Raw genomic sequence first — 56,923 nt, 5'->3', positions numbered from 1 at the left:
GTGATGGGCGTGATATGTACGCGCTGTATCCTTGCGTGGGGATAGGTCTCTTCTCCATACCGCAGAGGATGTTCGTCCACGTCAGCGGCGACTACTCGTGCCGCGCTCCGCGCCAGTATCTTTGCTCCATAACCCACCCCGCAGCCTAAATCCAGCACGTGCATTCCCTGCACCCGTTCCGCAGCGAACAGGTAACGTTTGGCACTGTGGATATACAGTTCGTTCCAGGCGAAGCCTGGTGCCACCCGATTCTCTCCGCCACCATTTAGCGGAGGCACGTCATCTGGCACAGGAAAGTCGGCATTCAGGATAAGCCCATTCGCCGCATTCGGGTCCGCCTGCGCTGCCTGCAACGCGCTGATAAAGGCTCGGGTGACCAGCTGTTGCCATCCCTCGTCGAGGCACTGGAACGGCGTGGGGAAATCCAGGTGCAGGTTTCCGTCACGGATATTGACGGCGATAAACTGCCAGATCATTCGGCGTTTCAGCTGCCGGTGATACAGAAATACATCCGCTGTGTACAACGCCTGCCGGTCACGCTCCAGACGTATCCGCTGAATAACGGCGCCGTCGGCACCAGCAGCAATGAACTCCTGAATATCGCGTGCCGAATACGGGATAAAACAATCCCATGAAGTGGTGGGCATTGGCTGATCTCCTGATATCCTGAATCTTCCCCACGCCGGCTTGCTGGCTAGGCAGCAGCACGTGCTGAGGTGCTATCGCGGTAACTCTGCGCCAGTACTCGCCGCGCCCCAGCGATGCTGTACATCTCCTGCTTCAGCAGACGTTTAATCTCCAGAATCAACGTCACGTCGTCTGCCGAATAACGGCGTTGCTTGCCGCCGGTGCGCCTGGGCTTGAGGAACTCGCTGAACTCCTTCTCCCAGTAGCGCAGAGTGTGCACTTCCACTCCGGTAAGCGCGCTGACCGCGCCAATAGACATGTACCCTCCGTTGTACAATGGCGACCGTCGCATCGTTCTCCTCCATGAGAATGATGTTCCCTCGCAATCCTGCGAGGTGGTACCTTCCACGCAGATTATCGGCAGGCGCCCCCGTAGTCTGTAGTGCTCTGTAAGGTTTTGACGGAACGCGTACCGGCGTGATATACTGAGAGAGCACACTGCATCTTGGTACAGGAGGGGACACAGCGTGCGCAGAATCGGGTTTGCTTTTTGCTTCTGGTTGCTGCTGAGCACACTATCCCGGGCACAAACCGGGCATCAGACACCGCTGCCACCTTCGCCCGCTCAGCTGTCCACTGTGGAGCAAAAACGCGATAAAGATGCCCTTGCGGATGCGACGGGCAACAACGCTCGCGCCATGTCTACAGAGACACGCCCGCAACCGACAACGCAGCTGGAAAGGTTCGGCTACAGCTACTTCAAGCAGGCGCGAGAGGCAATCACCTTGCGCCGGCTCTACTTCCAGATGTTGCTGCAGGGGACACTGCAACGCAGCAATATTCCGCTTACATTACCGGTCACATCTCAGGGAGAAGCAGAAGCGGCTCCTGCCGCGCCGCCAGAAGCAACACACAAACAGGAATCCCCTCCACCTACCGGCGCGGTACAGAAAGCCACTCCTGTGACCAAAGAGACGTCGAAGCAGGAAACCGTTCCAGTTACTCCACCTGTACCGAGCCGTACTGAGGTGCCGACCACATCAGAAAGCGTACCACAGTTGCTGTTTCCGCCGGTGTACTACCCGCCGTCTGGAACACCGCAGGCACCAGGCACCCCCTTTGTGCTGCCTCCTGCAGATGCGCTAAGGAACTTCGTTGGCCCCGACGCGATGCTATGGATGAACGTGCTGATGCCTGCGCCGGAACGCTACCAGCTGGGACCCGGTGACCTGCTTACCCTGCGCTACTGGAGCGAGACACTGGAACCACGAGAGGCGACCGTGCGGATCGACCCACAAGGAGCACTCAACCTGCCGATGGGTGGCAGAATCATCGCGCGGGGACAGACCCTGCCTCAGTTGGAGGAGACAATACGTAAGGCTCTGTCGCGTGTCATTCGCAATGTAGAGGTGACGCTGACACTGCGTGAGCTGCGCACGATGACGATTATCATCGCTGGCGAAGCGTATGCACCTGGGAGCTACCAGGTGCCCGCTGTGGCTACTCTGTTCAACGCACTGTACGCCTGCGGCGGACCCAGCGACAACGGCTCGCTGAGGCGCATCCAGCTGAAGCGCACCGATGGTTCGGTGCATACCTTTGACTTCTACCGCTTCCTGCTGCACGGCGACGGCAGCCAGGATGTTCCTCTGCAGCCGGGAGACGTCATCTTTATCCCGCCGGTGGAAATGCAGGTGAGCATATCCGGCGAGGTACATCGCCCGGCGATATACGAGCTGCTGCCAACGGAGCGATTGCGCGATGCTATTGCCTTCGCAGGTGGCGTGAAGCCTTCCGGTGTAGCACAGCGGGTGGCTGTAACCTCCGTTCGCCCGGGTGAGGCACGCCAGCTCATTGACGCCAACCTGCTGGCATCAGACGAAGCGAACAACCCGCCGCTCTACGATGGCGACACCGTAGAGGTCTACAGCATCCGCCCTGTTTTCGCCAACATCGTCACCATCGAGGGAGCAGTAGACCAACCGGGCAACTACGCGCTGACCCCAGGCATGACAGTAGCAGACCTCGTGGAGCGGGCGCGAGGGCTCTTGGAAGATGCCTACGTTGACCGCGCCGACCTGTTCCGTACCAATCCGGACAACACCCAAACGCTGATACCCGTGCGTCTGGCACAGGCATTGCAGAGAGACCCGCAGGCAGACGTCCCCCTGCAGCGACGCGATAAGCTTGTGGTATATGCTCTAAAAGACGTGGAGTGGATGGGAGACCGTCGCGTGCAGGTTCGAGGGGCGGTACAGAAGCAAGGCGTATACTATCGCGCCGACAACATGCACGTGCAGGACCTGCTGCTGCAGGCGGGAGGGGTACTGCCCAATGCCTACGTCGAGCGCGCCTTCCTGCAACGGCGCAACCCCGATGGCAGTTACGGTCCGCTGCTCGCCATCGACCTGCGCAAGGCAATGCTGAACGACCCCGAACACAACGTACTCCTGCAAGACCGTGACATGCTGATGGTCTATACCCGCGAACAGGCTCAGTTCACGCCCGAAAACGTGGTCACCATCGACGGCGCGGTGCAATCGCCGGGCGCCTATCCCCGTGCGGAGAACATGCGCCTGGCTGACCTGATCCGCCTGGCAGGAGGTCCCCTACCTGAAGCCGCCGAGCGGGTGGAGATTGCCAAAGCGAGGAAACCGATCGGCACGCCGCCTTTGGAGGTTGACCTGAATCAGGCTTTGTCTGGTATGGAATCCAGCAACCCATTGCTGGAGGACGGTGATGTAGTGACAGTGCCGGCAAGGGGTGATTTCCGTCTGAAACCGCTGACGGTTTACCTGCGCGGTGCGGTGAAAGAGCCCGGACCGTATACCTTGCGTGCGCCCACCGAACGCCTCAGCGACATCGTGAGGCGGGCAGGCGGTCTGCTTGAATCCGCATATCCCCAGGCAGCTCGCCTGATGCGCCGCCCCGACCAGGTAATCAGCGAACTGCAAAAGACACTGACGGGGCGCATCCTGCAGGTACTGCAGGTCGTGAACGAGGAAGAGTACCGGCGTGCGCTGGCGCGGTCAGACGTGGAACGTGTGCGGTTCGCAGCCGAACTGGCGCAACCGCCAATCCCAACCAGTGCGTCTGCTCTGCTCGGACAGACTGCACCAACCGCTCCTGCACCCGAGAAGGTTGCCGAAGCTGCGACGCTGCTGACACGTGACCTGGTGTCGCAGGCACGCCCTCTGAAGGAAGAAGACCTGCTCCCTGCGGGTAACGTGCGTGTCGACCTTGCCACTGCTCTGCAAAAGCCCGGCAGCGAGGCGGATGTGGAGGTGCGCGACGGAGACATCATCTACATTCCCGAAAAGCCCACTACCGTAGCGGTTACGGGAGCGGTGGTCGTGCCCTCTGCGGTGCTTTACACGCCAAACAAGAGTGTCTCCTACTACGTGGAGTATGCGGGTGGATTTACCTCCGATGCCGCACGAGACAGGATACTGGTTATCCGGGCGACGGGAGAGGTGCTGCCCGCGCAAAAGGTACGCAGCGTGGGGTTAGGGGACATTATCTTCGTGCCGACAAAGGTCATGGCAGAGCGACTGCGCGACCGACAGGCGGAGATCGACGCAGTGATACGCTCTATCACCACAGGTGCGATTGCTTTCCGCCTGATCGAAACCCTGATCAGATAGGTCTCGTGTGCTTCCAGTCGCGCGGGTGGCACAGGGAGTGGTCCAGGTCGTTGCGAGGGTAGCACCACCCATGCTCTTTCGCAACGCACTTTACGCGAAGTTCGTGTCATCCGAAAGCCCAATGGCGATAGGTGCTGACCAGCACCCAAATCAGCAACACAGTCAATCCGCTGTATACCACGAGTAATGTCCATGGGCTGAGAGTGAACAAAGGGCTGCTGTCGGCGTAGCCGCCGGGAGCGTAATTGTTCATGATGGGTTCAATCACCGCGAAGGGGTTCACCGCTAACCAGAAGGTGGCTTCACGGCTCCCAACACCGGGGAAGATGAGGCTGGTCAGTCCCCACAGGATGAGCGTACCGAATACCCACACGCCGGCAAACAGATACGCCAGTGCGGTAGCGGTCACCGTCTTTCGGCTGAAACAGGATGCCGCCAGCGCTGCTGTGCTGTAAAACAATAGGGTCACCACCACGCACAGTGTCCCTAGCAGCGCTGACACTACGAAACGTGGCTCGATGGCAACACACAGCACCACCATGGGCGCGCCCAGCAGAAGGAGCAGAAACAGAGGTATCGTCCTGCCCAGCAGCTTGCCCAGCACCACTTCATGTGGTCGCAGCAGGGTGATGGTCAGCAGGTCCCAGGTCCGCTGTTCGCGCTCGCGTGAAACAGCATTGGCAGTGGCAGCGGGAGCACCTCCCACCACCAGCAAGGTCTCAATGACCAGGGTGAGAGTGAGCAGGTCACGGAAATCCCTGGTGTTGCGTACGCTTTGCAACGCCGCCCAGTAGAGCAACGCCACTGCCAGGAGGAACACCACGCCTGCCACCGCAAACAGCGCACGGTTCGGCGACGATGGACGCAGGCGATACAGCAGCTCTCGGCGGAGCAGTGGGTTCTCCCGCCAGTCCATCACGGCTTGTCCCCCTCTACCTCGAAGTAGACTGCCAGCACCGTCACCTGTTGACTGGAGGAAGACGGCAAAGGTGAAGCCTCCACCACTGGCGGTGCATCCTGTACCTCAGCCACCAGTAGCCCCCGAGAGAGGTCACGGCGTGGCGGGCTCATCACGGCATCAGGTGCCAGTCGCTGGGAACCGGCCTCTCGGCTCAGGCGAATACCTGCAAGGCTCAACCAGTTTTGCATCGCCTGCCTGCGCCATCCCTGCCCGCCAGGTGCATCGGCAGGCTGTGGCTGCGGGTAGCCGGGGAGCGGCGGTGGCGAAACGACAAACCGAGTAAACGTTCCGGAAGCCTCGGCCACGCTGATGCTGCTTCGCTCGCCCGGTCGGCACGATGCTGTGGTGACATAATAGCCATCAGGAAATACCACGCGGATGTTCCGAAGCGTGTAGGGAGTGTTGTTATGTACCCTGATAACGAGCTCGTCCTTACCCTGTCGGACGGTGGAGAGGTTCACACTGCCCATCAGGTTCATGGTACCGCTCAGGTGGAATGTTCGCGCCGACCACAGCGGTATCGGCACGTCACGCAGTTCCGCCGGCGTCTCCTGTGGAATCTCTGCCACGCGCCGGGATTGCAGGTCGCTTGGAGAGTTTTCCAGCAGGATGCCATCGATCCCCGCCCGCAGGCGGTAGCGTTGTGTGCGTGCGCTATACAGCACCCAGTCGCTTTCCACTATCGCCTGCGGCGAACCGGAGGTGGTGTACCATGCTGTCCAGTGGCGCATCTGGTGCGTGCCCACCTGCACCCGGGCCGCCATCAGGTATCCCCCCACAGATGTTAGCACCGCCAGCATTGGTAAGGTGAACCACGAGAGGTGAAGTCTGTCCAGCCTGCGCAGCACCATGTAGTTCAGTGGTATGAGTACCAGGATGTATACGCCCAGATAGGCAATCAACCAGTTCAGCGGCACGGGCTTTGCGGCAACGGCGTTCACCATCGCCTGCACGAACTGCGAATACAGCCCTTTTTGCTCCCAGAAGGGTCCTGCCCAGCGCTCACTTTCCGGAAATACCGCTAACGGGGGAACAAAACGGCGAACGTGCAGGCTCAGCAGTTTTCTCCACAAAGCGTGAGACTCGTTACCGCCGTTGAGGGGAGGCTGATTCGGGTCAAACGCCAGAAAAACCACCTGCCCCAGCGCTTTGGGTGCAACAACCACCAGCGGTATCTCACGATACCGCAGAATCACTTTTGCGTCACCGAGCGGGCGCGAGCGAACAACAGGCAATGCGTCCGCAGTTGTGCGCAGCGACGGTATCCAGTCCGCCAATCCCCCTGCCGGTACGCTGGACAGCCCCAGCGGCTCCACGGGAAGCAATCCCGACGGCTTCAGCGATTGCAGGCGGTTAATGTCCACACCGTGCACCACCAGCAGCCCACCTGCTAACACGTATTCTTTCAACGCCTGCTGCTGTCGCTCGGTGAGGGTATCCCAAGCGCGGTCATCCAGCGATACCGCTGCCACGCCGCGGTATGCAAGGGCACTGTCCGGCGGCAAGCTGTTGCGCGTCCTCCCGATAAAAAGGCGGCGGTTGTCCGCACCGGTTTGCGGGAATAGAGGAGGAGGCGGCTGGGGACGTGACGTGTCGGCAGGTAGTAGTCTCCCTCCCATGCTTACCACGCCCAGTGACCGCTGCGGCAGGTATGTCAGCGCGGAGTTATCCGTACCCAACCCCACCAGCAGGGGATACCACTGTGCCATCTTCGCGGATACTGGCTTACTGGCTGCCAGCAGTCGCCCACGCAGAAAAAGACGGGCGGTTATCTCGTAAGGCTCATCCGGAGTACACAATAAAACACCCACCGCCTGTGACACCGCATCTCCCGCGAGGGTAACCGCTTTTCGGGCGGTGGAGGAACCCTTCCAGGAGGTGGCGGTTACCTGCACCTCATAGACGGCAGGTGTCGAGCTGGCACGCCTGCCCTGAATCCACACGGTGACGGGGTAGCACCCCTCGCCGGGGCACACCCCGTCGAAGCCCGGCACGACATCCAGCACCAGCGGCTGCGCCCGTGCGGAGGTTATCCAAATTACGCTCCACAGCAGCAGACACCACATCGCGCGCCGGGTAGGCATTGGGGAAATCTCCTAGCGTACTGCGCTTTCTATTTCCTCTTCGGCGATGTCGAAGTTGGCGTACACCTGCTGCACGTCATCCAGTTCGTCCAGCATGTCCATCAGACGCAGAACCTGCTGTGCCTCTTTGCCCTCCACATGCACCGTGGTGGTGGGTAACATGGTAATCTCCGCGTTTTCGACGGGCAGTCCGGCTTTTTCTATCGCCTCACGCACGCGATGCAGGTCTTCGGGCTCGGTGTAGACCTCATAGAACTCTTCCTCGGTGCTCATATCGTCCGCACCCGCGTCCAGCGCAGCTGCCAGCACCGTATCCTCGTCGCCTGCCTCCCTGGGAATGCGGATGAGTCCTCGCGGTTTGAACATCCAGCTGACACAGCCCGACTCGCCGAGACTGCCACCGCACTTCGAGAAGGCAGCGCGCACATCAGAAACGGTGCGGTTGCGGTTGTCGGTCAGGCACTCGACCATGACTGCCACTCCGCCAGGCGCATAGCCTTCGTACACCACCTCTTCGTAGGCGGCACCGGCAATTTCGCCTGTACCACGCTGGATGGCACGCTTGATGTTCTCCTGAGGCATGTGGGCATCGCGCGCCTTCTGAATCGCCATGCGCAGGCGCGGGTTGGCATCGGGGTTTCCGCCCCCCTCTCGCGCTGCCACAATAATCTCTCGCGCCAGTCGGGTGAACAGTTTACCTCGCTCCGCATCCTGCTTGCCCTTGCGCAGGCGGATGTTGTGCCATTTCGAATGCCCTGCCATGTAACCTGTACACCTCCTTCCTTCACCGCCCGAATTATATCATGTAACGGTTGACCTTGACAATCACGCAAGGACATGTTAAAATTACATTGATTTATCAACAAAGTCAGGAATCGGGCGATGCCACTTTTTAGCGCAAAGATCGAATACGCTCTGCGCGGCATCCTTTACCTGGCACAGCAACCGGTCGGTTTGCCCGTGCAGAGCCATGAAATTGCTGCCGCGGAGCATATTCCAGGTCCCTACCTTGACCAGATTCTGGCGGTCTTGAAACGGGAGGGAGTGGTGCGCAGTCTGCGCGGTGTCGGAGGCGGTTATGAGCTGGCAAAGCCTCCCTCGCAAATCACGGTGGGCGACATTGTGCGCGCCTTCTCCGGAAACAGAACCTTCGAACCGTCGGAAGCCCTTGTGAGGGACAGCATCAGCACCACCACCATCCAGTGCATCCGCAACTTCCAGCGGCGCACCGCCGAGGCGATATGGCGGCTACTGGATTCGACTACCATCCAGAACCTGCTGGAGCAAAAACAGCTACTGGACCAGGCGCAAAGTATCGCACCATACCTGTAGAAGGGAGTTTCCTCCATGCGCATTGCAGAAGATGTGACCAAACTGATTGGCAATACTCCGCTGGTGCGCTTGAATCGCGTTACCGACGGGGCAAAAGCAACGGTTGCTGCCAAGCTGGAGTATTTCAATCCCCTCTCCAGCGTGAAGGACCGCATCGGCGTCGCGATGATCGAAGCCGCCGAGCGAGAAGGACGCATCAAGCCCGACACCATCATCATCGAGCCCACCTCGGGCAACACGGGCATCGCGCTGGCGTTCGTGTGCGCCGCGAAGGGTTACAGATGCATGTTGGTCATGCCGGAGACGATGTCGGTGGAGCGACGGAGCCTGCTGCGTGCTTTGGGAGCCAAGCTGGTATTGACACCCGGCGCCGAAGGTATGCCCGGCGCAATCCGCAAGGCAGAGGAGATTATCGCCACCGACCCCGACCGCTACTTCATGCCCCAGCAGTTCAAGAACCCTGCTAACCCCGATATCCATCGGCGCACCACCGCAGAGGAAATCTGGCGCGACACCGATGGACAGGTAGACATTCTGGTAGCAGGGGTTGGCACAGGAGGCACCATCACCGGTGTCGCGGAGGTCATCAAAGCGCGAAAGCCCTCGTTCAAAGCCATTGCCGTGGAGCCTGCTGCATCGGCGGTGCTGTCTGGCAAGCCGCGCGGACCGCATCCCATTCAGGGTATTGGGGCGGGGTTCATCCCGGACATCCTGCGGGTAGACCTCATCGACGAAATCATCCCCGTAGAAAACGAAGACGCCTTCGCCATGACGCGCCGGCTGGCGCGGGAGGAGGGCATTTTTGCGGGCATCTCGTCGGGCGCAGCGGTGCACGCTGCCGTGCAGGTCGCAAAACGCCCGGAAAACGAGGGCAAACTGATTGTGGTCATCGTGCCCAGCACGGGCGAGCGTTACCTCTCCACACCGGTCTATGCAGATCTGCCTGAGCGCGACGACTGGTAAGCACGTCCATTTCCCCCACAGGGCGGAGGGTTCATCTCCGCCCTTCCCACGTGAACTTTTGCCCGCGCGAATCGTCATAGAATATGCAAGCGGAACCGCAAGGGGGGGCTTCTCTTGGAGAGGGCGATGCGTTTGAGCGACGTCGATGCGGTGCTGGTGGCGCGGTGCAAAGGTAACGACCTGACCGCCTTCGACGAAATCGTCGAACGGTACCAGCACAAAATCTACGGCTACGTGAAGCGGCTGGTCGGTAACGAGACGGACGCGGAGGACATCACTCAGGAGGTGTTCCTGAAGGCGCTGAACTCGCTGCACCGCTTCCGTGAGGAAAGCAGCCTGCAGACGTGGCTGTTCCGCATCGCCACCAATCTTTGCCGCGATGCACACCGCCGCCGCCAGCGCGAAAAAGGGTGGTTATCCCTGTGGCGGCAGGCGGATGAGCAGAGCGAGACGGAGGAAGGAGGCATCGTAGACCCTCCAGATGACAGGTTCAATCCGGAGAAGCTTCTGCTACGTGAAGAGTTGGGCGCGATGTTGAGCGAGGCGATGGAGCAGCTGCCGCTGGCAATGCGCGAGGTATTGATCCTGCACGATGTGGAACAAATGCCGTATGAAGAGATTGCGCAGGCATTGGGCGTTCCCCTCGGCACGGTAAAGTCGCGTCTGTTCCATGCCCGCGCCCGCCTGCGCGAATCACTGGCGAACTATGTGTACGGAGTTTGAATGATGAAAGCCTGTCGGGAATGGGAACAGTTCATCGTGGAATATGTGGACGGCGTGATCGAGGAGCAACCGCGCCGGTCGCTGGAAGCTCATCTTGCCTCCTGCAAGGCGTGCGCGGAGGCTGTCAAGGTGCAACGGTGGGCGAAGCAGGTGGTGGGGCAGCTGGAGCACGAACACGTCCCGGATTATCTATCACGCCGTATCCGGCATCATGCACGAGGCTCTCTGCGTCGCCAGGGAGCAATACGTCTTCTGGCGCGTGCCTCCTTTGCAACGGTAGTAGCGGCGAGCCTATTGCTGGCATTCTGGTGGGGGAGCCTTCGCCCTGAAAGGGTGTCTGCCGTTCCTGTAGAGGAACCCACCGTCGCCCAGGCGATTGTGCAGGAGTACGTAGGCGCGATGAGCAACGACGGTTTCACCGACCCGTCACTGCAGTTGCTCGCCCGCGAAGCACAATGGAAAACACTGCGTCTGGAGCCGACGACACAATGAAAAGGCTTCTGATGGTCATAACCGTGTTGTCGCTGGCATGGTGTGCGTCTGCACAGGGGCAAACGCCCGTGCAATGGCTGGAACGCGTGGAGCGCGCGGAGCGCACGGTGTCTCTGGAAGGGGTACGGGTCACGCAGTTCTTCCTGCCGACGCCGACGCCCCCTGTTGAGGAGCATATCGTGCGTTCCGGCGTGCGTTATCGGGTGGAATATCTGCGCCCTCTGGGGCGTCGTGGCGAAGTTCTCATTGACGACGGAGTGCAACGGTTTCACTTCTTGCCTCGCCATAAGAAGGTAGACGTGTACCCTTCGGAGCAACCGCTGATGCTGCGCCGGCGGCAGGAGATGGTCCAACGGCTGCGCTGGGGAGAGCTGGTGCTGGAGACAAAGGACGCAGAACCGGTTGCCGGACGCAAGACGGTGCTTCTGGCGATGAAAAGCGCACAGGGCAAGCCACTGCGGCGATGGTGGATTGACCGGGAGTATGGGGTGATTCTGCGCATGGAGGAGTTGACCCCTCGCGGCGAGGTGCGGATGCGCACGGAGTACGTCCGCCTGACCATCCCCGCCGACGTCCGTCCCGACCGCTTTGCGCCCCGCTTCCCCGCGCAGGTACAGCAGCGAAACATCCTGCCTCCCACGAGGGTGTTCGCCAGTGTGGACGAGGCACAGCCGCTGGTACCCTTCCCCATCCGTCAGCCAAGAGAACTGCCCAGCGGTTATCGCCTGACGGAGGTGCGCCTGCGACTGATTCGGATGCGACCTCTGGTCAGCCTGCACTACAGCGACGGGGTCTCCTCGATGGCGCTGTTCCAAACGCGGTTGCCCTTGCGCGACGACATGCCGCTACTGCGGTCGCTGTCGCCACTCGATGCGCGGGTGCAGAAATGGCGGGACGGGGACGTGACGCTGGTGCTCATCGGCAATGCCCCACCCGAAGTCTTTCAGCAGATACGCACAGCGATAAAGTAGTCTCTTAGAGAGTGTTTCCAAAACCGCTTTAAGGTCTACCCCAGCGACTGAAGGATGTTGGCAACGCAGGCACAAAAGCCGGCGCGGCAGGTTTGTAGCCTCCGCAGGAGGCTTGGTGGGGGCCGCAAATCATGCTCGCCGAGAAAACCTGTTTGTCCAACACCCTCTTCGCCTAAGGAATGCAATAACTGTAGCGCTAAAGTAGTTTGAGAAACTCATCCACGCTCAAACCCGTCTGGCGAATTATCGCCCGCAATAGCCCTTTGGCAAGTTCATCATGGTCGGGAACGACAACCTGAGCAAAAGGTTCGTCACGGCGCAGGATGATGTGACTGCCCTCGCGCCGTTTGACGTAGAAGCCAGCCTTCGATAAAGCCTTGACGCACTGGCGTCCTGATATACGGGGAAGGTAACTCATACCGCTACGACTATCGCCTCGAAGCGTTCTTCGGGAACCGGCAGGTTATCCTCCTCGAGTGCCGCGATATAACCTTTTATCGCTTCGCGGATGTTTTGTAGGGCCTCGGCTTTTGTTCTACCTTGCGTCGCACATCCGGGCAGGCTCGGACACTCGGCAATCCAGAAACCATCCTCGTCTTGATAAAGCAGTACCTGGCGCATGGTCTCCACCCCCTCCTGAATTGTACCGCATCTGCGCGCCGTCGCGTCCAGACGATGACTGGCGTTTGCACAAAACACTCAAGCCTGTTGCGGTACCTCCGTCGCCTGTTGCAGGGTAGCTTTCAGTCCGAGGCGCACGCCCACAATGCCCAGCGCGAAGGCAACCCCACCACCGAGCAGCCAGTCCACCTGCCACAACAGCAGTCCACCCAGCGCGAACAGACCGCCATAAATCATCAGCACTCCACCGAACCACCCGAACAGCCATCGCCAGCCCATGCGCGTGCCCTCCACACCCGCTTCCCGCGCGATGTCTCCCCACCAGCCGGGCGGACGTACACGCCGATAGAACTCCACCAGCCTCTCGCGCGACACGGGTTCGGTGAGGAAGGTAATCACCAGCCACGCCACCTGTGTGGTGCCCACAATAATCATCAGCCGATAGGGAAAGCCGGCGGTTTCGATGAGCATGTCAAACGGGGATACCTTCATCCAGCCCATGGCGTACATCACCGAGTTGACCGCGAGCGCGGTGAGCATCGCGCCCAGCTCGCTCCACGCGCTGACTCGCCACCACAGCCAGCGCAGCACCGACACCGTGCCGATGCCCGCGTTCAACCCCGCCAGCAGCATCCACGCCTTGCTGATGTCCTCGGTAATCAGCGACACACCCACCCCCAGGGCAAGGATGAATGCGGTGGTAATCCTGCCAACCAGCACATAGTGTCTGTCGGGAGCTTCTTTGCGGATGTAGGCGCGGTAGAAGTCGTTCGTCAGATAGCTCGCCGCCCAGTTCATCTGCGTATCCATGGTACTCATAAACGCCGCCAGCAACGACGCCACCATGATGCCCAGCGCGCCGGCGGGTAACAATCTACCCATCAGCATGGGATACGCCGCCTCATCGCCGCCCAGTTTTGCGGGAATAGCCTCCGGGATGAGAATCAGCGACGCCAGCCCGACCAGCAGCCACCACCACGGACGGATGACGTAATGCGCGAAGGCAAACCACAGGAAAGCCAACGTGGCATGGCGTTCGTCGCGCGTCGAGAGGATGCGCTGCGCAATATACCCCTCCCCATCGGGACGCCCGACCGACCACCACTGCAGCAACACATAAGTGAGGAACGCAATCCAGAGGTCGCGCATCTCCGGCGTCGGGATGATAGCCAGCCTTTCCAGAAGACCGCGCTCCGCCAGCTGATTCACCAACCCGGTGCTACCTCCCGCCGCGCTGAGTGCGGCGATGCCCAGCCATACTGCCCCCGTGACTGCCAGAACAAACTGCAGCAGGTCGGTCATCACCACGCCCCACAGACCCGCGCTGAGGGTGTAGACGAAGGTGATGACAATCAGCACACCCAGAGTCTCCCACGGCTCCCAGCCAAAGGTCGCCCGGACGATTTTGGACGCGCCCAGAATAACCCACCCCATCACAATAGAGTTATAAACGAGAGAAGAGTACAGGACGCGGAAGCCACGCAGGAGGTCCGCCGCTCTGCCGTCATAGCGAATGCGGATGAATTCGAGGTCGGTCAGCACACCGCATCGTCGCCACAAAGGCGCGAAAAGGAACGTCCCCAGCATATTCGCAAACACGCCGTTCCACCAGAACCAGTTCCCTGCCACGCCCTGCTTACGAACCAGTCCGGAAACCGCCAGCGGCGTGTCCGCGGCGAAGGTAGTGGCAACCATGCTCGTTCCTGCCACCCACCAGGGCAGGTTACGCCCAGCAGCAAAGTACTCCGCCATGCTCTTCGAGGCACGCCTTCCCAGCAGCGCACCCACTACCAGCGCGAACACCAGATACGCCACGATAATGGCGTAGTCCACAGTGGTAACGTGTACTGTTGGTTCCATCGCCCTTTCTCTGACCGGGTTTTTCTGTGCATAAGTGATTTTGCGACACACTCTGAAATCCCTGCTACGGTTGAAGGGGGTTCGCCCCGTTTCCTGGGAGGACGAACCTCCCGGTGAGCTGAAAAAAGAGGCTCAACGGTTCGGCAAGAGCCTCGTCCTGCAGGCGGTCTCTGGCGGATTTACCGGACACCCCCGTGCCCTCTTGCCTTCCGCGTGTCACCGTGCTATACTTTTGAACGGATGCGCCCGGGTGGCGGAATCGGTAGACGCACGGGACTTAAAATCCCGGGCCGTAAGGCGTGCGGGTTCGAGTCCCGCCCCGGGCACGTGGTGCCGGCGAATACGTTTGCGAGGAGGAGCCATGCCACAACCTGAAGCTCGAGATGCTGTTATTATGGAACCACCCGTGAAAACAACAAGTCCTCTCGTCGAGGTGGAACAGTTACTGGAGCGCGCCGCGCAGATGGAACAATGTCTTCCCCAGCAGGAGGTACAACCGCAGATGCTACGTTCCGAACAGTTTGATGTGGACGTAACCGTTATCGGCGCAGGACCAGGCGGATACGTGGGAGCCATTCGCGCCGCGCAGCTCGGGGGGCGTGTGGTTTGTGTGGAGAAAGAGTATCTGGGCGGGTGTTGTCTGAACTGGGGATGCATCCCCACGAAGGCAATGATTGCCGGGGTGGAACGCTACCAACAGGTGAAACACGCGGAGATGTTTGGCATCCGGGTCGGTGAGGTAAGTATCGATTTCGGCGGGCTGATGGCACACAAAGACAAGGTGGTTTCTACCCTGCGCAACGGCATCGCCAGCCTCTTCAAAAAGAACGGTGTGCGCCACATCGTGGGAACCGGACGTATTGCAGGACATCACACGGTAGAGGTAGTGAAATCGGACGGCTCCACCGAAACCATCCGTACCCGTGCGATTGTGATTGCCACCGGTTCCGCGCCGGTACGCCTGCCAATAACCGGATTGGAAGGCGACGGCATCTGGACCAGCGACGACGCGGTGTCGGCGAAAGAGGTCCCACCCCGTATGGTCATTATCGGGGCAGGGGCAATCGGCTGTGAGTTCGGCTACATCTACAACGGGCTTGGGAGCAAGGTGACGGTGGTGGAGATTATGCCCCAGATACTGCCCCACGAGGATGCCGACATCGCCGCCGAGCTGCAGCGCAGCCTCACGCGCCAGGGCATTCGCTTCCTGTTGAACTCGCGCGTCACCGAGGTCAAGCACAGTAAAAACGGCGTCAAGCAGGTGGTGGTGCAGACCGAAAAGGGCGAGGAGGTCATCGAGTGCGAGGTCGTGCTGGTTGCTGTCGGACGGCGTGCAGTGCTGGACGGACTGGGGCTGGAAACGGTGAACATCAAGACGCACGAGAAAGGCATTGCCGTAAACGATAAGATGGAGACCAACGTGCCGGACATCTACGCCATCGGTGACGTGACAGGGCGTATCCAGCTGGCGCATGTGGCGTCGATGGAGGGCATTGTGGCGGCAAGCAATGCAATGGGGCAGGAGCGACGCATGAACTACCGCGCAGTGCCCAGCTGCGTGTACACGGTGCCGGAAGTGGCTTCGGTCGGGCTGACCGAGCAGCGAGCTCGTGAGCAGGGATACGACGTGCGCGTGGGTAAATATGCGTTCCGCGGACTGGGCAAGGCGATGGCGATGGGCGAACGAGAAGGTCTGGTGAAGGTGGTAGCGGAAGCCCGCTATGGGGAGATTCTGGGTATACATATCGTGGGCCCCCACGCTACCGACCTCATCGGCGAGCCGGTAACCGCCATCCAGCTGGAGAGTACCATTGAGGAGATGACCCACACCATTCATGCCCATCCGACCCTGACCGAAGCCCTTCTGGAGGCTTACGAAGACACCGAGAGGATGGCTATTCACAAGTGAGTGATATGGAAGGAGAGGAAGGCAAGCAAACTCCGGTACGCCGCGCACTGGTGGTGGGATTGCGTCTGCCACCCGATGTGATGGATCGCGCGGAATATATCGCTGCGCTGTCAGGGGCATCGCTCAAGGGGATGTTCCGCCGGTGGATCAGCCACGAGCTGCAACGCGACCCCCGCTGGAGCTCTGGGGTGATCGAGTGGAACGAGGCGAACGCGCGACGCGCACCTGCCTGCGCGGCGGTTTATCGTTTCCGCGATGCGCAGTATCAGGTGCTGTACGTCGGGTTTGAACCGCAGAACCTGCAACAGCGGTTGCTGGAACACTGGCGAAACCAGGACATTCCCGATGCTCGCTACGTGAGCTACCTGCCGGTGACCAGCCTCGCCAAAGGCAAAGAGGTACAACAGCGCCTCATCGCGCGAACGAAACCTCTGTATCAGACACCAGAAGGCAAAGAAGACCGACCGGAAGAAGAGTCCGACGAGGAATAGTAAACTGCTGACTTCCGTTTGAACTTTGTGGCTGCCGGCTTCAGCCTGCGCAAGGTTCAACACACATTGTAGTTAACGCACCCTATAGGGTGCGGCTACATGGGCTGACCAAAATACGCTGCGACGTCTTTCAGAACAGACGGACAGATGTGAGGTGTGCCGTGAGACGTATGCATCTATTGCTTGTGTTCAGTGCGCTCGTGCTGTTCAGCGCGTGCGCAAAGAAGCCATCCGCGCCCACGTCGGGTGAGGCTCCGGTGGGGGAGAAGAAAAAGTTGCGCGCGGCGATGGTCACCGACATCGCCGGTATCGGAGACCGTTCGTTCAACGAATCGGCGTGGCGTGGTTTACAGCGGGCGCAGAAGGATCTGGGTGCCGAAGTGCGTTTTCTGGAATCCGCCAAACTGCCCGACTATGAGCAAAACCTGCGCTTGCTGGCACAGCAGAAGTACGATGTGGTGATTGCGGTCGGCTTCGCGATGGAAGACGCACTGAAGAAGGTCGCTCCGCAATTTCCGAACGTCGTTTTCGCCATCGTGGACGGCAACGCCCCCGATTTGCCCAACTGCGTGTCGCTGAAGTTCCGCGAACATGAGGGGTCTTTCCTCGTGGGTGCGCTGGCAGGTGCCATGACCAAAACCGACGTGGTGGGCTTTGTGGGAGGCATGGAGATACCGCTGATTAAGAAGTTCGAGGCGGGTTACCGTGCGGGAGTGATGACCACCAATCCGAAGGCGAAGGTGCTTGTCGGATACACGGGCAACTGGACAGACAGCGCCAAAGGTAAAGAGCTCGCCCTGTCGCAGTTCGAGCGGGGAGCGGACATCGTGTACCATGCCTCCGGGCAGTGCGGACTGGGGGTCATCGAAGCCGCCAAAGCGCGGGGCAAAGGACATTTCGCCATTGGCGTGGATTCCGACCAGGACTACATCGCGCCCGGCTTCGTGCTGACCAGCATGATCAAGAGCGTGGACAACGCCGTTTTCGAGGTGTGCAAGTCTGTGCAGGAGGGCACTTTCCAGCCGGGCACACGCGACTTAGGCATCAAGGAGAACGGTGTCGGTCTCAGCCCCATGCAATACACGAAGCACCTTGTGCCCCAGCAGGTGCTGGACAAAATAGAAATCCTGCGCCAGATGATAGCGGAAGGCAAACTGAAAGTGCCTCAAAGCGAGGAGGAATTGAAGGCATTCCAGCCTCCCGCCCTGCCGTAGGAGGGGGCAATGGGAATCCCAAAGTATCTGCCTCACTACACCTACGAGGACTACAAACACTGGGAAGGGCGGTGGGAGCTCATTCAGGGCATACCGTTTGCCATGAGCCCCCAGCCCTCCTTCCAGCATCAGCGGGTGTCCCAACGTATCGCGTATGAGCTGGAACGCGCTCTGGAAGGCTGTACCCGATGCCGCACCGTGCTACCCGTGGACTGGAAAATCGCCGAAGACACCGTGGTGCAAACTGACAATATGGTGGTCTGCGGGGAGGTGACCAATCCGTCGTACCTCGATAAGCCTCCGGTGCTGGTGTTCGAAGTACTTTCTCCCTCCACCGAGCAAAAAGACCGCCTGTTGAAGGCGGAACTTTACGCCTCGCAGGGCGTCAAATACTATGTTCTGGTGGAACCGCAGGTGCAACAGGCGGAAGTACTTGAGTTGGAGCGTGGCGAGTATCAGAAGGTAGCCGTGTTACATGACCAGAAATGGCGTTTTGACCTGGAAGAATGCCAGATAGAGGTGGATTTTTCAGGATTCTGGAAGTGATGACGGCAACGCAACTTTTAAATATTTCTTATCACAAATGGCGTATAATAAATGGAAGAGTAGAACGTTTTGCAGAGGCGATGAGGCATGATTGTAGAAGCACGCAATGATACGGTCAACCTGCTCGGTGCGCTGACCAAAAACCACTGGCAGACGATCAAGGCGGCGGCAAACCTGTTACTGAAACGCAACCCGTCTGGCATCATCATCAACTGCGCGGGCATTACCGAGTGCACGGAAGAGGGCGCGGAGACCTTCGCCGATGCTCAATCGTATATCCAGAGGCACGGTGCGCGCATCGTGCTGTGCGATATTCCGGACCACGTGATGGAGGTGCTCCGCCGCGTACCGGGGGTGCGTTCGCAACTGCCCGTTGCCTGTACAATGGCGCAGGCGCGGGCTTCCCTGGGTCTGCCCAGCACGTATGAAACCTCAGAAGCTCCCTCCGAGAAGATTGTGCTGCTGCCCGTGTGGGAGGGGATGAACGCGCCGTATGCCGCTCAACACGCCCTGCACATGACCAAAGATCAGCACGCGGTGCTTCACATCGTGTACATCCTGCTGGTGCCTCAGAAACTGGCTCTTGCCACTCCCATGCCCGAGCAGGAGGAGCGCGCCCAGCGCACCCTGACCGAACTGGAAGAGATGGCGCGCCGCGCCCGGGTGAAGGTGGAAAAGCGCGTGGAGCGCTGCCGCGACCTGGCGCGAGGTATCGTCACCGTAGCCGAGCAGGAGAGAGCCAGCCAGCTGATTTTAGGCATCACGCCGGGCGACCTGGCGGCGGCAAACGGCTTTCTGACCACGGTACTGCAGAAAGCCCCCTGTGAGGTGATGGTGGTACGTGCGCCGGCAACCGCAGGGCAGGCAGTATAGACAGGAGGAGTTACATGGTGCGTCCATCCGCAGGATACGGGGGCGAGATCGACGAGGCGGTTTGGGCGCGCATCGAAGCCTCCATGAACTTCCGCGAAGGCGACCGCGTGCCGATCTGGGACTATATCGACAACCCGGCGGTAGTGCAGTATTTCCAGCAACCGGGCGACGACTATCCCACCACCATGGTGCGTGTCTATCACGGTTTGGGCATCGACCTCTGTCGCGGCTACGGACGCTCATTCGATCAAACCGAGGACGGCACCGTGCTGGGCGAAGGCAGAGGACAGCATCTGGTATCCGGACAGACCGCGTGGAAAGTGCATTACGAGATTGAAAGCATTGACGACCTGCGGGAACATCTGCGCAAGGCGGAGCCGGTGTCATGGGACTGGCTACGCGCGCAATGGGTGCCCTGGATACGCCGCGAGCAGGAGCGGTTTGCGCCCTACACCATGTTCATTACGCCCACTGGATGTGGCTTTCACGCGGCCTATGGGCTGATGGGGCAGCAACGCTTCGCCTATGCGATTTACGACGCCCCGAAGGAAGTGGACGCGCTGCTGGAGCTGGAAGGTGAGAACGCCTACCGTTTCGCCAAAGTGGCGGCGGAAGAGCAACTGTGCCCCCTGCATTTCATCGGCGATGACATCGCCTACAAGAACGGCTTGCTGTTCTCGCCCGCTTTCCTCCGACGCACGTTTATCCGGATGCTCAGGCGTTGTATCGAACCTTTGCACGAGGCGGGCATCAAGGTCATCTTCCACAGCGACGGCAACCTGTGGCAAATCATGGACGACCTGCTGGACGCGGGTATCGACGGCTTGAACCCGCTGGAGCCGATTGCCGGCATGGAACTGGAGCCGCTGAAGAAGCGCTATGGAGACCGATTGATACTGGTGGGCGGTATTGACTGCTCGCAGCTGCTCCCTCTGGGAACACCCGATGACATTCGGCGCGAGGTCAAGCGTGCCATGCAAGTGGCTGCGCCCGGAGGCGGCTTCTTTATCGGTTCCTCCAGCGAAGTCAACCCCGCCACCCCACTGGAGAACGTGCTGGCATTCTACGAGGCCTGTCACGAATACGGAAGGTATCCGATTGGTGGGTGAAACGCAGACTGTCCAGAAGCAGATTCGCAAAGGCGCATCGTTCTTATCGCTGCTGTAGCACGGGAAGCACCTGTTGCAGGATTTTTCGGCTGGCGCGGGCAGCTTCGCGCCCACTACCGCCGTGTTCCAATATGAGCGCAAACGCCAGCGGGGGCAGGTTGTCGTTTTGCACCACGCCGGCAAACCAACCGTGCGGTTTGCGTTTACCCTCGCTGGTTTCAGCAGTGCCTGTTTTGCCGTACACTTCCCAGCCGGTTCCGGTGAAGATACCGTATGCCGTACCCGTTTGCACCACCTCGCCCAGCATCTGCCGAAGAGCCTCGGCGGTGGCATCACTCAGAACCGGTCTGGACGGGTTGTTTCCTGGGGCGAAAACAGCCCTGCGCCAGGTGCCGTCTCGGGCTATAGTCGCCATCAGGTTCGCCACCTCCAGAGGCGATGCCAGTATCTTGCCCTGTCCGAAGCCACAATCGGGCAGTTCCGCCGCCATTTCATCGGGTTTGGGGACACGTTGAAAGCCCACCGCAGTGGCGGTCTCATAAAGCGTTGCGGGTTGCAGGGCGATGGCTAAGTGCCCGAAGTAGAGGTTGCAGGACAGCCGGAGGGCATCCCTTAAGCCCAGCGTACCGTGCGCCCGCATCGTTGGATGGTCACTCAGGCGAGACTTCACGAAGGTCTTATCGCCCACCTTCCAGCGCACGTTGCGCTCGATATGGCGACATCGGTGGCGCAGGGGCACTCCCTTCTCCAGCGCAGCTGCCGCAGTGACTACCTTGAACACCGAGCCGGGTGGGTAGAGACCATCCACCGGTCGGAACACCAGCGGGGCGTCTTTGCGCGTTCGCAGCTGTTGCCACAAAGTGGGGTTCAGCTGGTTGGGGTCAAAGGTTGGTGTGCCCGCTGCTACTAGCACATGCCCCGAATCAGGCTCTATCAGCACGAATGTCGCATTGCCGTTCGGGTAAGCCTGCCGAATGGCGCGCAGGGCACGCTGTTGCGCCCCCCGCGAGATGGTCAAAGTCACATCCTGTCCCTCCGGCAGGCGGAAGAAGGGCAGGTCTTTCCTTCGGTAGAGGCGCAACAGGTCGCGCGTGCTGTCGTATCCCCGCAGGCGTCGGTTGTAACGCGCCTCAGCACCCGATGGACCTCCAAAGCGGGCATCCAGCCAGCCTACCAGCTGCGCACATGCTTCGCCGCAGGGGTATACCCGACGTCCATCCCGTGTTTCCGCCAGCACCGCTCCGGTGGAGTCCAGAATCCGCCCTCTCGGGATGCGCTGGGCAATGGCGGTCAGTCGGGGGTTGGTCACCCGGTGAGGTTCGCTTTTGGGCAGTCGCACCATCAGAGGACGTGTCGCTATGTCGTCCGCCTGGATGCCCTGGATCCAGAAACTGCGCGCGCCAATCAGGCCTAGGATAATCAGCGTGAACGCCCATGCCAGCACGCGCAGGCGGAAACGATATCTTCCGGTGCTGGAGGGAGCAGGTTGTGGCGATGGGTGCGCGGTGATGCTGTAGAGCAAACCCACCATCGCGCTGTTTGCCAGCAGAGCGGAGTTGCCCTGAGCCACGAAGGGAAGCGACATGCCGGTCATCGGCAACAGACCCGTAATGCCTGCGCAGATTAGCACTATCTGAGTGCCCTGAAGCACGGCAATGCCCGCCGCCAGCAGGCAGTCTTCACTGGTAGCAGAACGCTGCGCAATGCGTATGAATCGCCCGAGCCACAGGGCGTACAGGCAAAGCAGAGACAGGGTTCCGACCAACCCCAGATGTTCCCCCCACATGCTGAACACCGAGTCGGATCGGGCGAAGGGCACGCTCTGCGGCTTACCCAGCCCGATACCGCTGCCGAACAGACCTCCGGTGGATAGCGCCCACAGGCTGTGCGCCAGATGGCGCGCATGGTCTTCGGTAATCTGCCAGGGTGACAGCCACATCGCTACACGAGTAGGCAATACACCAATTCCCAGCGCCTCCACCAGAAGGATGCCTGTTAACATCAGGAGGACTGCCGGTATCAGCAGCACCGCCCTTCCCGTGACCAGATAGAGCATCACCAGCAAGGTCAGGTACAGCGTCAGGGCAGGACCGAAATCGCGTGCCAGCACAAAAATGCCCAGCATGAAGGCGAACATCACCAGCAACGGGAGCAGCTCCTGCCAGCGCAACTGCCACCAGTGGATACCGGTGCGCGGAGGCGACAGCGTGCCAAAACGTCGTGCGGCGTATCCTGCAGCAAACAGCACCAGCAAGAGTTTCATGGCTTCCACCGGCAAAAAACCGAACAGCTGCAGGCGCGCCCCTCCCGGACCCCTGCCGAAAATCAGCAGAAGCACCCCCAGCAACAGCGCCAGCAACGCCCACAGGTAGCGATACTCCAGCAGGGTCTTTCTCTGAGTATGATTCATGCCTGCGAGCAGCACTACGATCACGCCACCTGCGAACAGCCCCAGACAGTGCTTCGTGACAAGGGCGATATCGTCGCTGCCCACAGTGCCCAGCAGGTTTGCCAGGCCAACTCCGCCAAGCAGGAACGTGATGGGCAGGATAACGGGGTCTCCGGGCGAGGTGCGCTGGCGCATGAGCCGGTGCACAAACAGGGGTAACGCTGCTGCGAGGGCTACGCCCAGAAGCACTATCAGATGCTGGCTACCCGAAAGGGTTCGCGTTGACAGGATACCCATCCACGCACATAGTCCTGCCAGCAGGTTAACCGTTCCTGCCATGAGCACCAGGGTACCTTCTCGCTTCCAATCAGACATGGGGTCGCCTCTTCGCAGCAGCTACTTGGTCAGATTCTCGCTCGGGGAAACTCTCACCTGCTGCAGAAAGGAAGTTTCGCTCTGGATATAAGCAGGACTTACGCACTTGCGATGGACACCTGACGGTTCATGCATTTTTCAACGACGGCAGAGACAATTTTCTGTCATGCTGAGTGCAAGCGAAGCATCTCAGAGCCACAAAAGGGATTCTTCGCTTCGCTCAGAATGACAGAAGTTGTCTCTTCAGGTTACAAACTCTCCAGCAGCCTTTCAACTGCGTAACTCCTGATAAGAAAGCATAAGGCGAGGTAGGAATCGGTGCGTTGACCCGCGAAAGCTGTGTATAAATCTTGCAATGGGAGGGGTATCTGATATGGAGGGCTATTGCGTGAAGTGCAAAGCGAAAAAGGAGATGAAGAATCCGACCGCTATCACGCTGAAGAACGGACGCCCCGCGACCGTTGGCACTTGTGTGACCTGCGGAACCAAGATTTACAAGATTGGTAGCAACAAGTAGAGGGTGCAGCCGTTTTGGGTATGCTGAAAGGCACAAGTGCTTCTTGCATCTACTGGCGAGATGTTGTATAATGAGTAGTGCGTTGGATGGGGCTGTAGCTCAGTTGGGAGAGCGCTTCAATGGCATTGAAGAGGTCAGGGGTTCGAATCCCCTCAGCTCCACCAGCATTTTTTTGAACGGGTGGACCGTTAGCTCAGTTGGCAGAGCAGCTGACTCTTAATCAGCGGGTCGGAGGTTCGAGTCCTCCACGGTCCACCAATATTTTGTGCCTTCCCCACTTCGCAAACCCAATATCTTGGGGTACTAATAGAAGCCCGCATAGAATGATGCCAGTTTGTATGCCAATTCAGGAAACCCTCCTGCAGGCTATTCGCGCCAACCTATATTGATGGCAGTAGGCTTCACCCTGGCTCGACAAAGACATTCCTGTCAACCCGCACGGAGGCGCTGTCGCCAGCGTCGTGGACCACCGCCTTGCCGGCTGGCGTCTCGATCGTGTTCTCACTGACCAGGGCGGCACGTACCCCCGATTCCACGCGCAGTCCCTCGGTGGCTGAATGGATGTGGCATCCGGTCATCGTGGTGAGACCGCCTTTCAGGTGGACGGCGGGGAAGGCGTACTCCGTCATCGGGCGCAGGAGACTGCAGCCGCTGACCACCACCTGTTCCGATTGCATGACCTCGATGCAGGGGGCGGCGTTGGACTTCATCTCCGCACCGGCGACGCGCACCCGCGCGTTCTTGCCGTTCACCCGCAGGCTCTGGTGGTGGTTCCAAAACGACCCGCCCGCGACGCTCAGCGTATGCTCGCCGCGCACGTCGATGCCGATACTGCAGAAGTCGGTGGAACAGCCGGTCAGCATCCCCCACGTGCCGCCTTTGATGGTGGCGTCGGGTATCTCATCGCGCAGCAAGTAGCCGATGTTCATGGCGAACACGAAGCAGTCGCTGAGGCGAATCAGGTCGTTTTTGCCCAGGTCGAAGCCGACGCCCTTCTCCAGCGGGCGCGGCACGGGACCAAGGTTCCACACCTCCACGTTGCGGATGGTGGGGGCGTCCCACGTGCCGGTGACCCGCACGCCGATGTTGCGTGGCGCGACGATGAACACGTTCTCCATGTTAAACCGACCGATGTTCGACACCCCGTCCGCCAGCACGCCGTCCCAGCAGTACAGGATTTTGACATGCGAAAGGTACGCGCCCACGCCGGAGACCACTATCGCGGGAGGTCCCGAGGTCGGTTCGCCCTGCCAGTCATAGCGAATCGCCAGAGCCTGCAAGCCCCCGCCTGCTTTCAGGTGCAGACAGGGCTGGTCTCGCTGTTCGGGCAGCAGGATGGGCAACACGTCGGTATCGGCGCACCACACGCCGGGAGTGGGACCGCTCAGGCTGATGTTTTCTACCACCAGGGTGCGCGTCAGTCGGTAAGCGCCGCGCGGCACGAACACCGCCAGCCCGGCGGAGCGGGCAGCTTCTATCGCTTTCTCGAAGGCGGGCGTATCATCGGCTTTGCCGTCGCCCTGCGCCCCCAACTCGCGCACATCGATGCCCTGGGCATGGGAAGCAGGTTTACTTGCCTGTGAAGGCGCGCCACCAAGGGAGGCGACGCCGGCAAATGCGCCCATTTTCCACAGCACTTCCCGACGGGACAGGGAACCATCTTGTGGTCGCATGTGAACCTCCCTTCTCAACGGTTTTTCCTGACCCTTCTTGTTTTTTCTGGGAACGAACCACCGGGACACTAAGGACACTAAGAACACTAAGTTTTTCCTTTGTGACCCTTCGTGTTCTTTGTGCCTTCGTGGTTCGTTGGAAAATCAGCCATTAAGAGACAAAAGCCACGACCGTTTTAAGCCAGCTCTTACAGATTAGCCTGTTGCCCGCGCGGGTGTCAAGCCTGCACAGGATGTTCCCCACAGAGGGCAGGAAAAACGTGGCGGTTTCGTGTATACTTATATCCGTGAGTATCATGCAAGCGGCGACGTTATCGGTGCGCGAGGAGATACCGGCGGTTTCGCTGTTCGGGGTGCGCGTCCATGCGGTCAGTATGGACGAAGCCATTCGACACATTCTGTGCTTTGTGCAGGAGCGCATCCCGAGGCAGGTGGTTACCGCCGATTCGAGCATGGTGGTCATGGCGCAGCAGGATGCGCACCTCCGCGAAATCATCAACCGCGCGGACCTGGTCACCCCGGACAGCATCGGGATTCTGTGGGCATGTCGCAGACAGGGTATCAGGATGCCAGAGCGCGTCAGCGGGGTGGACATCGTGGCGCGGCTGGCAGAGGTCAGCGCGCAGACAGGGTTGCGGCTTTACTTCTTGGGGGCGCAGCCGGGCGTTGCCGAAGAAGCGGCGCGCCACCTGCAGGAAAGGTTCTCGGGCGTGCAGATAGCGGGCTGCCACGACGGGTACTTCCCTCCCGAACAGGAAGAGGCGGTGGTGGAGCGTATCCGTCAGGCGGCTCCCGATGTGCTGTGCGTGGCGCTGGGCATTCCCAAGCAGGAAAAATGGATTGACCGCTATCGGCAGGTGCTGGGGGTGCCGGTCAGTATCGGTGTCGGCGGGACGTTCGATGTCTTATCGGGGCGGGTGCGCCGCGCACCGCTGTGGATGCAGAGGATGGGCATGGAGTGGTTATGGCGCGTGGCGCACAACCCGCGTAAAATCTCCAAAGTGATGTTATTACCACGCTTTGCATGGATGGTAATGACGAATCGAAGCGGTATAGAGGTTGTTCGCGATGGCTGAAGAGATTATCCTCACACGCGAAGGGTATGAGAAGCTGAAACAGGAGCTGGAGCACCTGAAGACCATCGGACGGGCGCAGAGCGCCGAGCGCATCCGGCGTGCCCGCGCGCAAGGGGATCTGAGCGAGAACTTCGAGTACCACGAGGCGAAACGCGCGCAGGCAATGTTGGAAGGGCGCATTCGGGAGTTGCAGCGCATCCTGGAAGTCGCACAGGTGGTGGACCACCTGCCCAACGAAGATGGGGTGGTCACGGTGGGCAGTGTCGTAACCGTCGAGGACCTGGAGCATCGCGAGAAGTGGGCTTTCCGCATTGTGGATACAGCCTCGGCGGCGGTGTTCGGGGCAGACGAGGAATATGAACACGTCTCGGCTGCCTCGCCCCTCGGGCAGGCACTGGTTGGCAAAAAGGTGGGTGACATTGTGCAGGTTGAAACGCCCGGCGGCATCGTCGACTACGAGATACTCTCCGTTCACACCTGAACGAACGCCCCAGAACTGGCATAATCCATATTGAACACAAAGTGCTGCCCGCCCTGCCACCTGGCAGGGCTTGGCAATCTCGAAGAGGGACGGGAAATGCAACTGAGCGTCATCGGCACTGGCTATGTGGGACTGGTTACAGGCGCGGTCTTCGCCGACCTGGGCAACGAGGTCATCTGCGTGGATAAGGACGAGGAGAAGATTGCCGCCCTGCGGGCAGGAATCATGCCCATCTACGAGCCGGGGCTGGAGGAGATGGTGCGCCACAACGCGAACGAGGGACGCCTCTCCTTCACCACCGACACGGAGGAGGCGGTGCGCCGTTCGGAAGTGGTTTTCATCGCCGTTGGCACACCCAGCCTGCCCGATGGACAGCCAGACCTGTCGCAGGTGGAGGAAGCGTGCCGTCACATCGCCCGCGCCCTGAACGCGCCCAAAGTGATTGTCAACAAAAGCACGGTGCCCGTGGGCACGGGCGATGTCGTGCGCCAGTGGATCGAGCAGTATGCCCCGCCCGACCATCCCGATTTCGAAGTGGTTTCCAACCCCGAGTTTCTGCGGGAAGGTTCCGCCATTTACGACACCCTGCACCCCGACCGCATCGTGATCGGCGCGCGTAACCAGAACGCAGCGATGAAGTTAATCGAACTCTATGCCCCGCTGGAACGCCCCATGATTATCACCGATGTGAACTCCGCGGAACTCATCAAATACGCCTCCAACTGCTTCCTGGCGATGAAGATTTCGTATATCAACGCCATTGCCCGCATCTGTGACCGGAGCGGGGCGGATGTGACGCTGGTGGCAAAAGGCATGGGGCTGGACAAGCGCATCGGCGACCAGTTTCTGCAGGCAGGGCTTGGTTGGGGCGGCAGCTGCTTCCCGAAAGACGTGAGCGCGATGATTGCGACTGCCGATGCGCTGGGCTACGACTTCCAGCTGCTGAAGGCGGTGCAACAGATTAACCACGAGCAGCCGCTGTACTTCGTGGGCAAAATGCGCGACGCGCTGGGCGGACTGGATGGCAAACGCATCGCCATCCTTGGTCTCTCCTTCAAGCCCAACACCGACGACCTTCGGGAAGCGAAGTCGTTGCAGGTCATCGCGGCATTGCTGGCGGAAGGCGCGGAGGTGCGCGCCTACGACCCCATCGCCATGCCGAAGGCGCGTGCTATCTTTCCGCACATCACCTACTGTGAAAACGCCTATGACGCCGCGACTGGCTGCGATGCGGTGGCAGTGGTCACCGAGTGGAACGAGTTCCGTCAGCTGAATCTGGAACGGCTGCGTCAGGTGCTGCGCCGCCCGTTGCTGTTCGACGGGCGCAACATCTACGACCCGGCGAAGGTCAGGCAGGCGGGGCTGGAGTACTTCGGCATCGGGCGGGCAGCGAACGCCGCGCCGTTTGCCCGCGTATCCACACGCTGAACGAGGAGAGGAGTGTCTGTATGAGTTTCTTCAACCGCGAGCTGGTTCTGGGACGCAACCCGCACTATGATAAAGGCGTGCGCCTGCTGGACCAGGGGCTTTATCAGGAAGCGATTGCCGAGTTCGAGCAGGTCGGCACTGCCGATCCGGCGGTGTATCGTCTGGCGCGGTTTCATCTTGGGCAGGCGTACGCCGAGCTGGGGCAGCGTTACCTGCAGGGCGGACTGCTGGAGCGCGCGGAGGCAGCTCTGCGCCACGCCATCGAAATACACCCGCGATTTGCCGACCTCCACTGCCAACTCGGTATCGTGCTTCGGCAGCAGAAACGGTATCAGGAAGCGGAAGAGGCTTTGCTGAAAGCGCTGGAGATTAACCCGCGCTTCGCCTATGCCAAACTGCAACTCGGTATCTGTTATCTTCAGCGCGGCGAGGGTGAGAAAGGATGGGAAGCCGCACAGCAGGCGGTCGCCCTGGAGCCACGCTTACATACTACCGCTTACCAGAAGGCACTGAACCTGCGTGAGGAAGGCGACCTGCGGGGCGCGATAGCAGCCTTAGAACAGGTGCGCATCTCCGAAGTGGAAGATATCCAGTTCCACACTCGCCTCGGCGACGACCTGTACCGGCGCGGCATGTACGCGCACGCGGCGGAAGAGTACCGCAAGGCGATCAACGTCAACGGAGACTATCCCGACCTGTACAACCGTCTCGGTGTGGCGCTCATGGCACAGGGCGACTACGCAGGTGCGGAAGAGGCGTTCCGCCGTGCTCTGGAGGTCAACCCGCGTTATGCGGAAGCGCAGGCGAATCTGGTACTCGCTCTGCGCGGTGCGGGCAAAGGAGCGGAAGCGCAACAGGCTCTGCAGCGTCTGGCGGAAATCGCCCCGGACAATCCCCTGCTCCAACCGCCGGCAACATGAGACTGCCACCCGCCCTGCAGTTTGAGATAACGGCGCGCGATTCCACGACCCGCGCGCGATGCGGCATCCTGCGCCTGCCGCACGGTGAGGTGGAAACGCCTGTCTTTATGCCTGTGGGCACGCAGGGTACCGTCAAAGCCATGACGCAGGAAGAACTCGAACGGCTCGATTTCCGTATTATCTTATGCAACACCTATCATCTGTACCTGCGCCCGGGACATGAGCGTGTTGCCCGCGCGGGAGGGTTGCACCGTTTTATCGCGTGGCCGCGCAATATCCTGACCGACAGCGGCGGTTTTCAGGTGTTCAGCCTGCAGGGGCTGCGGCGCGTGTATGAAGACGGCGTGGAGTTTCAGTCGCACATCGACGGCTCCACCCACTATTTCACCCCGGAACGGGCGATGGAGATACAACACGCGCTGGGCGCGGACATCATCATGGCGTTCGATGAATGTCCCCCGAACCCATGCAGTTACGAACAGGCGCGGGCGGCGATGGAACGTACCCACCGCTGGGCGGTGCGTTGCCAGCAGGCGCATGATACCGAGCAGGCGTTGTTCGGCATCGTGCAGGGGAGTGTTTACGAAGACCTGAGGGAGCAGAGCGCGCGATTCATCAGTGAACTTGGTTTTCCGGGCGTTGCCATCGGCGGAGTGGCGGTCGGCGAGGAGAAAGAGGCGATACACCGTATCGTGGCGTTGACCGCACCCCTGCTTCCCGAGGAGAAACCGCGCTACCTGATGGGCGTGGGCGAACCCGACGACATCCTGCAGGCAGTGGCAAGCGGGGTGGATATGTTCGATTGCGTGTTGCCGACCCGTCTGGCACGCAACGCCGCGATGATGACCCGGCAGGGCAGGGTGAACCTGCGCAACGCCCGCTTTGCCGACGAGTTCGGCGCGGTGGACCAGGAGTGCGATTGTCCCGTGTGCAATCGCTATTCGGCAGCGTATCTGCATCACCTGTTCAAGGCGAAGGAGATACTGGCGGCGCGCCTGGCGACGTATCATAACCTGTACTTCTATCAGAGGTTCATGCAGGATATTCGCCAGGCAATCCGACGGGGAAATCTGGAACAATTCACACGGGAGTTCCTTCAGAAGTATATGCCGGAAGAGGAAAGACTATCCAGAGAGGAGTGAAAAACGGTGATTACGCTACAGCAGGTCACCTTGAAAGACGTGCGCAGCTATCCAAAAGTGCGCGTTTACATAGATGCCGCAAACCAGCAGATGGCAGCTATAGGCTATACAGAACACGGACATCGCCACGCGGGGGTGGTGTCTTCGGTCACACGGACGATTTGTGAGTCGCTGGGCTATTCACCCCGGCAGACGGAGCTGGCAGCGATTGCCGCCTACCTGCACGACATCGGCAACATGGTCAACCGGAATAACCACCCTGAAATCGGCGCGATCATCGCCATGCAGATTCTGGACGAGATGGGCATGGACCCCCGCGAGATTGCGACGGTGGTGGCAGCCATCGGCAATCACGAGGAAGGCGACGGCACACCGATCGATTACGCCTCCGCCGCGGTCATTATCGGCGACAAGTCCGACGTGCATTACAGCCGCGTGCAGAACCCCCGCCCGGAGACCTTCGACATCCATGACCGCGTGAACCACGCCGTACAGCGTTCCAACCTGTATGTGGAACCCGACCAGCGCATCATCCGGCTGGATTTAGAGATCGATACCACCTTCGCCAGCGTGATGGAGTACTTTGAGATATTCCTGTCGCGCATGGTGATGTGCCGCAAAGCAGCGGAGCAGCTGGAGTGCCGCTTCTGCCTGCGCGTCAACGGGGTGGATTTGGGGTAGCAGGCTTCCGTTGCCGTGCCCAGCGGGTCAAAGTGACGCCATTCGTTGTGCCGACGCACCAGCGAGATGCCCTGCAAATACAGCGCACTCGGCAGCCACTGGCTGCCCGTCAGGTCTTCCGACGTCTGCTCCACGTTGAAGTTACTGCATTAAACCCGTCATGCCGTGGTCAAGGCATTTTTTCAGGAACGAGGATAGATTTTTGAAGAGTCGTGGGTGGTTTGCCCTCACCCCTGCCCCTCTCCCGACGCTGCGGGAGAGGGGGGTTCGGCACTCCCCCTTCCCTCGCAGGGAAGGGGGTTGGGGGGTTAGGTGAACCCATGTTGCCCTCACCCCCTGCCCCTCTCCCGACGCTGCGGGAGAGGGGAGTTCGGCACTGCCCATTCCCCTGTGGGGAAGGGGGTTGGGGGGTTGGATTCCGCGACGCAGGTTTTGCTCGCTTCGGACGCGAATTATGGTGTACCATCCCGTAAACTGCTGGTGAGGAGATGCAACCGGTTCTCTGGATTCTGGCGTTCGCGTGCACCTATCCGGCGGTGGCTTATGCGCTGACCGCTACGTACGCGGTCACCGTCAGGCGCGGCAGGGGTGCGCTGGCAGGAGGACTGCTGGTACTGCTCGCGCTGGCAGTGGCGGTTGGCTGGGTGGTTTCCCGTGTCGCACAGCCACCGGTTAGCTGGTTGCTGTGGGACTTCGTTCTGTGGCTACCCGCCATGGAGCTGGTGCGTGGTCGGGTGCGACGCGCCCGGGAGTCCGGAGAGGGACAAACCGCCCGCGCCATCGGACAGGCGTTGCGCCAGTCGATACTGCACACGGTGTTGCTCAGCGGAACCATTCTCTTTTGCATTCCGTTCGCGTGGCTGGTGGTCACCTCGCTGAAAGAGGACGAGGATATGAGCAAGTTCCCGCCCGTATGGGTTCCCCGCCAGCAGGTGAAGGTCACCATTCACGGCAAAGAGTGCGGGGTGAGCCTCCTGCGACAGGACGGGCAGACGCTGAAGGTTGCCACCCTGGAGGAGCTGGAGACGGGCGAGCATCGCGTACAGGTGCTGGAGCCGCCACAGCGGCGCGGCGAGGTGTTTCTGGTGCCCGGCGGTCAGCTGCAAAAGGTGCGCGTGTTTGCCCCCAAGTGGGAGAACTACTGGGATGCCCTGCGCTTCCTGCCGCCGGAAACCAACTACGGTCTGGTGTTCCTGTGGAACACGCTGTTTCTGTCCATCCTGAGCATCATCGGCACGGTGTTGAGCAGCTCGCTGGTGGCGTTCGCCTTCAGCCGGTTGCGCTGGCCCGGCAGGGACATCTGGTTCGTGGTGCTGCTGGCGACAATGATGGTTCCCGGCGCGGTGACCATGTTGCCGGTGTTCGTCATCTTCCGCGCCCTGGGCTGGGTAGATACCCTGCGTCCGCTGTGGGTTCCCGCTTTCTTCGGCAGCGCGTTCAACATCTTCCTTTTGCGCCAGTTCTTCATGACCATCCCGATGGATTTGGAGGACGCGGCGAAGATCGACGGTTGCAGCTACTTCGGTATCTACTGGCGCATCATGCTACCGCTGATTAAGCCCGCGCTGGCGGCAGTCACCATCTGGACCTTCATGGGCGCGTGGAACAACTTCATGGGTCCGCTCATCTACATTTCCAGCCCCGAGAAGATGCCGCTGGCGTATGCCCTGCAGCTGTTCCAGTCCCAGCATGGCGGAGAACCCGGGATGCTCATGGCGGCGGCAACGATGGTGATGCTGCCCGTGTTGATGCTGTTCTTCTTCACCCAGCGCTACTTTATCGAGGGCGTGACGCTGACGGGCATCAAGGGCTGAAGGGAAAGGTGGTGAGCGGATGTGCGACTGGGCGACGGGCAGATACATGAGGAGATTTACCGCCTGCTGGCGCGGGAGTACGGTCAGGCGAGCTGCTTCTCGTTCGCCGTCATCGGGGCGACGGTTGCGGGGGCAATCATCGGTGGAGCGATTGCTTCGTTCTCACCCGGCGTGGCCGACCCCGGCGCAGTGGTGGTCATCACGATGGGCGCCAGCGCGCTCATTGCCTATGCTTTTAAGCTTGCTCGCTCCCGTCCAGACCTTTCTGCCGAGGATATCCGCCGCCTGATGCCCCTGTTCCATTTCGACGAGGGGGAAAAGGCTTATCTGGAGGCGTTGCTCGCGCTTGCTGAAAACCCTTACCTGCAAGAAGAGACAGCCAGGCAGATGATCGCCGACCTGAACCGCCTGCTGGACACTTACTACGAACTGCAGGACCAGCTGGAACAGCTCAGGGAGGCGATGGGAACCGCCAGCGAGAGCGAGCTGGAGGCATTGCAACAGCGTCTGGCGGAAGCGACCGACCCGCAGGCAAGGAGAGCGTTGCAGGAGAGCGTAGACCTGCTCCGCCGCCGCCTGCACAGCCGGGACGCGCTGAGCAGCCATCGCCAGCGCATGGAAGCCCATCTGGAGCTCCTTTTGCAGACGCTGAAGAGCCTTCACGAATCGCTTTCTCGTCTCAAGCTGGCACCCCAGGGTCTGGAAGAGTTCGACATCGACGCCTTGCGCCTGCACCCTCAAGAACTGCAGCAGGAGGCGGCAGCCATCGAGAACGCCGCGCAGGAGGTGTTGGGCAGTCTCGTGACCCAGCGGGGCGAGGGGGGAGCGTGAGGTGACCGCCCGCGCTACCGAAGCACCATCACACCGGCTGCCCACGTCAACAACGAGAGCGCGAGCACCGCTGCTACCCCCGCTGCCAGCACAAGATATCCCGCCTGCGCCAGAAGCACGCGCTCCACCAGCCCCCCGCCAGAGTCGACAAACATCGCCAGAGCCAGAGCAAGCACGGCAGCCATTGCCGAAAACCCAGCCCATGCCCACTCGGACAGAGCGTGCCTCCAACATATCCAGAACGCCACCACCACCAGCGTCCAGTAGAACGGACTGGTGAGTATCAGGCGCAGGCACATCCCCGATAGCCGAAGCAGTACGCTCACTCCAGCCCTCCACGTCGCACCAGAGCCTGCAGCACGTCTTCCATAGTGGCAACGGGATGGATGGTCAGACGCACCTCCCCATCCGCACAGAACGTGGCTTGCACTGCGGATCTGGAGGACTCCTGCACGGGTTCCAGATACACCGCCTGCAGTTCCGCGTGCGCACGCAGATGTTCGGGCGTATCCATCGCCAGCACCCGCCCCTCGTGAAGCATCAGCACGTGGTCTGCCAGCTCCGCCTCGCGGGCAGAGTGCGTCGCGTATATCAGCGCAAGCTCACGCCGGGCGCACCGTGCGTCCATCTCCTCCCAGAACCGCCTTCGGGTGCGTTCGTCCAGCTGCTCCAGCAGACCGTCCACCACCAGCAGGCGCGACGCCACCGCCGCCGCGCAACACAGCTCCAGCCGCAACCGCTCCCCAATGGAGAGACGGTGCACCAGCCTGTGGCGGTGCGCCTCCAGACCCCACCATTCCAGCAAGTCGTGGATGCGGCTGCCATGTACCGACAGCGAGGCTCCGTGCAATGCGCTGCACCAAAGTATCTGCTGCAGGACGTTCGCGCGGGGAATAAGGCGCGGACACTGCGCGGCGTAACCCGCACTGGCTCGCGGGATATGCCACACTACCGAACCGCGATGGGCGAGCAGTCCGAAAAGAGCGCGCAGCAGGGTGGTCTTTCCAGCCCCGCTGTGTCCGTACACGCACAGCCGCTGGCCTTCGCGCAGGGTGAAGGAGACCTCTCCCCGCAGTCGGGGGGGGACGCTCAGGTTGCGCACTTCCAGAATAATGGGCGTCGCCATGTTTTCTCACCGCGTCCCGCGCACCAGACGGGTTTGCATCAGCACCCATGGCTCGAAGGCGGAAACCCACCCCCTGTCGCCCGTCAGCGCGATGCGGACGCCCACCAGTGCGTTCGCCTGCCAGCGACCCGTTGTGCGCGGAATACCTACCCGATACAGAGTGCGCCCATCGGGCAGCTGCCTGACCTCCAGCGAAGGGGCAGGGGTTTCCACCCAGCCGCACACCGCCCCATCCCACACCCGCGCGGTCACTTGCGGTTCATCCATGCCCCGTGCGCGCAGACGCACGTTCAGGTTATCGTTCCCCGTGAACCAGCCGTTATTGTCGGCGTCGATGTCTATTTCCACATCACAGGCTTCGCGACAGGTGATGCCGAACTGCAGTTCCCGCTCGTTCCACGCGGCAAAGATGTCGGCAGACAGGAAACGATTCTGCGCCCGCGCGTAGCGGAACCACCTGTCCGGCGTTGCCTGCAGGCTTCCATAGGGGATAAGCAGCACTGCCTCGCGGGGCAATCGCCACGTTGCACCCTCTTCCCGGTAACCGACGCCATCTGGCAAGCCGTTGTCCAGCCGGTAGCCGAAGAAGATGCCCGCCATTGCCTTACGCAGGTCGTCGGGGCGGGCGTTGCCACGTCGGGCGGTTCGACCCAGCCGACGTTCATCCAGCGGCAGGCGCGGGTCGTCATCGGGGATGCCGTTGCCGTTGACGTCATCGACCTGCCACACCTTGCCAAAGCGCATCTGGAACCAGTCCTCGGGGTTCCACCTGCGGCAGATGAAGGCGTTCACATCCCAGTGTTGCCCGTATCTGCCCGGGTGGATGGTGGGGTCGGGATGGTTCAGCCAGAACTTCTGCACACCGCTACGGTCAAAAAAGAAGTCCAGCTGGTGGCTGTACTCGTGGCACAGAAGCCACGCCAGCTTACCGCTGATGGCGAAGGTGGAGTATCCGAAGGTAGTGAATCCGCCACCGCCAACCTCTCCCAGCTGGTCGGGCTTGCTGGAGTCGTAGCCCGGCGACGGCCAGACAGCGATAATGCTGTCGTAATCCTCCAGACGCTTGCCCTGCGCTTCCAGAATCGGGCGCACATGTTCACGCACAGTTTCGGGGGCAATCCAGCCGCGCCGCACGCGGGCGGTCGGCTCCTCCAGGTACAGGTAGTCCTGCAGGTTCAGGTTCAGGCGGAAGTAGGTATTGCGGAAGTACCACTCGCGACACTTCGCGAACTCCGCTGGCAGTTTGTCACCCACCTGCTCGCGGGTAAGGGTATGCACCGTGCCGTCCACATCAGCCTTGAGATACACCACCGTCAGCAGGTGCAGCGTCAGCACATGCATTTTTCCGGCAGGCGGCGCGCTCAGGAACGAGTAAACCTTCGACACGTTGCCCTCGCCCTTGCCGATAGCTGGCAATGCAGGAGAAAAACGGTAGAAGATGCGCGTGGAAACAGGTAAGCCGCGCAAGCGCACCAGCATCTCGCGTCGCGCTCCCTGCCAGCGCACCACCTGTCTGCGCCAGGATTCGGGTTTGCTTTCGTCCGTGCCGTACCAGACCACCGCCTCGGTACCCGGGGCAGGGCTGCGCCAGCGGATGGTCGCCTCTCCTTGCCGTAAGGTAACTACCGGGTCTGGTTCGCTCAGGTCAGGGGGCAGGATGACCACGCGGTCGTTTGCCTCATCCGCCAACACCACCCTGTCGTCGGGCAGAAGGGCAATCGCGCCTGCCCTGCTCATCCCTCCCAGCGAGAACAGCCCCGTGTGCGCCACGCGGTCACCCCGTTCCGTGATGATACGTATCGCGCCGCCGTCTTCGTAATAGCCCAGTGCGCCCAAAGTCACCAGATGCCCGCGCGAGTTGACACACACCTGCATGGGGTCCAGCCATGCAGGTACGTCCTTCAGCAACTCTGCGGTGCCACGTAAGGCAGAGTAACGGAAAATCTTCACGCGATGCCGGTTAATGCGCCGGTCGGTATCGGTAATCAGGATGCGCCCGCGTCGGTCGACGGTGATACTGGTGGGGTTGACCAGCTGATGCGGCGCCTCCCCCGCGCCCGCAAAAGCGGTAACCTGCCGCGCCTCTGGAGTCAGCACCCTGACGAGATTGTCAGGTCGGGTCAGCAGGAACAGCCGTCCAGTGGCGTCGCGGGCAAGGTCTACAGTTTCCTGCGTCTCTTCCACAGGCAGTGATAGGGTGCGCAGGTAGCGATAGGGTGGGCGTGCCCCATAGACCTGAACGCGCCTGGCGGAGGCGTCCAGTATCCAGACCTCGTCCCCTGCTAGCAGAACACGTTGTGGAAACTGCACTTCCTGCTCGCCCGTACCGCGCGGTGCAGCCTGCGCCAGTATCTGTCCGGACGGAGAGAGTATCTTCAGCGTGGTATCGTCTATCGTTGCCACGAAGAGTTTTCCATCAGAGGCAACAGCGATGCTATGGGGTTGGCGAAGGGGTTGTGCCGAAGCAATAGCGGCACAGTAAAGCAACAGCATCCACAAAGCCGTTCGTTTCACCCCGCTCATTGGCACCTCCTGACAGCGATATACTACGCCAGCGCTGGCGAGTTGTCAAGGGGAATGAAATGCGAAGTTGGTTGTCGCGCAAGGAGAGAGGCGTTCTTGTTACCCTTTTTCTTACCTCACCCCCGCCCCCTCTCCTACGAGGAGAGGGGCGTTCCCCCTTCCCTCGCAGGGAAGGGGGCAAGGGGGTTAGGTCATCATCCATTCAACCACCAATTTCGAACACCCTCAGAATCTATTGACTTTTTCGGCAGAGGGGATTATAATGGAGATGTAGTTGAACGTCAAACCAGTAAGCACCAGTTTGTAGTTGAACGTTGGACTTGAGCGATGCCCAAACAGACACCAACCATTAAAGATGTTGCGGCATACGCGGGGGTGTCGGTCACGACCGTCACCAACGTGTTGCATGGGCGGGGACACCGCTTCTCGGAAGAGACGCGCCAGAAGGTGCTGCACGCCGTCGAAGCGCTGGGCTACCGTCCCAATCAGGTAGCGCGAAGCTTGGTGCGACGGCGCAGCTATACGCTTGGCGTGGTGGTGGAACACTTCCGCGGCGCGCTGCTGGGCAACCCCTACTTCTCCACGCTACTGGACGGCGTGCTTGCCGAGGCGGTGCAGGCGGGCTATCAGCTCAAAATCATCGCCCTGACCAGCTCGGATATCGAACACGTGCGCCAGCGCACCGAAGATGGCTCCATCGACGGCGCAATCCTGGCAGCCCCCCTGCACCAGAGCCCGTTGCTGCAATGGGCGCAAGAGTGCCCCCTGCCCTGCGTGGTGGCGGGAAGCAGCCCCCGCGACCTGCACGCTGCCTGCGTGGACGTGGACGACGAGAACGCCGTCTACCAGGGGGTCCGGTGGCTCATCGCGCAGGGACACCGACGCATCGCCTTCATTGCCGGACCAGTGAACTACTGGAGCGCCCACCAGCGCGAACAGGGATATCTGCGCGCGCTTTCGGAGGCGGGGATTGTTGTCTCGTCGCACTGGATCCGTCGAGGCAACTACAGCACCGAATCGGGGCGATGGGCCATGGAGAAACTGCTGCAGGTGCGTCCGCCTTTCAGCGCAGTGGTCTGTTGCAATGATTGGATGGCACTGGGCGCGCTGGAAGCGTTGCGGCGGAAGGGCATCTGTGTGCCGGAAGAGATTTCCGTCATGGGCTTTGACGATGTGGAGGCGGCAGCAGTGGCGTCTCCCCCGCTGACCACCATTCGGCAACCCGTTCGAGAGATCGGGATGCGGGCTGCCAAGCTGCTTATTCAGCAAATCGAAAGCGGCACGCGCACGCCGGAACGGGTGATATTTCCGGGCGAGCTGGTGCAGCGGGACAGCACCACCGCATTCGCTTCCGAAGCCGCTGACATGAGCAAACGTCCTGCGGCGGTACGACGTATCCGGCGCAGGCGAACTTACTGACATCTGGAGGTGCAGGCAAGCATGAAAAAAGAGGTTTCTCCAGCGGTGGCTATCGCAGTGATTGTCGTCGCGCTACTCATCGCTGGCTTCGTGCTGTATCGGGCGTTCGTCGGCACCCGCCCCAGCGCCGCCCCCTCACAGACAGGGCTGAAAATCAACGAACTGGTCAACCGCACCGGCGGCGATGCCAGATTGCTCTCGCCGGAAGAGCGCGCCATGGTGAAAGATGCTATCGAAAAGCGCATCATCCCACCCGGCATCTTTAGAAACCTGGAGTAACCAGGTGCATACTACACATCATACAAAAGGAGGGTACCAACATGTTCCGCTACAGAGCGTTCACGCTCATTGAGTTGCTCGTCGTCATCGCGATTATCGCGATACTGGCGGCGATCCTGTTCCCCGTGTTCTCGCGCGCACGGGAGATGGCACGCAAGACCTCGTGCCTTTCCAACATGAAGCAGCTGTCTCTCGCTATCCTGCAGTATGCCCAGGATTACGATGAGACACTGCCTTACCCCGGCTGGTCGCCCATTGAGACCCCGAACGGGCTGGCTTGCCACGGATGGCGCTATGCGGTACAGCCCTACATCAAAAACACCGGCATCTATCTCTGCCCCAGCTTCGAGATGCCCGGAGAGCCAATCTGGAACTGGTCGTGCTACCATGACACCGAAGGCGTCTACCCGTCCAGCCTGATGAGCCGCTTGGGAGAGACGGGCAGTACCATGGAGCAGATTATCGGCATCCGACGCTCGTACGGTGGAGCCGCCAACTGGGCGCAGAAAAACGAGGTCGGTCAGCGGTTGGGCTGGATTGTCAACCCGCTCCTGCCCAACCCCGTGCGGCTGGCGTCCATCCCACGCCCCGCTTCGGTATTCCAGCTGCTCGAGTCGCGCGAGTACTGGAACGACCATGGTCCCTGGGTGCTGAACGGCGACTGGTTCCGCGTGTGGTTCGACTCGAATAAGGGCGTGGTCACCTCTCACAACGGGGTGAGCAACTGGAGCTTCCACGACGGACATGTGAAAGCCATCAAGCTCTGCGCCACCATGGGTGCGCTACAGTGGACGAACGCACAGGGACCCACCGACGACTATCTGTGGGACTGGCAGCCGGCGCAGCAGGTCGAGTGGCTGCGTGACTGGCGCGACCGCTGCCAGACTATCCCCGAATATCGCTAGTCTTTAACCCGGTCGCTCTCCCCGCTCGGGAGAGCGACCTTACTACTTCTCCTGCCCGATTACCTTCACCAGTTCGCCGAGGTACGCCTTCGCGTCGCCAAACAGCATCAGCGTCTTGTCCATGTAGTAGAGCTCGTTCTCGATGCCCGCGAAACCGGGGTTCATACTGCGCTTAATCACCATCACCGTGCGCGCTTTGTCTGCCTCGATGATGGGCATTCCGTAGATGGGGCTGTTTTTGTCGTGCTTCGCGGCGGGGTTCACCACGTCGTTCGCCCCGATGACCAGCGCCACGTCTGCGTGTGCCAGCTCCGAGTTGATGTCCTCCATCTCGAAGAGCCGGTCATAGGGGATGTCCGCCTCCGCCAGCAACACGTTCATGTGTCCGGGCATACGCCCCGCTACCGGATGGATGCCGAACTTGACATCGATACCGCGGCGGGTGAGCTGGTCAAACAGCTCGCGCACCTTGTGCTGCGCCTGCGCCACCGCCATGCCATAGCCCGGAATAATCACCACCGACGAAGCCGCCAGCAAAATGTCCGCTGCCTCTTCGGGAGTCGCGCTGCGCACCGTGCGCTCCTCCGCTTTCAATGCCTGCGGCGACACCTGCCCGAACGCACCGAACAGCACGTTGGTGAACGAGCGGTTCATCGCCTTGCACATAATCACCGACAGGATGAAACCCGACGAGCCATCCAGCGCGCCCGCCACCACCAGCAGCTTGTTCTCCAGCACAAAGCCCATCGCCGACGCCGAGATGCCCGCATACGAGTTCAACAGGGCAATCACCGTTGGCATATCTGCTCCGCCGATGGGCAAAATCAGCATCACGCCGAACGCCAGCGCGAGCGCGATGTAAATCGGAAACAACTGCGTCTGCGTCGGGTTGATGACCAGATACACGCCAATCGCAAGGGCTATCGCCAGCACCGACAGGTTCACAAAGTTCTGCCCACGGTACACAATCGGGCGGGTGGGAAGTATCTCCTGCAGCTTGCCGAACGCCATCAAGCTACCCGTGAAGGTGAGGAAGCCCAGCAGTACCTCGAAGCACAGCACCGCCGTGATGAAGGTGGTGAGGCGTTCGGGCTCATGGGTATTCCACAGGTAATACTTGGCGGTCCCGACCAGTCCCACCGCCAGGCCGCCGAAGGAGTGGGAGAGGGCTGTTCGCTGAGGAACATGTGTCATCGGCATCAGGTAGGCAATGGGTATACCGATGGCTGCGCCAATCAGCAGGGTCAGGATAATCCACCTGTAGCTTACGATTTCGGGCAACATCAGCGTCGCCACAATGGCGATAATCATTCCCACTTCGCCCGCCACCACCCCGCGACGGGCGGTGGGAACCGCACTGAGCCACTTCAGCGACAGGATGAACAGCGCCGCGGCGATGATGTAACTGGATTGCGCGATAATCTCCTGCGTGCTCATGACGACCTCCCCCGATCTTCAGGCTCGCGTCGCTTGAACATCTTCAACATGCGGTCGGTGATGAGAAAGCCGCTCACCACGTTCACCGCCGCAGCGGTGACCGCCACGCCCGCCAGCACCATCGACAGCGTGTCATGCTCCGCCCCCAGCACCAGCAACGCGCCCACCAGACTGATAGCGGAAATGGCGTTGGTGAGCGACATCAAAGGGGTATGCAACAGTGGCGACACGCGACGTATCACCTCAAAGCCGATGAAGGTCGCCAGAACAAACACGAACAGGTAGCTCAGAATATCCTCAATGCCCATCTTGTTGCCTCCTTACCCGCTCAAACCCAGCTTTTCGCGAATGCGCGGATGAACGACCTGCCCGTCTCGCGTTAACAACGTATCGTGGATAATCTGGTCCTCCACGTCCAGCGTCAGCTCCCCGTCTTTGAGCAAGTTCAGGGTGAAGCTGCTGATGTTCTTGGCGTAGAGCTGACTGGCATGATAGGGCATGGTGGCAGGCAGATTGGCGGGACCGATGATAGTGACCCCGTGGTGCACCACCGTTTGCCCGGATTGAGTCAGCTCGCAGTTGCCTCCGCGCTCGGCGGCAAGGTCCACAATCACCGAGCCGGGGCGCATTCGCTCTACCATCTCACGGGTGATAAGCACAGGGGCACGTTGACCGGGTACCGCCGCCGTGGTAATCACCACGTCGTTTTCGGGCAGCACGCCTTTCATCATCTCCGCCTGCCGGCGGTAGAAATCCTCGCCCAGTGCTTTGGCGTACCCGCCCGCATCCTGCGCGTCCTGCACCTCGAGCGGCAGCTCTACAAATCGTGCGCCAAGGCTCTCCACCTGTTCGCGCACGGCGGGACGCACATCGTATGCGCTCACCACCGCGCCCAGCCGCCGCGCAGTGGCTATCGCCTGCAACCCTGCCACCCCGGCTCCAATGACAAACACGCGAGCAGGGGTAATCGTTCCTGCCGCAGTCATCATCATGGGGAAGATTTTGGGCAGGGCTGTGGCAGCCAGCAACACCGCCTTGTAGCCAGCCAGATTGGATTGTGAGGAGAGCACGTCCATCGGCTGGGCACGTGTGATGCGCGGAACCAGCTCCAGTGCGAAGGCGATGATGCCCTTCTGAGCGGCTTCGGCGACCGGTTCAGGCGCCCAGAGAGGGTCCATCATGGCAATCCACACCTGTCCCTCCCGCGCCAGAGCCAGGTCTGCCTTCCAGCCGTCGGGGTTTGCACCCAGCGCGCGCACCTGCAGCACGATGTCCGCGCCAGCAATCACCTCCTCACGTGTGGGCAGGACGCTTGCCCCAGCCTCGGCATAGTCCATGTCGGAAAATCCCGCCCCTTTGCCTGCCCCCGCCTGCACCAGCACCTCTGCCTTTGCCTTCTTCAGCGCAGCCACGGAGGCAGGCACCAGCGCCACTCGCGTTTCGCCCGAAAAGGTCTCCTGTGTTACCCCGATGCGCATCTTGCCGTAACCTGTGTTTATAGAATAGATATCCTGTATATCTTTACTCAAAAGGAAAGCCTTATACCTGCCTGCACAATACCGACACCGTGAATTTCTTACAGAAAACACTTTCCACCCTTGTTTTTTCTCGTAAAACATGGTATATTACATACGATAAATAAAATAAGTTCGTTCAGTTCTCTCGCTGAAGGGCGCGAGTAGAAACCGAGGCAACCCAACATGAGACTGATAGACAAGGCGCGAATGAAATCCCCGTGGGTGCTGCACTACAACTCCGGCAGCTGCAACGGGTGCGATATAGAAATCCTCTCCTGCTTGACCCCAATGTATGACCTCGAGCGATTCGGCATTGTGAACGTTGGGAACCCCAAACATGCGGATGTGCTTCTGGTCACAGGGCCCGTAACCCATCGGGGAGCCAGAGTCCTGCGCAACCTGTACGAGCAGATGCCCTCTCCGAAGGCGGTCGTGGCTGTGGGCACGTGCGCCTGCTCCGGCGGCGTGTTCCGCGACTGCTATAACTGCCTCGGTGGGGTGGACAAGGTGATACCTGTCGATGTTTATGTTCCTGGGTGTGCTGCCAAGCCCGAAGCGATTATCGAAGGCGTGCTGATGGCGGTGGAGCGCATGTCCGAGCACACGCCGCTGAAACGTGGAAAGTGAGGAGAGCGATGGGCGAGGCGCATGTACAACATCGGGAGCTGCCCGATATCGAGAACGTACAGGTGGTGGAGAAGCAGCATCTCCTGCAGCGCGTGCAAGAACTCGCCGCGCAGGGCATGCGTTTCATCACCACCACCTGCATCGATAACGGCGAGCAATTCGAAGTGTATTACCACTTCGACCACCATCTGGAGTTGACCCACCTGCTGGTTACCATCGACAAGAACGAGACGTTGCCCAGCATCACGCCAGTCTACTTTTGTGCCTTCGTCGCGGAAAACGAGATGAAGGACCTGTTTGGGTTGCGCGTGGATGGGCTCAACGTGGACTATCAGGGCAGGATGCTGGTGTCCGAAGAGGTGCCTGCGCCTCCCATGCGCAAGAGAGAAGCATCTGAGAGGAGGAACGGCGATGGCAGTTAAAACCGTTTTGCCCTTTGGTCCCCAGCACCCCGTCCTGCCCGAGGCGATACAGCTGCGCATCACCCTGGAGGATGAGAGCATTGGGCAGGTACTGCCCGCACTGGGATACATCCATCGAGGCATTGAGAAGGCAGGCGAGAAAAACGACTACCCGCTGAACGTGTATCTGGTCGAGCGCATCTGCGGTATCTGCAGCGCCACACACGGACTGGCTTACTGCCTGGCGGTGGAGAAACTGCTGGGCATCGAACCGCCGCCACGTGCCAACTACCTGCGCGTGGTGTGGACGGAACTGCATCGCCTGCACAGCCACCTGCTGTGGCTGGGGTTGCTGGCGGATGCCTTCGGCTTCGAGAGCCTGTTCATGCAAATCTGGCGTATCCGCGAGATGGTCATGGACGTGCTGGAAAAGACCGCAGGTAACCGGGTGATTATCTCTGTCAACACTCTGGGCGGTGTGCGCCGGGATATGACCGATGAGCAGATAGAAGAAACGCTGAACACCCTTGCCGAATGCGAGAGGCAGCTAAACGCCATCCTGCCCGTGATACTGGAGGACTATACCGTCAAGAAGCGCACCGTCGGCAAAGGCGTGTTGACTGCCGAGCAGGCTCTGCGCCTTGGCGCTGTCGGTCCCACCCTGCGAGCCAGCGGTGTGGCGCAGGATGTGCGCATGACAGGCTATGCCGCCTATGGCGAACTGAACTTCCAGCCTGTGGTGGAACAGGCGGGCGACAGCTATGCCCGCGCGGTGGTCAGGGCGCGAGAGTGTTTCCAGACCATTGACCTGATCCGCCAGGCACTGCAACGCCTGCCAGAGGGTGACATCCAGACCAAGCCACGTGGCAACCCCAACGGGAAAGCCATTGCGCGCGTGGAAGCGCCGCGCGGCGAGCTGATGTACTTCGTGGTGGGCAACGGTACCAAAAACCTGGAGCGAATGCGCGTGCGCACACCCACACTCGCCAATGTGCCAGCCTTGCTGCAGATGTTGCCTGGCGCGGAGTTTGCCGACGTACCCGTGATTACTCTGTCCATCGACCCGTGCATCAGCTGCACGGAGCGTTGAGAGGAGAACAGCCATGCCGAAGATGCTACCAACTGTGGTGGGTAACCTGCTCTCCAAACCGGCGACCCGACCGCATCCTTATAAGCGACGCGAAGCCTTTGTGCGGGCGCGTGGAAGAATCATTTTCGACATCAGCCGATGTATCTTCTGCGGAGCCTGTGCCCTGCGCTGCCCTGCCGACGCCATCCGGGTGAACCGCGCCGAGCGTGAACTGGTTTTTGAACCCTTCCGGTGCATCGTCTGTGGAGCGTGTGTGGATGGTTGTCGGCGCGGTTGTGCGCAGATAATCCCGCAGTACCACTCACCCGCCTACACGAAGCCCGAGGAGTATTATCGCGCTCCGGTAGAAGTGAAAGAGGAAGACCAGCTGTAAAGCGCCCCCCGCAGGCGGTCGCCTGCGGGGGATGGTTTTCTACCACGCATACGCCTCCGGTGCAGGACCGCCCGGACCGGGGAAGATTTCATCCAGCTTCTTCAGCACTTCCTCGCTGAGTTTGATTTCCAGACAACGCATGGTCTCGTCCAGCTGCTGCATGGTGCGAGGACCGATAATCGGCGCGGTAACGGCAGGCTGGTGCAACAGCCACGCCAGAGCGACGTTTGCGGGCGACTCGCCCAGCTCCCTGCACAGGTTCTCCCAAGCCTCCAGTTTGTCGCGCATCTGCTCAATGCGCTTCTGCATCCCTTCGGAAGCGCGCCGTCCCTCTTGCACCCCCTGCAGCACGCCGCCCAGCAGTCCGCCAGCCAGCGGGCTCCAGGGGATGATGCCGATGCCATACGCCTGGCACGCAGGAATGACCTCCAGCTCGATCATGCGCGAGGTGAGATTGTACAGGCTCTGCTCCGAGACCAGCCCCATGAAGTGGCGCTGTTTGGCTATCTCCTGCGCCTGCGTGATGTGCCATCCGGCGAAATTGCTGCTGCCTACATAGAGGATTTTGCCCTCGCGGTACAGCTGCTCCATCGCCTGCCAGACCTCCTCCCACGGACAGTCGCGGTCTATGTGGTGCATCTGATACAGGTCGATGTAATCGGTCTGCAAACGACGCAGGCTATCCTCGCAGGCGCGTTTGATGTGCAGGATGGACAGGCGCGATTCGTTGGGCCAGTTGCCCATCGGGTTATACACTTTGGTGGCGATGACCACCTTCTCCCGACGCCCGCCGCCTTTGGCAAACCACCGACCGATAATCTTTTCGGTAACTCCCTCGCCCAGTTTCCACCCGTACACGTTGGCGGTATCGAAAAAGTTAATGCCCAGCTCCAACGCACGGTCCATGATGGCGTGGCTTTCCTCTTCACTGGTGTGGGGACCAAAGTTCATTGTGCCCAGACACAGACGACTGACACGCAAACCGGAACGACCTAAACGCACGTACTCCATTCGACTCGCCTCCCTCCAGTAGAAGTATGTGGGGTATGTGGTGGTACTCTGCTTTGGATATTTCGAGGCGAGTCAATATTTCTCCTGCAAAAGCAACAGGGCGGGACCAACGCCTGCCCTGTAAGCACGTTACACCGTGTGTTTGCCGTCAACGACGTCGGTGCATGCCCAAACCCGCAACTGCCACCGATTCACTCTGCCGGGTTGATGTGCACATACTGCTGGGCGGCAACAAGAATGCTCAACCACGATATGCTCACGTTGCACATTGTCGTGGCTATGGTCTGTACCCAAAACGGCAGCCCAGACCACGCACCGATGCCCAGCGCGACCAACGCCGGTGTCGATGCCAGCAACATTGCCGGGAACAGCAAAACGCCGAGCAACACCCGTTGGGTGTAGTCGCTCTGGTCGGGAAACCACAGGTACACCGTGAGCATCACCGTAAATAGCAACGGAACGAAGGACATGGCGATGAGCATGTGTAACCCAAGCGCGAGCAGATACATCGGTAAAACAGAGCTGAACACCGCCCACAACAGTATCTGCAACAGCCACACCATCAGCGTGGGGGGTAGCACCTCCGTCCACAATACCACCCGCGCGGCAAACGGCAACGATTTGTTCATCTCTGCACGCCGTATGACGCTCACTAACCAGCTCTGTGTGGTGAGCACCAGAAGTACGGTGGACATATACTGGATAGCCACCATGAAGCCCAGTTGCTCGGAAGGCGTGAGACTTCGCGCTTGTAGCATGAAAACCGTTGCCATCACCACCGAACCGATGAACACGGTTACGGGTATTTGCAGTGTGTTTGACAGGCGCAGCATCAGCAGGCTATGGCACCACAGCAGTGCCCACGCCCCCTGCGGCACCCAGCGTTCGAACAGTCGCCAGCGCACAGTCCGTTTGCGCTTCTGCGCCGCGGCAACAGAGGCTTCATAGGCAGCTTGGGCAGGGCTTTGCCGTCGCAAGGCAAAGGGGCTCGATAGAGTGGCTATCTGCGCCGCCACATCGTAAAGGAGGTATTCGTAGCGCCACAACAGCACCACTGCCCACGCCAGTGCCCCTACCCACAGCACAAAACCCAGACTTACAGCAGGCGTCCAGCCTTCGGTGAAAGCAAGTGCCGCCTCTGCCAGTGCGCGCACCGGAAACAGGGGCACCACCAGTGTCGGGTTATGCAGCAGATGCCACACCACTTCGTGCAGCGGGTCAGTGCCGCCCTGCCACGCGCGGTAGCCGTGCCAGCCCAGAACCGCCGCTAACGCCCCCATCAGTCCCCAGAACATCCACTTCAAACGGCGATGAAACCCTGGCTGGCGTTCCTCCTGAAGCACGATGAGAATGCCAGCCATCAGCAAAGCCACGAAAGCCAGCAGATACATACTGGGATATACCCACGCCAGGCGAGCGCGAGAAGGAGCACTGCCCGTCAATAGGCTTGCCAGCAGGTCGTGTCCTATCGCTGCCGCCATGATGAGCAGGATCAGCAGCACCATCAGACTGTTCACCAAGCCGCGCGTGAATAACAAAAAAAGGAACACCAGCAGGCGTCGCTGTGGTGCAGGGAAAACAAAGTGAACATCTGCCTGCGTGAATAAAGGCACCGTGCGAAATGTCACAGGAAACAACGGCTGCCACAGCATCACCAGATGTATCCCCATGAGCAGCGCGATGAGATACTCCGTGTGGAACTGGCGCAAGTCCGCAGGCAGAGGGGTCGTAGTGACGCTTGCGTGTCGCAGGGAGAAAAACAGGTTACTGCCAATGGTGAACGCGAACCACAGTATCACGAGCACGGCGAAGGTTGCCCGCAGAGGGTTGGTGAACGTACGGCGCACACTATTGACCAGAAGGCGCCATGTCAGAAACCACAGTGCCTGCATCTTCCGCCTCCTCGGTCAGGCGCAGAAATACCTGCTCGAGCGTGCTGTCCGCCATTTGCGCCTGCGCCCGCAGTTCGTCCAGAGTGCCTTCCGCCAGTTTGCGCCCCGCCTGCATGATAATCACGCGGTCGCACAACCTTTCCGCGGTGTCCAGCTGGTGCGTGCTGACCAGAATCGCACATCCTTCATCGCGCAGGCGTTGCAACTCACTCTTCAGTTCATGTTGCCCTTTGGGGTCAATGCCGATCAGCGGCTCGTCACACAGAAACACCTTCGCGTCATGCACGAACGCGCAGGCGACCGCCAGCTTTTGCTTCATGCCTTTGGAGAGGGTGGCAACCAGCGCATGTTCCTTCTCCTTCAGGTCAAAGCGGTGCAGCAGGTCATCGATCCGTGCGCGAAAGGTATCCATCGTGCCGTAACACATCGCCACGAACTGGATATGCTCGCGCACGGTGAGCAATTCGTAGGGACCGGGCACTTCAGGGATGAAGGCAAGCAGCTGCTTTGCCTCTCGTTCCTGTCGCGCGAGGTCGTAGCCGCCAATCACGATTTGTCCGGCATCGGGCTGCAGGATGCCGCAGATACAGCGCAGGGTGGTGGTCTTCCCTGCGCCGTTGGGTCCCAGCAAACCGACGATCTCTCCTGCCTGTACGTGCAGGCTCAGTCCGTTCACCGCCCGCACGCTCCGAAAGGATTTGTACAGATTGGTAACCTCAAGCATCGTGTTCCGCCAACCCTGGTGGCTGTCACGATTCACTACCTTCTGGAGGGCGAGGTTCCTGCCGAGTCGTTGCGGTACACCGGTCTTCGGCTCACCAGGAGGTTCGCCTTCCAACTGGCTAAGAAGCCAGGAATCGCTTGGCGCACTATTAGTGGTCTAACACACGTGATTTTTCGGATATGCGTAGAGCAGTTTCGCGTGCCTGTCATTCTGAAAGGTGCGGCTTTAGCCGCAGATCGGTCGCGCCGTTAGGTGAGGGAGCAAACTCCGATATGTTGAATCCTCTGTGCGTATCCACTTAATCGTTCGCTCATCCCTGTAGTAACTTTAACCGTTCGGAACCCGTCTTCCTTTTTGAAGTTGACGGACGGTAAGCATTTTGCTATAGTTCGGTATGTGCTCTTGCTTTATAGTGCTTACAGGGTGTGTTGCGGTTTGCGCACAGAAAGGAGGCATCTATGTCCCGCACCCTGCTGGATCGCCTGCGCGGACGTATCGTTCGCGTGCAGCGTCAATATGGCATGAGCTGTGAGGAAGCGACCGATGTCGTGTGCGAATCGCTTACCGCATGCCTTTGCTGTTTGCGTGCCCAGCACCCCGACGAGCCTGCCGACGGTTTGCTAAGTCACCTGAGGCCCGGCTTTCTGGATACGGTAATCCGAAAACGGGTTGCCGACCATTATCGGCGTCAGAGATGCGAACAGCGCGCCATAGCGGAATGCACGAGAGCACTGGTAGCCCGCAACCCTGAACAGCAGGCTTTTATGCTCCTCCTCGCCGATGAGATCTGGGATGCTTTACCCGAAAACTGCCGGCAGGTGGTATATCTTCGCATTTACGAACAATGTTCATGGGACGAGATTGCCCAGGTGACGGGCTTGGGGGTGAGCGCGGCAAAGATGCGCTTTCAAAGAGGTATCGAACAGGCGCGGAAAAAATTGGGCGTAACCTGTGACGAATCTTCCCCATCGAACGATTTCTTTATTGGAAGCACTCTAGCGGGCGAGACCGCCTATACACCTGACGGAGGAGAGAACAGCAATGCGACGACGGATTTACCTCTTGAGCACCGCCCTCATACTGGCGCTGGCGAACCTGATGATGTTGCCTATCACCGCAAACAGCGTCGTACCCGTCGCGTGGGGGGGACAGCGAAGTGAAGGTTGTGGGTGCGGAGAAGGCGTAGATAGGCAGATAGCGATGCACCACAAGGACGGTTTGCGCTTGACACCAGCATCCGTGGACTGCAGGGGGTGCCGCAAGACCCGCAACGACCCCAATAACAGTTGGTGTATCGCCAGTCTACCTTGTGCGACGAACCCTGTAACTTACAGGATGTTGGTCCGCAACAAGTGCTGGTATAATTGCGGAGATGGAAATACGTATGTCGCCTGCGGACAATGGACATCGACTAATCTATGCTGTGCGCCTGGGCAGTATACGGAGCCACCATGTGACAATACGGGCGAGATTCTGTGTGAGATAGTAACTCCCGGTAGTTGTCCATAGTGGTCTGCCAAACTCGCCCCGTTACAAGGCCTGCGCAATGGCGTAGCAGGGGCATCCCAGCGCAGAATCCGAGAAGGAGGACACTGAAATGGCTCGCATGAAACGAACCGCCTTCACCGTACTGGAGCTGCTCATCGTCATCGCGATTATCGCGTTGATCGCGGCTCTGCTGTTCCCACTGTTCGCGAGCGCGCGCAAGAAGGCGCGTGAAACGCAGTGCATGAACAATCTGCACCAGGTATACGTCGCGTGGAGCTTGTATACCAGTGACTACCAAGACACCGCACCGATAGCACTTGACTTTATCCTGCCATACGTCAAGGATCGGGCGGTGCTGGTGTGCCCGCTGGATCAGTATGGTGGTTTTAACACCGATGCGACTGCGCATGCACAAACCCCCATCAGCTACGACTACATGGGGTTGATGTTTGGCAATGACCCTCTGCCCAAACCGCTCCAGAGCATCCGTGCTATCCGCGAAAAGGATCCCAACTTTGGGTTCCTGTTTTGCTATCTACATGGACGCTTAATCTATCCCGGCTTGCCTCATCCGACAGAACATGCCTTCTGTGGAAAGGTACTGCGGGTGAGGCGAGATGGTTCCATTCAGGCGAAAGACGTGCCGATACGTAAGATCAGTACAGGCGCGGGTTCAGGTAAAGAGGGGCGCTGTGCATGGGAATTGCTAACCGATTTACCTATGCCATCTGATCATGGGAGAGACGGCGGTCCTGAAGAGATTTGCCATGGCACCATTATCTGCACGAGGTAGGAGAAAGAAGGCAGGGCAGCAAACGATGCAAGGCGTGCACTGGCTTGCCGCGGTGATAGCAGGCGTTGTCACATTCCTGTTGCGCAAGCATGTGCAACTCGTTCTAGACGGCGCATTGTACCAGGTGTGGACGCCTCCTTTGCCTTCTGGCGTGCACATTGTGATGTTTACCACAACGCAGGAGATGTGGAACGCTGTATTACGTTGGTGGCAGCAAACCACGTGGGTGGGGTGGTTGTGGTTTATCGCCTGCGGCGCCGCAGCGGGGTGGTTGTTACGCGCACGTTTGGAGGCTAAGGAGGGAAGCATTCTGGGAAGCGCGTGGCTGATTCCGGGTTTGGCAATCGCCGCCTTAATCGTTGCGGATTACCAGCCAGCTACGCTCTGGAGCCTGATACACGTGCCGGGGGTTAGGTTGTGGGCATTATTGCTGTTGATCGGGCTTGTGTTCGCTGTGAATCTCGTTTGGGCGGCGCTGCTGGAGAGACTTATCTTGTTCCTCGGCAGGAAGATACCGGAATGGCTTGGGTAAAACGGAGGCGTTCACCGTGCTGGAGCTGCTCATCGTCATCGCAATGATCGCAGTGAGCAGGGACGGTGTCTGTGGGAGCTGTTGACCGACCTGCCTATGCCACCCGACTACGGAAAGGGCAGAGGGCTTGAGAAAATTTGCTATGGAACAATCGCCCCTTGACGACTCACGCCCACCCGCGATACACTCAAGGTATGAGACACCGAAAGATACATGTGGGCATCGGCGGCGCGTCGGGCTATGCAGGAGGCGAGCTCGTTCGCCTGCTGTTACAGCATCCCGACGTACAGATCACCTACCTGAGCTCGCACACCTATGCAGGCAAATCCATCAGCACCGCCTTCCCCGGATTCGCCGCGCACCACCTGCCACCGCTGGAAGAGTTCGACGTGCAACGGGCAGCGCAGAAGAGCGACATCCTCTTTCTGGCGGGCGAGACAGGTTTTGCCATGCAAGTTGCCAAGCCCTTGCTGGAGGCGGGCGTGCGCCTGATTGACCTCTCCGCCGACTTCCGCCTGCACAACCCCGCCGTCTACGCGCAGTGGTATAAGCGCGAGCACTCCGCGATAGACCTGCTGGACGAGGCGGTATACGGCTTGCCGGAGCTGGTGCCGCACAGCCAGCTGCGCGAGGCGAGGCTGGTTGCGAACCCCGGCTGTTACCCCACTGCCGCCCTACTGGCGCTGGCTCCGGTAATGGCGCAGGGGTGGGTGGATACCGAGTCGCTGGTGATAGACGCCAAATCGGGTGTGTCTGGCGCGGGCAGGTCGAAGTTCGGGCTGGACTACCATTTCGCCGAGATAAATGAAAGTATGCGCGCCTACGGCGTACCCAGTCACCGCCACACGCCGGAGATCGAACAGAAGTTGTCGGATGTGGCGGGCAGAGCAATCACGGTGACCTTCACGCCCCACCTGATACCTGTCACGCGCGGCATCCTGTGTACCGCCTACGCGAAGCTGGTGCGCCCCTTCTCCGCGCACGAGCTCACCGTGCACTATCGGCGGTTCTACCAGGATAAGACCTTCGTGGTGGTGCGCGACCCGGGCGATTTCCCCGCCACCAAACACGTCGCGGGCACAAACTATTGCCACATCAGCCTGACGGTCGATGAACGGAGGGGACAGCTGGTGGTGACCAGCGTAATAGATAATCTGGTGAAGGGCGCGGCAGGGCAGGCTGTTCAGAACATGAACCTGATGTTCGGGCTGGCGGAATCGCGCGGGTTAGAGCTGCCGCCAGTGTTTCCATAAGCATAAAAAGTTCACGGAGGGCGGCTTGCCAAAGGTTCGCCCTCCAGCAACGCAGGCTAAAGCCTGCGGCTACACGAGCCTCCCGCCAAGCCGTAGGACTCCTGTCCCCGACTCGCCCGGCACCACACCGCCCAGAGCGCTACTCGTACGTCGTGGCGATGCGAACCAGTTCCGCTTCGTTGAGCAGTATCATCCGCCGTCCGAAGAAATCGATGTAACCATCCCGGCGGAAACGGTTCAGGATAAGCGTCGCGGTTTCGCGCGTGGTACCCGACAGGCTGGCAAGCTCATGGTGCGTCAGGCGAATGTTCAGTGCGATTCTGCCCGTAATGATGTCGGTGCGGTAGCGGTCGAACAGCCACAGGATGGTCTTCGCCATGCGCTGGGGCACTTCCAGAGCGACAAGGTCTGACGCCTTCTGTTCCATAGCCCGCCGCCTGTCCGCCATGATGTAAAGAATCAGCTCCTTGATCTCATTATCTTCCTGCATCCAGCGCTGGAAAGTCTCGACCGGCACTACATAGAGCTCGGTATCTTCATGAGCCTCCGCCGTGTTGACCCGTTGCGACGGGAAGAACAGCGCCATCTCCCCAAAAATCTCACCGGGATCAAACAGCGCCAGCGAAATCTCTTTGCCAGCCGGCGACTGACGATAAATCCGCACCCGCCCCTCTTTCACAATATACACTTCGTTCTCAGGGTCGCCGGGTTCGAAAACGGTATCACGGCGGCGTACAAATCGCTCCTGTGCTTCCTGTTCCAGCTTGCGGGCGATGCGTCCGTCGAGAGCTGAAAACATATCGACTCGCTGAATGAAGTCTTTGACCAGGTCCTGTACCATCGGTTCACACCTTCCGGAATGTATTGTAATCTACACTTAGTATACCGTACACCGAAGCAAAACTGTATCAATTTCACATAATTTCGCCTGCTTTTGCTGGAGTGCCCGGCGTCGCCCACATTTAATGTGAAGTTAATAAGCATTGTCTCTCTGTTTGTTGACTCCCTGTGGCGAACCCTGTATACTCTACTTGGTCACGAGTGTCTTCCGTTAAACTCAAGGAAAGGGGGAGAAAAACATGAAATCGCTTATGCGCTTGACCCTGTTCGCTTTCGGATGGATGGTACTGGTGTCCGCGGCACCGGCAGATTTGCTGGTGTGCAGCGTCAACGGCGACCGCATCTTGCGCTTCGATGAAACCACCGGTGCGTATCTGGGGGACTTTGTGCCAGCACGAACCGGCGGGCTGGACGAACCTCAGGGAATGGAGTACGGTCCCGATGGCAATCTGTACGTGTGCAGCAACGACCAGCACGCAGTCCTGCGCTTCGACGGAGTGACCGGCGCGTTCATCGACGCTTTCGTGCCGCCAAGAAGCGGTGGATTGAACTCACCGGCTGACCTCGAGTTCGGTGCCGATGGCAACCTGTACGTTACCAGCTACGGTAACGATGCGGTGCTGCGCTTCGATGGACGAACGGGTGCCTTCATCGACGTATTCGTGCCATCAGGCAGCGGCGGGCTGGACACGCCGGCGAGTCTCACTTTCGGTCCCGACGGCAACCTGTATGTGAGCACCTGGGAGCGGGCTCAGGTCATGCGTTTCCACGGGCAAACCGGCGCGTTTATCGATGTGTTTGTCAACGACCCGGTGAACCTCTATCCGGCGATTGGCGTTCGCTTCGGTGCCGACGGGCACCTGTACGTCTCCGGCGGATTGTTCCACCGCGTGATGAAGTACCATGGCACGACGGGTGCACCTCTGGGAGCCTTTATCCCTGCAGGCAGTGGAGGGCTGTACGGGGCGTACGGCTATGAGTGGGGTCCCGACGGACGGTTCTACCTGGCCAGCTACGGCGGGAACTCCATCCTGGTTTACGACGGCACCACCGGGGCGTTCATCGGCACCTTCGTCGCGCCGGGAGCAGGTGGACTGACACAGCCGGGCATGATCCTGTTCACCCCCCGTCCGGTGAAGGGTAAAGTCACCCTGAGCGAGTATGACCCCACGAAAGTGGTGCAGGTGCCGGTCACGCTCAAGGTGTACCAGGCGGGGCAGCTGGTGCGCACCGCCACGCTCACTCTGGATGACGATGGCAACTACACCCTGCCCAATGTGGCGCCGGCCACCTACGACTTCGCCTTTAAAGCCAGCCACTGGCTGCAGGTGGTCGTGCGCGACGTGGTAGTGCCCAAGTCGGGGTTGACAGGGCTGGACGTTACCCTCCTCAACGGCGACATCGACGGCGACAACGAGGTGACCCTGTTCGATTTCGGCGAGCTGGTGGCAGCCTTCGGCTCCAGCCCAGGCAGCAGCAATTGGAACCCCAACGCCGACCTCGATGGTGACGAAGAGGTCACGCTGTTTGACTTTGGAATCCTAGTACAGAACTTCGGAGCCACCGGGGATGAGTAGTCTGCACAGAAAGAGGTAGGCAGTAAGCGTTAAAGGGGGCAGGCCAATGCCTGCCCCCTTTTCTCACTATACGGTATGGAGCCTTCTTACCTCTTCCGTCGGCGCAGTGCCAGTGCAGCGACGCCCAAACCCAGTACCGCAACGGTGGCTGGCTCGGGAACCACGGCGATGTTGTTAAAGAGCGCAGCACCGCCGTTGCTGGGGTTGTTTTTGTCTATCTGCACCTGCAGGTAGCCACCGGGAGTAATCCAGCCGGTGAAAAGCCCCTGGTCTGCCAGCGCCAGCGCAGGGCTGGAAATGCCGTTGGCAGAGTAGATAATCTTGTACAGTCCATCACCCGGGTCTTTGAAGAAGGTGACCCCCAGACGGATGGTCTGACCGGAGTTGTACGACAGTCCGTGAGAGGCATTGAAGCTGTAGAAGGGGAAGGGCCAGCCAAAGGCCACCACCTCATGGGCATCGGTGTTTACGATAAACTGTCCTTCCGAGTAGCCCCACGGCATACCGATGCGAATCAAATAGCCCGCCTCCTTGCGAGGAGTAGCTGGCGCGCCGATCAGCGTGAGGTCAAACGACATCACCCACGGAACGGAGAGCGGAACTTGTAATTCGCTGACTCCATCGCCGGATACGAACCACGCATGACGGTTCGCCCACTCCGGGTCCGCACCATCACCATCCACCTTGTTATCGGTGAGCAGGATGGAGGGCCAGGCGTTGAAGTGGCTGGAGATCGAGTCGGTGTCGTCGTTAAATACCCGGTCCAGGATCACCGCCTTATTGATTTGTGCATTTGCCCAGGTCACCAGTCCCAGGCTCAGCACGGCCAGCAGTAAGAGCCTTTTCATGCGACAACCTCCTTTCAGAATGGATTGGATACCGCACTTGCTGTACTTGAGGAGCAGGGCCGCTCTCTTATCCGTGACATTAACCGGTACATCACTCGCAGACACCACACCTACTCGTTCCCTTTTCACTTTAGCACCTGCTCGCAGAAAAGTCAAGTGATTTTGCGGATATCGAGAACAAATTTCTTCCTCTCAGGAGTCACGCGGTTGAGACAATAGCCGCTGTTTGCCCTGCTTACTCGCGACCGCAGAGCCTCGCGAAGCGCCCCAACCCTCTGGTCATCCTCAGCGTGAGAGAAGGGTCTTCGAGATTCTTCGCTCTACTCCGAATGACAGCCTTTTGTCATGCTAAGCGTTAGCGAAGCATCTCATCCCTGTCACCCGGAGCGTCGGCTACAGGGTTCGGAGATTCTTCGCTCTACTCCCAATGACAGTGTTGCCCTTTGTCATGCTGAAGTCTATGTTGTTTGTCAAGGGCTACCAGCCGCTACCCCCCCACAGCGGGCATATACTCAGACACG

General features: G+C 60.0%; 54 protein-coding genes and 3 tRNA genes (1 of these 57 cut by a window edge). 36 read left to right on the top strand and 21 right to left on the bottom strand.

Going from position 1 to position 56,923, the window contains the following annotated elements:
- Both K6U75_04970 and K6U75_04965 read right to left on the bottom strand, forming a co-directional pair.
- Positions 1 to 647 carry the 5' portion of a methyltransferase domain-containing protein gene (locus K6U75_04970; protein MCL6474388.1) on the bottom strand. 3,136 nt of this gene lie to the left of the window's left edge, so 647 of the gene's 3,783 nt are visible here — the first part of the coding sequence; the start codon lies at positions 645 to 647; its stop codon lies off the left edge, out of view.
- 47 nt (positions 648 to 694) lie between these two features.
- The gene (locus K6U75_04965) at positions 695 to 979 is read right to left on the bottom strand and encodes a MerR family transcriptional regulator (GenBank protein ID MCL6474387.1); all 285 of its coding nucleotides are present in this window, start codon (positions 977 to 979) and stop codon (positions 695 to 697) included.
- A gap of 175 nt (positions 980 to 1,154) precedes the next feature.
- Between K6U75_04965 and K6U75_04960 the strand changes: the two genes are divergently transcribed.
- On the top strand, positions 1,155 to 4,271 hold the full coding sequence (locus K6U75_04960) for an SLBB domain-containing protein (protein MCL6474386.1): 3,117 nt from the start codon (positions 1,155 to 1,157) through the stop codon (positions 4,269 to 4,271).
- 106 nt (positions 4,272 to 4,377) lie between these two features.
- Here the strand turns inward: K6U75_04960 and K6U75_04955 are convergent, their stop codons facing one another.
- The 3 genes from K6U75_04955 to K6U75_04945 are packed head-to-tail and all read right to left on the bottom strand — an operon-like array spanning position 4,378 to position 8,078.
- Complete coding sequence (locus K6U75_04955; protein MCL6474385.1) at positions 4,378 to 5,190, bottom strand: hypothetical protein; 813 nt, start codon at positions 5,188 to 5,190, stop codon at positions 4,378 to 4,380.
- A complete protein-coding gene (locus K6U75_04950) occupies positions 5,187 to 7,316 on the bottom strand; it encodes a hypothetical protein (GenBank protein MCL6474384.1) in 2,130 nt (709 codons plus the stop codon). The genes K6U75_04955 and K6U75_04950 overlap by 4 nt, the downstream gene beginning before the upstream one ends.
- A gap of 12 nt (positions 7,317 to 7,328) precedes the next feature.
- Complete coding sequence (locus K6U75_04945) at positions 7,329 to 8,078, bottom strand: YebC/PmpR family DNA-binding transcriptional regulator (GenBank protein ID MCL6474383.1); 750 nt, start codon at positions 8,076 to 8,078, stop codon at positions 7,329 to 7,331.
- Positions 8,079 to 8,198: 120 nt separating this feature from the next.
- On the opposite strand from K6U75_04945, the gene K6U75_04940 reads away from it, so the two are divergent.
- From K6U75_04940 to K6U75_04920, 5 genes are all read left to right on the top strand, one after another.
- Positions 8,199 to 8,648 carry an Rrf2 family transcriptional regulator gene (locus K6U75_04940; GenBank protein ID MCL6474382.1) on the top strand — a complete coding sequence of 150 codons (450 nt, stop codon included), beginning with the start codon at positions 8,199 to 8,201 and terminating at the stop codon, positions 8,646 to 8,648.
- 15 nt (positions 8,649 to 8,663) lie between these two features.
- Positions 8,664 to 9,611: a cysteine synthase A gene (cysK, locus tag K6U75_04935; GenBank protein MCL6474381.1), complete on the top strand. Its 948-nt coding sequence runs from the start codon at positions 8,664 to 8,666 to the stop codon at positions 9,609 to 9,611.
- Between the two features lie 126 nt (positions 9,612 to 9,737).
- Entirely contained in the window at positions 9,738 to 10,334 is a 597-nt protein-coding gene (locus tag K6U75_04930) for a sigma-70 family RNA polymerase sigma factor (protein MCL6474380.1), read from the top strand.
- Positions 10,335 to 10,826 carry a zf-HC2 domain-containing protein gene (locus K6U75_04925; protein ID MCL6474379.1) on the top strand — a complete coding sequence of 164 codons (492 nt, stop codon included), beginning with the start codon at positions 10,335 to 10,337 and terminating at the stop codon, positions 10,824 to 10,826.
- On the top strand, positions 10,823 to 11,797 hold the full coding sequence (locus K6U75_04920; GenBank protein MCL6474378.1) for a hypothetical protein: 975 nt from the start codon (positions 10,823 to 10,825) through the stop codon (positions 11,795 to 11,797). The genes K6U75_04925 and K6U75_04920 overlap by 4 nt, the downstream gene beginning before the upstream one ends.
- Before the next feature lie 196 nt (positions 11,798 to 11,993).
- On the opposite strand, the gene K6U75_04915 is transcribed toward K6U75_04920, so the two are convergent.
- From K6U75_04915 to K6U75_04905, 3 genes are all read right to left on the bottom strand, one after another.
- On the bottom strand, positions 11,994 to 12,215 hold the full coding sequence (locus tag K6U75_04915) for a type II toxin-antitoxin system HicA family toxin (GenBank protein MCL6474377.1): 222 nt from the start codon (positions 12,213 to 12,215) through the stop codon (positions 11,994 to 11,996).
- The gene (locus K6U75_04910; GenBank protein MCL6474376.1) at positions 12,212 to 12,418 is read right to left on the bottom strand and encodes a type II toxin-antitoxin system HicB family antitoxin; all 207 of its coding nucleotides are present in this window, start codon (positions 12,416 to 12,418) and stop codon (positions 12,212 to 12,214) included. The genes K6U75_04915 and K6U75_04910 overlap by 4 nt, the downstream gene beginning before the upstream one ends.
- A 78-nt stretch (positions 12,419 to 12,496) precedes the next feature.
- Positions 12,497 to 14,278, bottom strand: a complete 1,782-nt coding sequence (locus K6U75_04905) for a Na+:solute symporter (protein MCL6474375.1) — start codon at positions 14,276 to 14,278, stop codon at positions 12,497 to 12,499.
- A gap of 244 nt (positions 14,279 to 14,522) precedes the next feature.
- On the opposite strand from K6U75_04905, the gene K6U75_04900 reads away from it, so the two are divergent.
- The 7 genes from K6U75_04900 (at position 14,523) to K6U75_04870 (ending at position 20,420) form a co-directional block, all read left to right on the top strand.
- Positions 14,523 to 14,604 (top strand) — tRNA-Leu (locus tag K6U75_04900).
- Positions 14,605 to 14,639: 35 nt separating this feature from the next.
- Entirely contained in the window at positions 14,640 to 16,187 is a 1,548-nt protein-coding gene (gene lpdA / locus K6U75_04895; protein ID MCL6474374.1) for a dihydrolipoyl dehydrogenase, read from the top strand.
- Positions 16,184 to 16,678, top strand: coding sequence for a hypothetical protein (locus K6U75_04890; GenBank protein MCL6474373.1), 495 nt, complete (start codon positions 16,184 to 16,186; stop codon positions 16,676 to 16,678). Before lpdA ends, K6U75_04890 begins: the two co-directional genes overlap by 4 nt.
- Before the next feature lie 161 nt (positions 16,679 to 16,839).
- Positions 16,840 to 17,892, top strand: coding sequence for a BMP family ABC transporter substrate-binding protein (locus tag K6U75_04885; GenBank protein MCL6474372.1), 1,053 nt, complete (start codon positions 16,840 to 16,842; stop codon positions 17,890 to 17,892).
- A 9-nt stretch (positions 17,893 to 17,901) separates the two neighbouring features.
- A complete protein-coding gene (locus K6U75_04880) occupies positions 17,902 to 18,438 on the top strand; it encodes a Uma2 family endonuclease (GenBank protein ID MCL6474371.1) in 537 nt (178 codons plus the stop codon).
- Between the two features lie 87 nt (positions 18,439 to 18,525).
- A complete protein-coding gene (locus K6U75_04875; GenBank protein MCL6474370.1) occupies positions 18,526 to 19,311 on the top strand; it encodes a universal stress protein in 786 nt (261 codons plus the stop codon).
- 14 nt (positions 19,312 to 19,325) lie between these two features.
- Complete coding sequence (locus K6U75_04870; protein ID MCL6474369.1) at positions 19,326 to 20,420, top strand: hypothetical protein; 1,095 nt, start codon at positions 19,326 to 19,328, stop codon at positions 20,418 to 20,420.
- A gap of 43 nt (positions 20,421 to 20,463) precedes the next feature.
- Here the strand turns inward: K6U75_04870 and K6U75_04865 are convergent, their stop codons facing one another.
- A complete protein-coding gene (locus K6U75_04865) occupies positions 20,464 to 23,184 on the bottom strand; it encodes an FtsW/RodA/SpoVE family cell cycle protein (GenBank protein MCL6474368.1) in 2,721 nt (906 codons plus the stop codon).
- 373 nt (positions 23,185 to 23,557) lie between these two features.
- On the opposite strand from K6U75_04865, the gene K6U75_04860 reads away from it, so the two are divergent.
- The 3 genes from K6U75_04860 to K6U75_04850 all read left to right on the top strand — a co-directional run bounded on the left by K6U75_04860 (position 23,558) and on the right by K6U75_04850 (position 23,959).
- Positions 23,558 to 23,701, top strand: coding sequence for a DUF5679 domain-containing protein (locus K6U75_04860; GenBank protein MCL6474367.1), 144 nt, complete (start codon positions 23,558 to 23,560; stop codon positions 23,699 to 23,701).
- Between the two features lie 88 nt (positions 23,702 to 23,789).
- Positions 23,790 to 23,865, top strand: a tRNA-Ala gene (locus tag K6U75_04855).
- An 18-nt stretch (positions 23,866 to 23,883) separates the two neighbouring features.
- Positions 23,884 to 23,959 (top strand) — tRNA-Lys (locus K6U75_04850).
- Between the two features lie 143 nt (positions 23,960 to 24,102).
- Here K6U75_04850 and K6U75_04845 read toward each other — a convergent pair.
- Positions 24,103 to 25,374 carry a glycoside hydrolase family 55 protein gene (locus K6U75_04845; protein ID MCL6474366.1) on the bottom strand — a complete coding sequence of 424 codons (1,272 nt, stop codon included), beginning with the start codon at positions 25,372 to 25,374 and terminating at the stop codon, positions 24,103 to 24,105.
- Positions 25,375 to 25,670: 296 nt separating this feature from the next.
- Between K6U75_04845 and K6U75_04840 the strand changes: the two genes are divergently transcribed.
- The 8 genes from K6U75_04840 to K6U75_04805 all read left to right on the top strand — a co-directional run bounded on the left by K6U75_04840 (position 25,671) and on the right by K6U75_04805 (position 33,747).
- Positions 25,671 to 26,450 (top strand): WecB/TagA/CpsF family glycosyltransferase, encoded by a 780-nt coding sequence (locus tag K6U75_04840; protein ID MCL6474365.1) that lies wholly within the window; start codon positions 25,671 to 25,673, stop codon positions 26,448 to 26,450.
- Positions 26,443 to 26,931, top strand: coding sequence for a transcription elongation factor GreA (greA, locus tag K6U75_04835; protein MCL6474364.1), 489 nt, complete (start codon positions 26,443 to 26,445; stop codon positions 26,929 to 26,931). Before K6U75_04840 ends, greA begins: the two co-directional genes overlap by 8 nt.
- A 96-nt stretch (positions 26,932 to 27,027) precedes the next feature.
- Positions 27,028 to 28,359 carry a UDP-glucose/GDP-mannose dehydrogenase family protein gene (locus K6U75_04830; GenBank protein MCL6474363.1) on the top strand — a complete coding sequence of 444 codons (1,332 nt, stop codon included), beginning with the start codon at positions 27,028 to 27,030 and terminating at the stop codon, positions 28,357 to 28,359.
- A gap of 20 nt (positions 28,360 to 28,379) precedes the next feature.
- Positions 28,380 to 29,279, top strand: a complete 900-nt coding sequence (locus K6U75_04825; GenBank protein ID MCL6474362.1) for a tetratricopeptide repeat protein — start codon at positions 28,380 to 28,382, stop codon at positions 29,277 to 29,279.
- On the top strand, positions 29,276 to 30,421 hold the full coding sequence (gene tgt, locus K6U75_04820; GenBank protein ID MCL6474361.1) for a tRNA guanosine(34) transglycosylase Tgt: 1,146 nt from the start codon (positions 29,276 to 29,278) through the stop codon (positions 30,419 to 30,421). Before K6U75_04825 ends, tgt begins: the two co-directional genes overlap by 4 nt.
- A gap of 90 nt (positions 30,422 to 30,511) precedes the next feature.
- A complete protein-coding gene (locus K6U75_04815; GenBank protein MCL6474360.1) occupies positions 30,512 to 31,102 on the top strand; it encodes an HD domain-containing protein in 591 nt (196 codons plus the stop codon).
- An 893-nt stretch (positions 31,103 to 31,995) separates the two neighbouring features.
- Positions 31,996 to 32,916, top strand: a complete 921-nt coding sequence (locus K6U75_04810; protein ID MCL6474359.1) for a carbohydrate ABC transporter permease — start codon at positions 31,996 to 31,998, stop codon at positions 32,914 to 32,916.
- 21 nt (positions 32,917 to 32,937) lie between these two features.
- Positions 32,938 to 33,747 carry a hypothetical protein gene (locus K6U75_04805; GenBank protein ID MCL6474358.1) on the top strand — a complete coding sequence of 270 codons (810 nt, stop codon included), beginning with the start codon at positions 32,938 to 32,940 and terminating at the stop codon, positions 33,745 to 33,747.
- A gap of 14 nt (positions 33,748 to 33,761) precedes the next feature.
- Here K6U75_04805 and K6U75_04800 read toward each other — a convergent pair whose 3' ends face one another.
- Genes K6U75_04800 through K6U75_04790 form a run of 3 tightly spaced genes read right to left on the bottom strand, consistent with a single transcriptional unit; the run spans position 33,762 to position 37,396 of the window.
- A complete protein-coding gene (locus K6U75_04800) occupies positions 33,762 to 34,073 on the bottom strand; it encodes a hypothetical protein (protein MCL6474357.1) in 312 nt (103 codons plus the stop codon).
- The gene (locus tag K6U75_04795) at positions 34,070 to 34,873 is read right to left on the bottom strand and encodes an ATP-binding cassette domain-containing protein (protein MCL6474356.1); all 804 of its coding nucleotides are present in this window, start codon (positions 34,871 to 34,873) and stop codon (positions 34,070 to 34,072) included. Before K6U75_04795 ends, K6U75_04800 begins: the two co-directional genes overlap by 4 nt.
- 6 nt (positions 34,874 to 34,879) lie before the next feature.
- Positions 34,880 to 37,396: a hypothetical protein gene (locus K6U75_04790; GenBank protein MCL6474355.1), complete on the bottom strand. Its 2,517-nt coding sequence runs from the start codon at positions 37,394 to 37,396 to the stop codon at positions 34,880 to 34,882.
- Positions 37,397 to 37,723: 327 nt separating this feature from the next.
- On the opposite strand from K6U75_04790, the gene K6U75_04785 reads away from it, so the two are divergent.
- Genes K6U75_04785 through K6U75_04775 form a run of 3 tightly spaced genes read left to right on the top strand, consistent with a single transcriptional unit; the run spans position 37,724 to position 39,999 of the window.
- Positions 37,724 to 38,815 carry a LacI family transcriptional regulator gene (locus K6U75_04785; GenBank protein MCL6474354.1) on the top strand — a complete coding sequence of 364 codons (1,092 nt, stop codon included), beginning with the start codon at positions 37,724 to 37,726 and terminating at the stop codon, positions 38,813 to 38,815.
- A 21-nt stretch (positions 38,816 to 38,836) separates the two neighbouring features.
- The gene (locus K6U75_04780) at positions 38,837 to 39,094 is read left to right on the top strand and encodes a hypothetical protein (protein ID MCL6474353.1); all 258 of its coding nucleotides are present in this window, start codon (positions 38,837 to 38,839) and stop codon (positions 39,092 to 39,094) included.
- Between the two features lie 41 nt (positions 39,095 to 39,135).
- A complete protein-coding gene (locus K6U75_04775) occupies positions 39,136 to 39,999 on the top strand; it encodes a DUF1559 domain-containing protein (protein MCL6474352.1) in 864 nt (287 codons plus the stop codon).
- A gap of 42 nt (positions 40,000 to 40,041) precedes the next feature.
- On the opposite strand, the gene K6U75_04770 is transcribed toward K6U75_04775, so the two are convergent.
- From K6U75_04770 to K6U75_04760, 3 genes are read right to left on the bottom strand one after another with little or no spacing between them, the layout of a single operon-like run.
- The gene (locus K6U75_04770) at positions 40,042 to 41,436 is read right to left on the bottom strand and encodes an NAD(P)(+) transhydrogenase (Re/Si-specific) subunit beta (protein MCL6474351.1); all 1,395 of its coding nucleotides are present in this window, start codon (positions 41,434 to 41,436) and stop codon (positions 40,042 to 40,044) included.
- Entirely contained in the window at positions 41,433 to 41,744 is a 312-nt protein-coding gene (locus tag K6U75_04765; GenBank protein MCL6474350.1) for an NAD(P) transhydrogenase subunit alpha, read from the bottom strand. Before K6U75_04765 ends, K6U75_04770 begins: the two co-directional genes overlap by 4 nt.
- Positions 41,745 to 41,756: 12 nt before the next feature.
- Entirely contained in the window at positions 41,757 to 42,914 is a 1,158-nt protein-coding gene (locus tag K6U75_04760; GenBank protein MCL6474349.1) for a Re/Si-specific NAD(P)(+) transhydrogenase subunit alpha, read from the bottom strand.
- Positions 42,915 to 43,136: 222 nt separating this feature from the next.
- Here K6U75_04760 and K6U75_04755 point away from each other — a divergent pair, with 222 nt between their 5' ends.
- From K6U75_04755 to K6U75_04740, 4 genes are read left to right on the top strand one after another with little or no spacing between them, the layout of a single operon-like run.
- Positions 43,137 to 43,580: an NADH-quinone oxidoreductase subunit B family protein gene (locus K6U75_04755; GenBank protein MCL6474348.1), complete on the top strand. Its 444-nt coding sequence runs from the start codon at positions 43,137 to 43,139 to the stop codon at positions 43,578 to 43,580.
- 8 nt (positions 43,581 to 43,588) lie between these two features.
- A complete protein-coding gene (locus tag K6U75_04750) occupies positions 43,589 to 44,002 on the top strand; it encodes an NADH-quinone oxidoreductase subunit C (GenBank protein MCL6474347.1) in 414 nt (137 codons plus the stop codon).
- Positions 43,992 to 45,071, top strand: coding sequence for a nickel-dependent hydrogenase large subunit (locus K6U75_04745; protein ID MCL6474346.1), 1,080 nt, complete (start codon positions 43,992 to 43,994; stop codon positions 45,069 to 45,071). The genes K6U75_04750 and K6U75_04745 overlap by 11 nt, the downstream gene beginning before the upstream one ends.
- 13 nt (positions 45,072 to 45,084) lie before the next feature.
- A complete protein-coding gene (locus K6U75_04740) occupies positions 45,085 to 45,444 on the top strand; it encodes a 4Fe-4S binding protein (protein MCL6474345.1) in 360 nt (119 codons plus the stop codon).
- A gap of 39 nt (positions 45,445 to 45,483) precedes the next feature.
- Here the strand turns inward: K6U75_04740 and K6U75_04735 are convergent, their stop codons facing one another.
- From K6U75_04735 to K6U75_04725, 3 genes are all read right to left on the bottom strand, one after another.
- A complete protein-coding gene (locus K6U75_04735) occupies positions 45,484 to 46,455 on the bottom strand; it encodes an aldo/keto reductase (protein ID MCL6474344.1) in 972 nt (323 codons plus the stop codon).
- A 191-nt stretch (positions 46,456 to 46,646) separates the two neighbouring features.
- Positions 46,647 to 48,347: a putative ABC exporter domain-containing protein gene (locus tag K6U75_04730; protein ID MCL6474343.1), complete on the bottom strand. Its 1,701-nt coding sequence runs from the start codon at positions 48,345 to 48,347 to the stop codon at positions 46,647 to 46,649.
- Entirely contained in the window at positions 48,304 to 49,071 is a 768-nt protein-coding gene (locus K6U75_04725; protein ID MCL6474342.1) for an ABC transporter ATP-binding protein, read from the bottom strand. The genes K6U75_04730 and K6U75_04725 overlap by 44 nt, the downstream gene beginning before the upstream one ends.
- Before the next feature lie 458 nt (positions 49,072 to 49,529).
- On the opposite strand from K6U75_04725, the gene K6U75_04720 reads away from it, so the two are divergent.
- From K6U75_04720 to argC, 4 genes are all read left to right on the top strand, one after another.
- Entirely contained in the window at positions 49,530 to 50,231 is a 702-nt protein-coding gene (locus K6U75_04720) for a sigma-70 family RNA polymerase sigma factor (protein MCL6474341.1), read from the top strand.
- 437 nt (positions 50,232 to 50,668) lie between these two features.
- Positions 50,669 to 51,352 (top strand): prepilin-type N-terminal cleavage/methylation domain-containing protein, encoded by a 684-nt coding sequence (locus tag K6U75_04715; protein ID MCL6474340.1) that lies wholly within the window; start codon positions 50,669 to 50,671, stop codon positions 51,350 to 51,352.
- Positions 51,353 to 51,377: 25 nt separating this feature from the next.
- The gene (locus K6U75_04710) at positions 51,378 to 51,884 is read left to right on the top strand and encodes a hypothetical protein (GenBank protein ID MCL6474339.1); all 507 of its coding nucleotides are present in this window, start codon (positions 51,378 to 51,380) and stop codon (positions 51,882 to 51,884) included.
- A 194-nt stretch (positions 51,885 to 52,078) separates the two neighbouring features.
- A complete protein-coding gene (gene argC / locus K6U75_04705) occupies positions 52,079 to 53,137 on the top strand; it encodes an N-acetyl-gamma-glutamyl-phosphate reductase (GenBank protein ID MCL6474338.1) in 1,059 nt (352 codons plus the stop codon).
- Between the two features lie 139 nt (positions 53,138 to 53,276).
- Here argC and K6U75_04700 read toward each other — a convergent pair whose 3' ends face one another.
- Positions 53,277 to 53,978, bottom strand: coding sequence for a Crp/Fnr family transcriptional regulator (locus K6U75_04700; GenBank protein ID MCL6474337.1), 702 nt, complete (start codon positions 53,976 to 53,978; stop codon positions 53,277 to 53,279).
- 238 nt (positions 53,979 to 54,216) lie between these two features.
- Here K6U75_04700 and K6U75_04695 point away from each other — a divergent pair, with 238 nt between their 5' ends.
- A complete protein-coding gene (locus K6U75_04695; protein MCL6474336.1) occupies positions 54,217 to 55,554 on the top strand; it encodes a hypothetical protein in 1,338 nt (445 codons plus the stop codon).
- Positions 55,555 to 55,640: 86 nt separating this feature from the next.
- Here the strand turns inward: K6U75_04695 and K6U75_04690 are convergent, their stop codons facing one another.
- Complete coding sequence (locus K6U75_04690) at positions 55,641 to 56,132, bottom strand: PEP-CTERM sorting domain-containing protein (protein MCL6474335.1); 492 nt, start codon at positions 56,130 to 56,132, stop codon at positions 55,641 to 55,643.
- Between the last annotated feature and the right edge of the window lie 791 nt (positions 56,133 to 56,923).

The organism is Bacillota bacterium, assembly GCA_023511455.1.
Lineage (GTDB): Bacteria > Armatimonadota > HRBIN16 > HRBIN16 > HRBIN16 > HRBIN16.
The sequence above is the reverse complement of the archived record's forward strand: the minus strand, read 5'-3'. Positions and strand labels throughout refer to the sequence as shown.

Coding starts and splice junctions, on each gene's coding strand:
- K6U75_04965 (MCL6474387.1), bottom strand. CDS start 979: ATGCGACGGTCGCCATTGTACAACGGAGGGTACATGTCTATTGGCGCG.
- K6U75_04950 (MCL6474384.1), bottom strand. CDS start 7,316: ATGCCTACCCGGCGCGCGATGTGGTGTCTGCTGCTGTGGAGCGTAATT.
- K6U75_04945 (MCL6474383.1), bottom strand. CDS start 8,078: ATGGCAGGGCATTCGAAATGGCACAACATCCGCCTGCGCAAGGGCAAG.
- K6U75_04940 (MCL6474382.1), top strand. CDS start 8,199: ATGCCACTTTTTAGCGCAAAGATCGAATACGCTCTGCGCGGCATCCTT.
- cysK (MCL6474381.1), top strand. CDS start 8,664: ATGCGCATTGCAGAAGATGTGACCAAACTGATTGGCAATACTCCGCTG.
- K6U75_04930 (MCL6474380.1), top strand. CDS start 9,738: ATGCGTTTGAGCGACGTCGATGCGGTGCTGGTGGCGCGGTGCAAAGGT.
- K6U75_04925 (MCL6474379.1), top strand. CDS start 10,335: ATGATGAAAGCCTGTCGGGAATGGGAACAGTTCATCGTGGAATATGTG.
- K6U75_04920 (MCL6474378.1), top strand. CDS start 10,823: ATGAAAAGGCTTCTGATGGTCATAACCGTGTTGTCGCTGGCATGGTGT.
- K6U75_04915 (MCL6474377.1), bottom strand. CDS start 12,215: ATGAGTTACCTTCCCCGTATATCAGGACGCCAGTGCGTCAAGGCTTTA.
- K6U75_04910 (MCL6474376.1), bottom strand. CDS start 12,418: ATGCGCCAGGTACTGCTTTATCAAGACGAGGATGGTTTCTGGATTGCC.
- K6U75_04905 (MCL6474375.1), bottom strand. CDS start 14,278: ATGGAACCAACAGTACACGTTACCACTGTGGACTACGCCATTATCGTG.
- lpdA (MCL6474374.1), top strand. CDS start 14,640: ATGCCACAACCTGAAGCTCGAGATGCTGTTATTATGGAACCACCCGTG.
- K6U75_04880 (MCL6474371.1), top strand. CDS start 17,902: ATGGGAATCCCAAAGTATCTGCCTCACTACACCTACGAGGACTACAAA.
- K6U75_04875 (MCL6474370.1), top strand. CDS start 18,526: ATGATTGTAGAAGCACGCAATGATACGGTCAACCTGCTCGGTGCGCTG.
- K6U75_04870 (MCL6474369.1), top strand. CDS start 19,326: ATGGTGCGTCCATCCGCAGGATACGGGGGCGAGATCGACGAGGCGGTT.
- K6U75_04865 (MCL6474368.1), bottom strand. CDS start 23,184: ATGTCTGATTGGAAGCGAGAAGGTACCCTGGTGCTCATGGCAGGAACG.
- K6U75_04860 (MCL6474367.1), top strand. CDS start 23,558: ATGGAGGGCTATTGCGTGAAGTGCAAAGCGAAAAAGGAGATGAAGAAT.
- K6U75_04845 (MCL6474366.1), bottom strand. CDS start 25,374: ATGCGACCACAAGATGGTTCCCTGTCCCGTCGGGAAGTGCTGTGGAAA.
- K6U75_04840 (MCL6474365.1), top strand. CDS start 25,671: ATGCAAGCGGCGACGTTATCGGTGCGCGAGGAGATACCGGCGGTTTCG.
- greA (MCL6474364.1), top strand. CDS start 26,443: ATGGCTGAAGAGATTATCCTCACACGCGAAGGGTATGAGAAGCTGAAA.
- K6U75_04830 (MCL6474363.1), top strand. CDS start 27,028: ATGCAACTGAGCGTCATCGGCACTGGCTATGTGGGACTGGTTACAGGC.
- K6U75_04825 (MCL6474362.1), top strand. CDS start 28,380: ATGAGTTTCTTCAACCGCGAGCTGGTTCTGGGACGCAACCCGCACTAT.
- tgt (MCL6474361.1), top strand. CDS start 29,276: ATGAGACTGCCACCCGCCCTGCAGTTTGAGATAACGGCGCGCGATTCC.
- K6U75_04815 (MCL6474360.1), top strand. CDS start 30,512: ATGGCAGCTATAGGCTATACAGAACACGGACATCGCCACGCGGGGGTG.
- K6U75_04810 (MCL6474359.1), top strand. CDS start 31,996: ATGAGCAAGTTCCCGCCCGTATGGGTTCCCCGCCAGCAGGTGAAGGTC.
- K6U75_04795 (MCL6474356.1), bottom strand. CDS start 34,873: ATGGCGACGCCCATTATTCTGGAAGTGCGCAACCTGAGCGTCCCCCCC.
- K6U75_04790 (MCL6474355.1), bottom strand. CDS start 37,396: ATGAGCGGGGTGAAACGAACGGCTTTGTGGATGCTGTTGCTTTACTGT.
- K6U75_04785 (MCL6474354.1), top strand. CDS start 37,724: ATGCCCAAACAGACACCAACCATTAAAGATGTTGCGGCATACGCGGGG.
- K6U75_04780 (MCL6474353.1), top strand. CDS start 38,837: ATGAAAAAAGAGGTTTCTCCAGCGGTGGCTATCGCAGTGATTGTCGTC.
- K6U75_04775 (MCL6474352.1), top strand. CDS start 39,136: ATGTTCCGCTACAGAGCGTTCACGCTCATTGAGTTGCTCGTCGTCATC.
- K6U75_04770 (MCL6474351.1), bottom strand. CDS start 41,436: ATGAGCACGCAGGAGATTATCGCGCAATCCAGTTACATCATCGCCGCG.
- K6U75_04765 (MCL6474350.1), bottom strand. CDS start 41,744: ATGGGCATTGAGGATATTCTGAGCTACCTGTTCGTGTTTGTTCTGGCG.
- K6U75_04760 (MCL6474349.1), bottom strand. CDS start 42,914: ATGCGCATCGGGGTAACACAGGAGACCTTTTCGGGCGAAACGCGAGTG.
- K6U75_04755 (MCL6474348.1), top strand. CDS start 43,137: ATGAGACTGATAGACAAGGCGCGAATGAAATCCCCGTGGGTGCTGCAC.
- K6U75_04750 (MCL6474347.1), top strand. CDS start 43,589: ATGGGCGAGGCGCATGTACAACATCGGGAGCTGCCCGATATCGAGAAC.
- K6U75_04745 (MCL6474346.1), top strand. CDS start 43,992: ATGGCAGTTAAAACCGTTTTGCCCTTTGGTCCCCAGCACCCCGTCCTG.
- K6U75_04740 (MCL6474345.1), top strand. CDS start 45,085: ATGCCGAAGATGCTACCAACTGTGGTGGGTAACCTGCTCTCCAAACCG.
- K6U75_04735 (MCL6474344.1), bottom strand. CDS start 46,455: ATGGAGTACGTGCGTTTAGGTCGTTCCGGTTTGCGTGTCAGTCGTCTG.
- K6U75_04730 (MCL6474343.1), bottom strand. CDS start 48,347: ATGCAGGCACTGTGGTTTCTGACATGGCGCCTTCTGGTCAATAGTGTG.
- K6U75_04725 (MCL6474342.1), bottom strand. CDS start 49,071: ATGCTTGAGGTTACCAATCTGTACAAATCCTTTCGGAGCGTGCGGGCG.
- K6U75_04720 (MCL6474341.1), top strand. CDS start 49,530: ATGTCCCGCACCCTGCTGGATCGCCTGCGCGGACGTATCGTTCGCGTG.
- K6U75_04715 (MCL6474340.1), top strand. CDS start 50,669: ATGGCTCGCATGAAACGAACCGCCTTCACCGTACTGGAGCTGCTCATC.
- K6U75_04710 (MCL6474339.1), top strand. CDS start 51,378: ATGCAAGGCGTGCACTGGCTTGCCGCGGTGATAGCAGGCGTTGTCACA.
- argC (MCL6474338.1), top strand. CDS start 52,079: ATGAGACACCGAAAGATACATGTGGGCATCGGCGGCGCGTCGGGCTAT.
- K6U75_04700 (MCL6474337.1), bottom strand. CDS start 53,978: ATGGTACAGGACCTGGTCAAAGACTTCATTCAGCGAGTCGATATGTTT.
- K6U75_04695 (MCL6474336.1), top strand. CDS start 54,217: ATGAAATCGCTTATGCGCTTGACCCTGTTCGCTTTCGGATGGATGGTA.
- K6U75_04690 (MCL6474335.1), bottom strand. CDS start 56,132: ATGTCGTTTGACCTCACGCTGATCGGCGCGCCAGCTACTCCTCGCAAG.